The sequence below is a fragment of the Serinicoccus sp. CUA-874 genome, assembly GCF_001942225.1.
In the GTDB taxonomy this organism is placed as follows: Bacteria; Actinomycetota; Actinomycetes; order Actinomycetales; family Dermatophilaceae; genus Ornithinicoccus; species Ornithinicoccus marinus.
In genome coordinates this window covers 57,672-113,735 of sequence record NZ_MKJZ01000011.1, presented here as the reverse complement: position 1 = coordinate 113,735, position 56,064 = coordinate 57,672, and the positions used below count along the sequence as shown (strand labels likewise).

The window sequence follows — 56,064 nt, the reverse complement described above, 5'->3', positions numbered from 1 at the left end:
TCCTTCTGCGTGAGCAAGGTGCCTGACTCCTCTGGTGGTGTCGTGCCGGACTACACGCTGAAGATCAATCCCGAGGGCATGTACGTCGGCTCCATCTTCTACGACCGGTTCGGCTCAGAGGTGAAGAAGTATCACTTCGATGAGGACCCCGGTCGTCCCGAAGAGTTGTTCCTCCGGGAGGTCGTTGTCACTGTCTACCCCGACGGGCAGGACACGTGGCTCTCCCTCCGGGACTCCAAGGCGCACAGGTCCTTTCTCTTCCAGCCGGACGGGCGAGCCCGCTCCTACTTCGCCGTCAAGGGAGAGGCTGCCGCCAAGGTCGAGGAGTTCACCGGCGTCGACGTCTCGGCCCACTGGGTGCCGATGATCACGTTCGGCGACTGGGACCGGTTCGGCGAGCACCGCGAGCCCGACCTGCCCGGCTGAGGCGAGCAGCGGGCGGTGTCATCTCCCCGCTCGGGTGAAGGGATCCGGGCCGTTCTCCATCGCGGTGCCGGCGGAACCCGCGGCAGGCTCAGGCCGTCGAAGCGAGGTCGTGCTGGAGAGAGGTGTCTGCCATGGATGGTCCACGCGCACCACGCCACGGGCGACGCTGGGCCGCGAGCGCGTCCTCGGTCGTCGTCACCGCCGCGCTGGCGTCCTGCGGTATGCCCTCGACCACGGCGGGTGGTGACGCTGCCACCTGGACCGTCACCCGGGCGCGGAACCGGCCGCGGACGGGGCGGTCGTGCACCTGGCTGTGACGAGACTGGGCTGCGCGAGCGGCGTCACGGGACGGGTCCTAGAACCCACGGTGGTCGTCGAGGAGGGCCAGGTCGTCATCGACACCCGGGTGGAGCACGTGGACGCCGGCGACTGCTCTGGCAACGACACCGAGATGATCCAGCTCGAGCTCGGCCCGGACGCCGTCGGCAAGGACCTCGTCGACGCCGCCTGCCTCGAGACCGGCGAGGCGGCCGGCACCGCGGCGTGCGAGACCGGGCCGGTCCGGTGGCACCTGCCGGTCCCCGACGCGCGCCGGGAGATGCCGGGGTGGGCTGCGCCGGAGGCATACAGCTATCAGGTCACGAGCCTCTGCGGCGAGCGAGCCTACGTCGGCACCTTCGAGATCGACGTGGCCCAGGGTGAGGTCACCGGCGCCCGGCAGCTCGGCGAGGACCCCAGCGACCTCGCCCTCGCCGCCGCGCCCACCCTGGAGGAGCTGCTGGAGGAGACCGCCGCCGGGGTGCGCGCGCGCAACCATGCCCTCGTGGCGATGACCCCGGAGGGCGACCCGCGCTACCTCTCGGTCGGCCGAGATCTCGCCGACTCCGACGGCACGTCCTGCTATCTCATCCACCAGGTCGTGCCGCGCGAGGGCTGAGCTCCCCGGGCGGACCCCTCCCCGACCGACATCACTGCAGCCGCCCCTGACCCGCGTCGGCCCACCCAGATCCACAGGAAAACCCCCGGACCGAGGTCCGGGGGTTTCCTCTGTCCTGAGACAGGACACAGTGCGCGAGGGGGGAGTTGAACCCCCACGCCCTTGCGGGCACACGGACCTGAACCGTGCGCGTCTGCCTATTCCGCCACTCGCGCGAGTGCCGGACAAGATTACCACCGCGGCCACCCGCACCCCTAATCCACCAGGGCCTCCGACAGGCCCAGGGCGCCGGGCCAGCCTCCAGGGTCCTCCCACCCGTGGCGGCTACCATCGAGGCGCCAGCCATCAACCGTGCCACCAGTCAGGAGAGGGCCGTGGGTGTCTTCGACAAGCTCGAGCGTGGGCTCGAGCGCGCCGTGAAGCAGCCCTTCGCCAAGGTCTTCAAGGCCGAGGTCCAGCCGGTCGAGATCGCCTCCGCCATGCGCGGCGCCATGGACGACCGCGCCGCCGTCCTCGGCCCCGGCCGCACCATGGTCCCCAACGTCTTCACCGTCGAGCTGGCCGAGAGCGACTTCGAGCGCCTCTCCTCCTACTCCCACGCCCTCACCGACGAGCTCGTCGCCGCCGCGGAGGACCACGCCGACGCGCAGCGGTATGTCGCACCCGGCCCGTTCGAGGTCCGGCTGGTGTCCGGGGAGGAGCTGGAGACCGGCATCTTCCGGGTGCGCCCCGCCGCCAAGGACGGCCGCCGCGGCTCCGGCGGGCGCGGCGGTGCCCGCGAGTTCGCCGAGGCCCAGCAGGCGCAGGACGCCCGTCGCGAGGAGCAGGCCCGGGAGCAGGACGCCCGTCGGGCCGAGAGCGAGCGCCCCCGTCACGAGGAGACCGGCGCCGACGGCGGCTACGAGGAGGCGGCCTACCAGCGCCCCCGCGAGTCCTCCCGACCGCGGCGCCGCAGCGGCCCGTCGCTGGACATCGACGGTCGGCAGGTGCCGCTGACGGCCGCCGTCACCACCCTCGGCCGCGACGAGGAGTGCACCGTCGTCGTCGACGACCCGGGCGCCTCCCGCAAGCACGCGGAGATCCGGATCAGCCACGACGGGCCGCACCAGCATGTCATCCTGCGCGACCTCGGCTCCACCAACGGCACCTACCTCAACGGCGAGCAGGTCGGCAGCGAGCAGCTGCGCACCGGCGACCGCATCACCCTCGGGCGCACCCACATCACGGTCCAGCTGGAGGGTTGATGGGTGAGCTGACCCTCAACCTGCTGCGGCTGGGCGTGGTGGTGCTCCTCTGGGCGTTCGTCGTGGCCGTGGTCGGTGCCCTGCGCGGCGACCTCTACGGCACCCGCGTGCTCACCCGCAACGCCGGCCCGACCCGCAGGCCGGAGTCCCGCTCGGACCGCAAGCAACCACGCAACACCCCGACCCACCTCGTCGTGACCGAGGGACGGCTCCGGGGCACGTCGGTGCCGCTGCACGACTCCGGGGTCCTCGTCGGCCGCAACCCCGAGTGCTCCCTCGTCCTCACCGACGACTACGCCTCCGGCCGCCACCTGCGGATCTACCCCGGCTCCGACGCGTGGTACGCCGACGACCTCGGCTCCACCAACGGCACCGAGGTCGACGGGGCCCGGATCGGCACCGGGGCCAAGCTCGACCCGGGCGCGCAGATCCGGATCGGCCAGACCGTCCTCGAGCTGCGCCGCTGACCATGGCCCTCGCCCTGCGCTACGCCGCGCGCACCAACATCGGCCTCGGCAGCAAGGCCCGCAACGAGGACTCCGCGTATGCCGGGCCCGAGCTGCTCGTCCTCTGCGACGGCATGGGCGGGCACGCCGCGGGCGACGTCGCCTCCTCCCTCGTCGTCGGCGAGCTGGTCCACCTCGACGGGGAGTCGCACGGCGCCGACGACGCCCTGGACATCCTCGAGCACGCGCTGGAGGAGGCCAACAACCGGCTCGCCGACGTCATGGAGGTCTACCCCGACTCCGACGGCATGGGCACCACCTGCATCGCCATGCTCCGGGTCGACACCAAGCTGGCCGTCGCCAACATCGGCGACTCCCGGGCATACCTCCTGCGCGGTGGGCGGCTCACCCAGATCACCACCGACCACTCCTTCGTGCAGAAGCTGCTCGACGAGGGTCGGATCAGCCAGGAGGAGGCGCAGCACCACCCGCAGCGCTCGCTCGTCACCCGGGTCTTCACCGGCCGCCCCGAGGACCACCCCGACCTGTCGCTGCGCGAGCTGCGCTCCGGCGACCGGGTGCTCATCTGCAGCGACGGGCTGACCGACTACGTCTCCACCGAGGTGGTCACCGAGATCCTCGCCGAACCCGGCCGCACCCCCGGTCAGGTCGCTGACGCGCTCGTGCACACCGCGCTGCGCGCCTCCACCCGCGACAACGTCACCGTCGTCGTGGCCGACGCCGTCTCCCCCGGCGAGGGCACGAGCAAGCCGCAGGTCGTGGGCGCCGCGAGCGAGCGCCGCGGCAACCGGCCGCTGCGCCACCTCAGCCCGGCCGAGAAGGCTGCCGCCCTGACCCGGGAGGCCTCCGGCGTCTCCACCGTGGACGACGGACCGGTCCTCGCCGAGGAGCAGAGCCGGCCCTGGGTCCGGACGCTGCGGCTGGCCGGCATCACGGTCGCCGTGCTCGCGGTGCTCGTCGCCGGGGGCTGGGCGGCGTGGACCTGGAGCCAGCAGCAGTACTACGTGGGCGAGCAGGACGGCATGGTCACGATCTACCGCGGCATCTCCCAGGACCTCGGGCCGGTGAGCCTGTCCACGGCCGAGCAGCAGACCGACCTGCCCGTCGAGGAGCTGCCCTACTACTACCAGCGCCGGGTGCAGGGAACCCTGTCCGCGGACGGGCAGGACGACGCCGAGCGCATCGTCGCCGACCTGCGGGCGCTCACAGCAGCCGCCTGCGTGCCCACCGTGCTCCTGCCCGATGGGTCGCAGAGCACCGAGATCCCGGACGACATGGACACCGTCACCGCCGACAGCCTCGCCGACGCCCAGCGCTCCGCGGCGGCGTCGGGACCGGCCCGGGAGCTGCTGCGGGACTCCCTCGAGCTGGGCGGGAGCGCCCTCGGGGGCACCGAGACCAGCACCGCCACCGCGGCTCCGACGGGCTCGGAGGACACCGGGCCGACCGCGACGGTCGTGTGGCCGGAGGGATGCCCATGAGCGCCACGACTCCCACCCCTTCCACCGTCACCAGCCTCGAGGTCCGCAGCGGCCGCACCATCGAGCTGCTGCTCCTCGTGCTGGCCGTCGGCGTCGTCACCCTCGCCTACGTGACCGTCAACCTCACCGCCGAGGGCGCGCTGCCCACCGACGTGTGGCTGCACGTCGGTATCTTCGGCGTGCTGGCCCTCGGCCTGCACGCGGTGCTCCGCGCCCGGGCCCGGTATGCCGACCCGCTCCTCCTCCCGCTGGCGACCCTGCTCAACGGCCTGGGCCTGGTGATGATCCACCGCATCGACCTCGTGGAGACGGCCGGGGGCACCGACGGCGTGGCGAGCCGGCAGCTGCTGTGGACCGGGCTGGCGATGGCGATCGCGGCGGCCGTGCTCATGCTGCTGCCCGACCACCGGGTGCTGCGGCGCTACACCTACATCGCCATGGCGCTCGGCTTCGTGCTGCTGCTCCTGCCGATGCTGCCGGTCATCGGAGAGACGGTGAACGGCTCACGCCTGTGGATCCGCATCGGGCCGTTCAGCTTCCAGCCGGGCGAGCTGGCCAAGATCGCGGTCGCCGTCTTCTTCGCCGGCTACCTCGTCTCGACCCGGGACGCGCTGTCCCTCGTCGGGCGCCGCATCCTGGGCCTGCAGCTGCCCCGGGCCCGCGACCTGGGCCCGATCCTGGTCATCTGGATGCTGTCGGTGCTCATCCTGGTGCTGCAGCGCGACCTGGGCTCCTCGCTGCTCTTCTTCGGGCTCTTCGTCGCCATGCTCTACGTCGCGACCGAGCGCACCAGCTGGATCGTCATCGGGCTGGCGCTCTTCGCCTCGGGCTGCGTGCTCGCCTGGCGGCTCTTCGACCACGTCCAGGCCCGCGTCACGCTGTGGCTGGACCCCTTCGCCGCCGAGCAGTCCGACCAGGTCGCCAAGGGGCTGATGGGCCTCGCGCACGGCGGCATCTTCGGCTCCGGGCTGGGCGGCGGCTTCCCCTACATCACCTACTACGCCAACAGCGACTACATCGTCGCCAGCTTCGGCGAGGAGCTGGGCATGATCGGGCTCTTCGCGCTGCTCCTGCTCTACGCCCTGCTCGTCGAGCGCGGTCTGCGGACGGCCATCGGCTCCCGCGACGGCTTCGGCAAGCTGCTGGCCGTCGGCCTGTCCTTCACCGTGGCGCTCCAGGTCTTCGTCATCGTCGGCGGCATCACCCGGGTCATCCCGCTGACCGGTCTCACCACGCCCTTCCTGTCGGCGGGCGGCTCCTCGCTGCTCGCCAACTGGATCATCGTGGCGCTGCTGCTGCGGATCAGCGACCACGCCCGCCGCCCCATCTCCGAGCGGCGGCAGGACCCGAGCATCGACGAGGCCGAGCGCGAGGGGGCGAGCGCATGAACACCCCCATCCGCCGGCTGGCCCTGGTCGTCTTCGCCATGTTCACCGCCCTGCTGATCTCCACGACGTGGATCCAGTTCGTCCAGGCGGAGGACCTGCGCGAGCACCCCGGCAACCGCCGCACCCTCATCGACAACTACAGCCGGGACCGCGGCGCCATCCTCGTGGACGGCACCCCGATCGCGACCTCCGAGCCGACCGACGACGAGCTGGAGTGGCTGCGGCAGTACGACCAGGCGCAGCGGTATGCCCACGTCACCGGCTACTACTCCTTCACCTACGGCGCCGGTCTCGGGCTGGAGCGGGCCGAGGACCCGGTGCTCGCCGGCACCGACGACAGCCTGTTCTACCAGCGCCTCTCCGACGTCGTCACCGGCACGCCCGCCTCCGGGGCCAGCCTCGAGCTGACCATCGACCCCGACGTCCAGGCGGCCGCGGCGGAGGCCCTGGGCGACCGGCGGGGCGCCGCCGTCGCGCTGGACCCGGCGACCGGCGAGATCCTGGCCATGGTCAGCCGGCCCAGCTACGACCCCAACGCCCTGGCGAGCCACCAGCTGGCCGCCGTGGACGAGGCCTACACCTCCCTCAGCGAGGACCCGGCCGAGCCGTTGGTCAACCGCGCGATCGGCGGCGACCTCTACCCGCCCGGGTCGACCTTCAAGCTCGTCCTCGCGGCGGCCGCGCTGGAGTCGGGGGAGTACTCCCCGGACACCGAGCTCGAGGGCGGGTTGACGTATACCCTCCCGAACACCGAGACCGAGCTGCCCAACTTCGGCGGCGCCGCCTGCGACCCCGAGGGGCGGCCGACCCTCGCGGAGTCGGTGCAGGTCTCCTGCAACACCTCCTTCGCCTGGCTCGCCGGCGAGCTCGGCGCCGACTCCGTCCGGGAGCAGGCCGAGGCCTTCGGCTTCGGCCAGCCGCTGGAGGTGCCGATGAGCGTGACCCCCTCGATCTACCCGGACGAGATGGACGACGCCCAGCTCGCCCTGACCGGCATCGGCCAGTTCGAGGTCCGCGAGACCCCGCTGCAGGTGGCGATGATCTCTGCGGCTATCGCCAACGGTGGGGTGACGATGACGCCCTACCTGGTGGAGGAGGTCCGCGGCTCCGACCTCGAGGTCATCGAGCGCAACGAGCCGAGGACGCGCTCGCGCGCCGTCTCCCAGGAGTCGGCGGAGCAGCTCACCGAGATGATGACCCAGGTCGTCGAACGCGGCTCGGGGCAGTCGGCGGCGCTGCCGGACATCCAGGTGGCGGGCAAGACCGGCACCGCGGAGTTCGGCGAGAGCGGCGCCGCGCACGCGTGGTTCACCGGCTTCGCGCCCGCCGACGATCCGCAGATCGCGGTCGCCGTCGTCGTGGAGTCCGCGACCGACAACTGGGTCGGCGAGACCGGTGGTCTCGTCGCCGCGCCGGTGGCACGGGCCATGCTGGAGGCAGGAGTGCAGCGATGACGGACGACCCCACGCAGGCCACCCCGCCGCCGGAGCCGCCGGCCCGGGTGCTGGGCGGGCGCTACGAGCTCGGCGAGCTCATCGGCCGCGGCGGTATGGCCGACGTGCACCTCGGGCACGACCTGCGTCTCGGGCGACCGGTCGCGATCAAGGTGCTGCGCACCGACCTCGCCCGCGACTCCTCCTTCCTGTCCCGCTTCCGCCGCGAGGCGCAGTCGGCGGCCGGGCTGTCGCACCCCGCGATCGTGGGGGTCTTCGACTCCGGCGAGCAGGCGGTCACCGAGTCCGGGGGCGCCACGGTCCAGGTGCCCTACATCGTCATGGAGCTGGTCGAGGGCAAGACCCTGCGCGAGCTGCTCAACGAGCACGGCACCCTCGACCCCGACGAGGCGGCGCGGATCACCGCGCTCGTGCTCTCCGCCCTGGAGTATGCCCACGAGCGCGGCCTCGTGCACCGCGACATCAAGCCGGCCAACGTCATGGTGACCGAGGCAGGTGCCGTCAAGGTGATGGACTTCGGCATCGCCCGCGCCATCGCCGACACGGCGGCGACGATGACCCAGACGCAGGCCGTCATGGGGACCGCCCGCTACCTCTCCCCGGAGCAGGCGCAGGGGCTCGACGTCGACGGCCGCTCCGACCTCTACTCCGTCGGCTGCCTGCTCTACGAGCTGCTCGCCGGGCGCACGCCCTTCCAGGGCGACCCGGTCTCGCTGGTCTACCAGCACCTCGGCGAGGCACCGAAGGCGCCCTCGACGCACGGGTCGCGGCTGCCGGAGGCGCTGGATGCGATCTCGCTGCACGCGCTGGAGAAGAAGCCCGAGGACCGCTATCAGGACGCGGGCTCCTTCAGGGCCGACCTCAACGCCGCCCGGGCCGACGAGCCGGTCTCCGCGCCGGCGCAGGCGACCTACGACCGGGTCCTCGGCCTGGGCGGTGCGGCCGCGGCCGGTGCTGCTGCCGCCGCGGCCTCGTCCGCCGCCGCGACCCAGGCGGTCCCGGTGGCCGGCGGGGCGCGCGAGCCACAGGCATACCCCGAGGAACCGACGGGGATCTTCCCGGCCGGCGGGAGGGACGACGACCGCTACGAGCGCACCGACGAGCTGCCGGTCCGCGAGCGACGGCACCCCGGCGCGGCGCTGCTGCTCGGGGCGCTGGCCGCGGTGGCGCTGGCGGGCGTCGCCTGGGTCCTGTGGCAGGTGATGGGGCCGAACGGCGACGACGGCCCGGAGATGCTGGTGGTGCCGAGCACCGTGGGCAGCACCGAGGCGCAGGCGCGGACCACGCTGACCCAGGCCGGCTTCACCGTCGCCGAGGACGCGGTGCAGCGCAACAGCGACGAGGAGCCCGGCATCGTCATCGAGCAGGACCCGCCCGGCGGGGAGCTGGAGCGCGGCGGCCAGGTGGAGCTGACCGTCTCGGCCGGCCCGGAGGCGCAGACCATCCCACGGCTGCAGGGACTGGAGGAGCAGGCCGCCCGGGACCTGCTCGCGCGGGAGGGCTTCACCAACGTCCGCGGCGAGTCCGAGCAGACCGACGACCCGGACTGGGAGGACGGTCAGGTCGTCTCCAGCGACCCCGGCGAGGGCGAGGAGATCGACCCGGGCGACGAGATCGTCCTGACCGTGGCCAGCGGCGAGGTCGAGGTGCCCGACGTCGTGGGTCTGGACCAGAACGAGGCGGTGCTGCTGCTCGACGAGCAGACCCTGGAGTGGGAGATCGAGACGCGCCGCACCGCCGAGGCCGATGCCGGGACGGTGCTGGAGCAGTCGGTCGAGGCCGGTGACACCGTGGAGCAGGGCAGCACCGTGGGCCTCGTCGTCGCCGCCGAGCCGGTGCAGACCGAGACCGAGGTCATCACCGAGACGGTCACGAACACCCCGACGCAGGAGCCCACGGAGGAGCCCACGGAGACCGAGGAGCCGACGGAGGAGCCGACCGAGACCTCGAGCATCCCCCCGGTCCCCACCGACCCCGAGCCCACGCAGCCCGGGCCTCCGGACGACCCACCGTCGGAGGACCCGCCCACCGAGGACGACCCGACCGAGTAGGCGCCGGCAGCACCCACTCCCGTGGTCAGCGCTGGGTCACGGTGGCGTGCTGGGGCCGGACCGTGCCGGCGAAGGCGGGGAGCTCGGTCTCCCCGAGGTCCTTCACCTCGTAGCCGAGCCCGACGGCGTCGGCCCAGTCGCGATAGGTGGACACCACCGGATCGGCGCCGAGCGCGGCCCGCATCGCCTCCGGATCGCCCACGGCGGTCACGGTGTAGGGCGGGGAGTAGACCCGTCCCTGCAGATAGAGGGTGTTGCCGACGCACTGGACCGCGCTGGTCGACACGATCCGCTGGTCCTGCACCATGATCGCCTCGGCGCCGCCGGCCCACAGGGCGTTGACGACCCCCTGCAGGTCCTGCTGGTGCACGACCACGTCGTCGACGGAAAAACCCTCGGGCAGGGTGTCCAGGCTGTATCCGGCGTCGTCGAGGGTCACGCCGAGCGCCGGACCGGTCACCGCGGCGGTCCCCACGCCCAGCGCCAGCCCGTCGGCCCGTCGCTCGTCGACGGCCGCGGCGCTCGAGGCCTGCTGCGCGCGCAGCTGCTCCACCTCGCCGCCCAGGTCCTCCGCACGCCGGGTCAGGTCGCGCACCTGCTCGTCGCGCTCGGTGATCAGGTCGACGAGATCCGCCGGTGCGCCACCGCCGTCCCGGGCCAACGAGGCGCTGGTGCCGAAGAGCAGCCCGGCGGCCAGGCATACCGCTGTCACGCCGGCGGCCCGCCCACGGCGCGCCGTCGGGCTCCCCTGGCCCACGTCATCGGTCATCACCGCCCAGCGTATCGGGCGTATATCCTGACGACTCCCACCACGAAGGAGACGGACGTGCCCGAGTCTCGCGGCCGAGAAGGTGCGCGCAAGCGCGCCGAACGCACCAGCCAGACCACGCCCCAGACCCAGAGCCTGCCGGGCAACCCCTCCTGGTTCGTGCCGGTGATGTGCGCGCTGATGATCGTCGGCGTGCTGTGGGTGGCCGTGTTCTACGTGACCGGGGGGCAGTGGCCGATCGCCTCGATCCGCTACTGGAACCTCGGCATCGGGATGGGGCTCATCATGGTGGGCTTCGCGATGGCCACCCGCTGGCGCTAGTTGTCCACAGCCCGTCCCCAGCGTGGGGATAACGACACCGGTGTAACTCGGGTCTCCAGGGACGTCAGGCGGCGTAGCGAAGGCCATCGGTCCCATGACCTGCCACAGCCGGACCCCGGCCAGGAGCAGGATCAGCACCAGCATCCCGGCGAGGGCCGGCCAGGCCAGCGCCCGACGACGGGTCGCCTCCGGCGAGCGACCGGGTGCCGAGGTCAGGACCAGCAGACCGCCGATCGCGGCGCCCGTCACCGCACCACCGACGTGGGCCTGCCAGGCGATCCCCGAGACGAAGAAGGGCAGCGCCAGGTTGACGCCGATCATGACGAGCAGGCTCGTGGGCACGGTGCCCTGCCGTAGCGCCAGGACGACGTAGAGGAACAGCAGGCCGAAGATCGCGCCCGAGGCGCCCACCACCGGACGGATCCACCCCGGGTCGGGGCTCGCGAGCAGCAGCACCCCCGCCGACCCGCCGAGGGCGCACAGCACGTAGGTGACCGCGAACTTCGCCCGGCCCAGCGCCTGCTCCAGCATCGGCCCGAAGGCGAAGAGGATGTACATGTTGAACGCGATGTGCAGCAGGCTCGAGGGCAAGTGCACGAAGGCGGTGGTCAGCAGCCGCCACGGCTCGACACCCGCCAGGACGCCGACGAAGGCCAGCTCGCGGGTGACGACAGGGTTGGCGAGCTGACCGACATACACCAGCACGCACAGGCCGAGGAGGGTCCAGGTGACCACGGGGCGACCGGCCTGCGCCGGCGCCCCGAAGCGGGTGCGCGCCACCGGGGCGCCGCGCGAGCCCTCGCGCACGCAGTCCACGCACTGCACGCCGACCGCGGCCGGCCGTTGGCAGTCCGGGCAGGTGGGCCGCTCGCAACGCTGGCACCGGATGTAGCTCGTCCGGTCCGGGTGCCGTGGGCACACCGGCGGGCCCCCACCCTGGGTGCCGCGCGTCCCGTCCGGGGGCGGCGCGGCAGCGGGCTCGCTCACGGGTCCCCGGGCCTGGTCAGCCCTCGACGCTGACGCGCTCGATGACGACCGGCTCGACCGGCTTGTCGCCGGCCCCGGTCGGCACCGCGGCGATGGCGTCGACGACGTCGCGGGAGCCTGGTCGGCCACCTCGCCGAAGATCGTGTGCTTGCCCTGCAGCCAGGTGGTCGGCTCGACCGTGATGAAGAACTGGGAGCCGTTGGTGCCCTTGCCCATGCGCTTGCCGGCGTTGGCCATCGCGAGCATGTAGGGCTGGGTGAAGTCGTGGTCCGGGCTGATCTCGTCGTCGAAGGTGTAGCCCGGGCCCCCGAAGCCCTCGCCGAGCGGGCAGCCGCCCTGGATCATGAAGCCCGGGATGATGCGGTGGAAGGCGAGCCCGTCGAAGAACGGCTGCGGGTTGGTGCGCCCGGCGTCGTCGGAGTACTCCTTCTCGCCCGTCGCGAGCCCGGTGAAGTTGGCGACCGTCTTGGGTGCCGCGTGCTCGAAGAGCACCAGCGCGATGTCGCCGTGGTTGGTGTGCAGCGTGACGTTCATGCCTCCCAGTTTCGCACGATCGGTATGCCGCCCGCGCCGCGCCGTGGCGCAGGCAGGGTGAGGTGGAGTTCGTCAGCAGGACAGGGCAGGATGGGGCCCAGACCGACAACAGGAGGGACAGCACGTGTTCTTCAAGACCGATGCCGAACGTGCCGCCGCGCAGGCCAGCCGTGCCCGGCAGGACGCCACCGAGGCGGGCGCCAGTGCCGCGTCGGGCGCCCGCAACCTCGGGGCGGCCGTCCTGGCCACCCTGGCCGAGGTGACCGCGCCCAAGGACGACACCTCGGGCCGACGGCACGCCCAGAAGGCCCGGGCCAAGGCGCTCAAGGCCGCGAGCAAGGACCGCGCCTCGGCGGCGAAGGCTGTCGAGCAGGCCCGCGCAGCGGCCGGCGAGGCCCGCAAGCACGGCCGGGCGGCCGCCGAGAAGCAGGGAGCCCAGGCGGAGAAGCGTGCCGCCAAGCTCGCCAAGGACACCCGCGCGCGCGGGAACAAGACTGCCAAGAACCTGCGCAAGCAGTCGGAGTCGTGGCGCGAGCAGGGCGGCCACGCGGCCGAGGCGCTGCGCGACCGGGGTTCCGAGGCCTGGCAGCGGGCACGGGAGACCGGGCCGCTCGGTGAGGCCGCCGCCGCGAAGGCCGGTGCCGGCGCGGCTGCGCTGGCCGGGCTCGCCGCCACCACCCGCGACCGTGCCGTGGCCGGTGTCGACCACGGCATCGATGTCGCCGTCCCGCGGGCCCAGGAGGCGTCGCGGGGCTGGCCCCGACCGTCGACCACGTCCGGGACCTCATCAACGACGAGTTCCTGCCCAAGATCCAGGAGATGCTCGCCGAGGTGCAGTCCGGCAAGGACCGCCTGCTGGCCCAGGAGGAGGGCGTCGTGGCCACCGTCACCGGCGCTCCCAAGGCTCCGCGGCGCAAGGGCGGCAAGCTCATCGCCCTGGGGATCCTCGCCGCCGTCGGCGCCGGCGTGGCGTGGTGGCTCTCGCAGCAGCAGAGCCAGCCCGCCGCGGACCCGTGGGCGAGCAAGGACGGCCGACCCGACCCCTGGGCCGGCAGCACCACCTCGACCGCGTCCACTCCCTCGACGACCGCGGCGACCGCGACGACCACCGGTGCGGTGGGCGGGGCGGCCGGGGCCAGCACCATGGAGGGGGAGACGACCATGAGCAACGACGGCCAGGCGCGCATGCTCGACACCGAGCAGATCGACGACCTCGGCACCGAGACGCCGAGCTCGGTGGAGGAGCAGGCCGTCGGCGAGTCGCCGACCGAGGAGATCCAGTCGCACGCGAGCACAGCCACGACACGCTGCCGCACGGTGCCGACGACAACGACGACGACGGCGACGGCGACGAGCGACCCGCCTCCGTCTGAGAGCACGTCCACGAGGCGCCCATCCCCACCGGGTGGGCGCCTCGTCACGTCCGGGCGACCGCCTCGCGACACACCGTCGACCTCCCCGAACAGCGCGGACGCCGCACCTAGATTGGTCGCCAGCGGCCCTCAGGTCAGCAGGTCAGGTCGACGAAGGAGGTGGCACGGCACATGTCGCTGCCCGCCTCCCACCCGGACCGGGACGATCTCGACCGCCACGGTGCCACCGACGCGAGGGGTATGCCCAGGGCGACCCCGAGCACGCGCCCGCCGCACCTGCCCCGGGCGGTGAGCGGGCGCTCGTCGACCCCGGCGGCCTCCCGTCGAGCAGCCCGCCGGTCACCGGGTCGACGACGATGCAGGGCGCCTCGACGGAGGCGCTGCTCGCCGCGCCGACGGGCACCCGACGCCCCCGCCGCCGCGGCCGCGGACCTCGTGACGTCGATCCGCGCCCCGGGCAGATCCCCGGCCTCGACGGGCTGCGGGCGCTGGCCATCATCGCGGTGCTGGCCTTCCACTTCGTCCCGGCCGCCCTGCCTGGCGGCTTCCTGGGCGTCGACGTCTTCTTCGTGGTGAGCGGCTTCCTCATCACCACCCTGCTGCTCCGGGAGATCGACGCCCGGGGGCGGGTCGACCTGCTGTCCTTCTGGCGCCGACGGGCCCGCCGCCTGGTGCCGCCCCTGCTGGCGGTCGTCGTCGTCAGCGTCGTGGCGGCACGCCTCGTCGGCGGCGACCTGCTCGTCGGGATCGTCCGGCAGGCGGCGGGCGCCCTGACGTTCACCAGCAACTGGCTGGAGATCGCGGCCGGCGCGAGCTACTTCCAGAGCACCAGCCCGATCCTCTTCGTCAACTTCTGGAGCCTGGCGGTCGAGGAGCAGTTCTACCTGCTGTGGCCGCTCACGCTGGTCGTGGTGCTCGCCTTCGCCCCCAGCACCCGGGCACGGGTCGGCGCGGTGGCCGCCGCGGGTCTGGCCTCGACGCTGCTCATGGCCGCGCTGTTCACGCCGGGCTCGGACGCGACCCGCGTCTACTACGGCACCGACACCCACCTCGTCGGACTCATGGGAGGTGCGGCCCTGGCACTGGCATGGGCCGACCCGACGCACCGGGCAGGGCTGCGCTCGCGCAGCTGGCGCCGCGTGCGGGGCCCGGCGGTGCTCGCCGCGCTGCTCACCCTCGCAGCCCTGGTGCGCTGGAGCAGCGAGGACTCCGCACTGACCTTCCGGGGCGGCATCGCGCTCGCCTCGCTCGCCACCGTCGTCCTCATCGCCGGCCTGCTCGAGGCACCCTCGCCGTGGCGGCGGGCCATGTCCCTGCGGCCCCTGGTGTGGCTGGGTCGACGTTCCTACGGCATCTACCTCTGGCACTGGCCGGTGCTGGTGATCGCCGGCGCCTCGTGCCCTATGCCGCCGGCACCCTCCGTGGGGCCGCGTCCTCCTCGGTGCGCTGCTCCTGACGCTGGTGCTGGCCGAGCTCTCGTGGCGCTGTCTGGAGGTCCCGGTGCGCCGACGCGGCACCCGGGCCAGCCTCGGTGACACGGTCCGCTGGTTCACCACGGGGTGGCACCGCAGCAGGACGCCCCGGCTCGTCGCCGCGGGGCTCGCGGTCCTGCTCGTGGGCACCGTGGTCGCCCTCGTCACGGCCCCGGAGAAGTCGGCGACCCAGCGCCAGATCGAGGACTCCCAGGCCCGCATCGACTCCGGCGCGGACGCGGCACCCGCGTCGGGCGCCTCGCTCGCCCGCGACGCCGCCGGGCTCGGGGCGACCCTGGGCAGCATGCCTGCCGCGGGAGCCACCGCAGCGGACGGTGAGTCCTCCGACGAGGAGGCCGCCGGCGGCGAGGGCACGACCGAGCGCGCCGAGGACGGCGAGGACTCCGACGCCGCCCCGGCACCCGCACCCGGTGAGGTGCAGGTGGGGGAGTCGACCTTCCGCCCCGACGAGGACGGTCTGCTCGTGCCCCCGGGGTCCGAGCTCACCGCGATCGGTGACTCGCTGGTCGTCACCAGCGCCGACGGCCTCAGCTACCGCTTCCCCGACATCAGCTACCTCGCCCAGTCCAACCGGCGATGGGCGGAGTCCGTGGAGGTCGTCACGGCCGGGGTGGAGGCCGGCGAGGTCCGCGGCAACGTCGTCCTGCACCTCGGCACCAACGCCGGGGTGGACGAGGCCGCGCTGCGCTCGGTGCTCGACACCCTCGGGCCGGACCGCAACGTCGTGGTCATGGACCTCTACGTCCAGGCCTCCTTCACCGAGGAGTCCAACGAGACCCTCCGCGCCGTCGTCGCGGACTACCCGCAGGCCGTCGTCGGAGACTGGAACGCCACCATCAGCGAGCAGCCCGAGGTGCTGCAGAGCGACCGGGTGCACCCCGACATCGACGGTATGCACGTCTACGCCGAGGTCGTCGCGCGCGCCTTCGACGAGCTCGCCCGGCGGAAGTGAGCGCACCCCGGACCCGATCCCCGCGCAGCGCCAGGATGTGGCAGGCTCGGACCCGTGAACATCGTCCTCGTGGAGCCGCACTTCCCGAAGAACCAGCGGGAGTTCGCCCGGGCGCTGGCGCAGGCCGGGGCCAACGTCATCGGCATCGGTGAGACCCCGCTGGACTACCTGGACGACCAGCTGAAGTCGTGGATGGTCCACTACGAGCAGGTCGGCTCGGTCACGGACCGCCACGCGATGACCGAGGCGGTGCGCCGGGTCCAGGGCATGGTGTGGGTGGACCGGCTGGAGTCCACCATCGAGTCCCACCAGCTCGTCGCGGCGCACGTGCGCGAGGATCTCGGCATACCGGGCACCTCGGTGCGCACCACCTGGCTGTGCCGCGACAAGCCCTCGATGAAGGAGGCGCTGCGCGCCGCCGGGGTGCCGACCGCCGCCTCCACCGGGGCCGACGACGCCGACCAGGTGCGCGACTTCGCCGCAGCGGTCGGTTACCCCTTGATCCTCAAGCCGCGGGACGCCGCGGGCGCCGCCGACACCGTCCGGGTCGACTCGGACACCGAGCTGGCCGCGGCGCTGGACCGGATGGGCGGCTACTCCTCCATCGCGGTCGAGGAGTTCATCGAGGGGCACGAGGGCTTCTACGACACCGTCTCCATCGACGGGCGGATCGCGGTCGACTTCGCCTCGCACTACTTCCCCGGCGTCCTCGAGGCGATGCGCACCCGCTGGATCTCGCCGCAGTTCATCGCCACCAACCGGATCGACGGCGGCGGCCTCTACGACGAGATCCGCGAGATGGGTCACCGGGTCAACGAGGCCCTGGGCATCGGCACCTCCGCCACCCACATGGAGTGGTTCCACGGCCCGAAGGGGCTGAAGTTCTCCGAGATCGGGTGCCGCCCGCCCGGCGTCGGCTGCTGGGACCTCTACTGCGCGGCCAACGACATGGACGTGTATGCCGCCTGGGCCCAGTCGCTCGTGCACGGCGAGGTGCGCGAGCACGCGAGCCGCAGCCACAGCGCGGGCATCGTGGCGCTGCGCCCGGACCGGGACGGCCTCATCACCGGCTACAGCGGGCTCGAGGACATCGAGAACCGCTACGGCCGGTGGATCATCGACGCCCACGTGCCGGTGGCCGGCACGGGGACCCAGCCGGTCGAGGCCGGCTTCATGGCCAACGCGTGGATCCGGATGCGGCACCCGGACTTCGACGCGCTCCGGGGGATGCTCGACGACGTGGGGCGCACGGTGCACGTCCATGCCGGCTGACGCCGACCGGCACCTCGCCGAGCGCGGCACGGCACCCTCGTCCCCGCCCCGCATCACCCTGCTCGGCCCGCAGCGCCACCCGCAGCTGGACCGCGTCATGGCCTCGCTCGACCTGGACGGAGCCGGGGTCGCGACCATCACCGCCGGCTGGCGTGACCGGGAGCACGACGACGCGCTGCTGGTCGAGCAGCTGGGTGGGCGGTGCGTCAACCTCGGCCTCTGGCAGCGCATGCAGCAGATCTGGGAGGCCGACCCCGAGCTGGAGCAGGCCGACCGGCGGCGTCGCCAGGTGCTGACCGAGATGCAGGAGCTCTACCTCATCGGGCTGCGGCACGCGGTCGACGCCCTGGGCCGCATCCGGGCGCACGAGCCACGCGACGAGCGGGTGCACCGCCTGGCCCTGGAGGACGTGCTGGGCATCATGCGCGACCTGGACGAACGGCACGTCCGCCGGGTCGCCGAGCTGCACCAGGAGTTCTACGCCCGGCACCGTCCGGAGGAGCGCGACGCCGTGGTGCGTGGCCGCGCCGAGGTCGGTGCCCTGGTCGAGGGCTGCGACGTGGTGGTCATCACCGGGGGGCACGTGGGGGTGCTGCTGGGCACCCTGCACATGTTCAACCTCGCGCCGGTCCTGGCCCACCCGGTCGAGGACGAGACCGACCCGAGCGGGGTGCACGCCCGGGTCCACCGGCCGGTCATCGCCTGGGGTGCCGGGGCGATGGCCCTCACCGAACGGGTGCTGCTCTTCTACGACGACTCCGTCATCGCCCCCGGTGTCGCGGAGATGCTCATGGACGGCCTCGGGCTGACCCGGGGTCTGGTCGCGCTCCCGTCGGCCGCGGACCGCCTGGCGCTCGACGACCCGGGCCGCATGACGACCCTGGTGAGCCGGTGCCACCCGCGGGTCCCGCTGCCCCTCGACCCGGGCGACAGGGTCGACCTCACGCCGGAGGGCCGACTGCCCCAGGCGCCCGGGTGCTCGGCCCCTCGGGCCACCCCGTGCGGCACCTCGACCCCGGTGCCACCGACCGTTCCCCCGGCGCCGCCCCGGTCGACCCCGCGCGGGAGGAGTGGTCGTGAGCCAGCCCCAGACATACCCCATGCCGCCCCGGCACAAGGGCAAGCTGGCCATCAACGCGCTGCGCGCCCGTCGCCTCGACGAGGACGTCATCACGCGCTTCCTCGCCGAGCACGAGGTCCCGGTGGTGGAGGGCGAGAAGTGCACCTTCCTCTACCGCGGACCCGCGGACGCGGTCGCGGTGCGCCACCGGATCGTCAACCAGCCGCAGCACGTGCCGATGAAGCGGCTGGACGTGCCCGAGGGCGTGCAGCCGCTGTGGTACGTCACGATCGAGCTGCCCGCCGCGTCCCGGGTGGAGTACCAGATCGAGGTGCGGGTCGGCGAGGCCGTCGAGACCTTCAACGACCCGCTCAACCCGCACGTCGCGCACAGCCCCGTGGGGTCCTCCAGCGTCTGCCAGGCAGCAGGGTATGAGACTCCGGAGTGGGTCGTGCCGCAGCCGGACGCACGTGCCGGGGAGCTGATCGACCTCCCGCTGCCGAGCCGGGCCCTGCGCCGGACCACGCACAACCGGGTCTACCTCCCGGCACGCTTCCGCCGCAGCAGCCACTACCCGCTGCTGGTCGTGCACGACGGCGACGACTACCTCACCTACACCGCGATGCGCACGGTGCTGGACAACCTCATCCACGACCTGGACATGGCCGAGACCATCGTCGTCTTCTCCAACCCGGGCGACCGGCTCCGGGAGTACCCCAACTACGCCCCGCACGCGCGTCACCTCACCACCGAGCTGCTGCCCGCGATCGAGGAGCAGCTGCCGGTGATCCGCCGGGCCGACGCGCGCTGCCTCATGGGCGCCAGCTTCGGTGCGGTCGCCTCGCTGTCCGCGGCGGCGCGCGATCCCGGCGTGTGGGACAACCTCTTCCTGCAGTCCGGGTCCTTCGTCTTCACCGACATCGGGTCCGACCACGGTGGGGGGCCGGCCTTCGACCCGGTGGTGAAGTTCATGAACCGCTACCGGGAGGAGCCGCAGCGCGTCGCCGAGCGGATGTTCATCACCTGCGGCGTCTACGAGCCCCTCATCGTGCCCAACCGGTCGATGGTGCCGGTCTTCGAGTCCACCGGCGCCCGGGTGCAGTACGTCGAGTCCCGCGACGGGCACTCCTGGGAGAACTGGCGCGACCGGCTGCGGGACGGCCTGTCGTGGATCTTCCCGGGACCGCAGAAGTTCGTCTACGAATAATCCGATATACCGAAAGAAAGCCTGAGGTCCCTCATGGGCCAGTTCACCTACCTCCTCGTGGACGGGGAGAACATCGATGCCACGCTGGGCAACTCCATCCTCGGGCGCCGACCACAGCCCGAGGAACGGCCACGGTGGGACCGGCTGCTCACCTTCACCCAGGACACCTGGGGACAGGACGCCACGGGGCTGTTCTTCCTCAACGCCAGCAGCGGCCTGCCCATGTCCTTCGTCCAGGCGCTGCGGGCACTGGGCTACACCCCGGTCCCGCTGTCCGGCAGCGCCGAGGAGAAGGTCGTCGACATCGCGATCCAGCGCACCCTGGAAGCGCTGCAGCAGCGCACCGACGACGTCATGCTCGTGAGCCACGACGGGGACTTCCTCGAGGCGGTGACCCCCCTGCTCGACGGCGAGCGTCGGGTCGGCCTCATCGCCTTCGAGGAGTTCCGCAACTCCGGCTTCCACCAACTCGTGGCGCAGGGCATGGAGTTCTTCGACCTCGAGCACGACACGCGCGCGTTCAACACCACACTGCCCCGGCTGCGGATCATCCCGATCGAGGAGTTCGACCCGGCGATGTTCCTGCAGTAAGCGCAAAGATGCAGTTCAGAAGGTATGGGTTTGGCAAAGAGTAGTGAAATCGTGGGGCTGATGAGGCTATCGTGACCCGGTCCCCCTGACCGCGTCACCGTCGGCCGCCGTGCTGACCCAGGAGCTCTGCCATGCGCCCATCCCGAGGCCTCGTCCTGTCCGCGCTCGCCGCGGCCTCGCTGCTCGTGCCGCTCACCTCCGGCACCGTCGCCGTCGCCGACGAGCCCCGGAGCGTCGACGGCGCGGAGCACCGGTCGACCGACCTGGAGCCGGTGCGGTCCGCGACGTCCACCGACGGCCAGGACGTCCTGCGCGGCACGCTCGCGCTCGACCCGCGCGAGGTGACCGTCATCGGGATGCGCTGGACCGGTGAGCCGGAGGCGGGGGCCCGGATGCGGCTGCACGACGGGAAGGAGTGGGGCGACTGGACCTCGCTGGAGAAGGGCGTCGCCACCGGGCCGGACATGCAGGCCACCGGGGAGTGGGGGACCGAGGCCTCGATCGTCCTCGACGCCGACCAGGTCCAGGTCGAGCTGTCCTCGCAGACGCAGGACGCCAGCGTCGAGACGTGGACCACCCAGGTGACCGCGCAGGACGTGGCCCAGGTCGAGTCGATGCCCACCGCCGACGCCGCCAGCGAGGGCGTGATCATCGGCCGCCGCGCCGACTGGGCCGGCGACATGGACCTCATCCCCAGCTCCGGGCCGGTCCTGGACCGACCCAAGCTCGGCGTGACGATCCACCACACGGCGACGGACGCCTACTACGCGCCGGAGGACGTGCCGGCCATGCTGCGGGCCGTCTACAACTACCACGCCCGCACGCTGGACTGGCGCGACGTCGGCTACAACGCCCTGGTGGACCGCTACGGGCGGGCCTGGGAGGGCCGCTCCGGCGGGCTGGAGGGCAACGTCCAGGGAGCCCACTCCTACGGCATGAACGCCGACTGGTTCGGCCTCAGCAGCCTGGGCAACCACGAGATCAGCCCGGTCCCGGCCGCCGAGCTCGGCGCCCTCTCGGTCACCTCGGCCTGGGTCCTGAACCAGCACGACGTCGAGGTCACCGACACGGTCACCTACACCAACGACTACCTCGGCTGGACCCGTCAGCTCCCGGCCTTGCACGGCCACCGCGACGTCTACGCGACGAGCTGCCCCGGGTGGCAGCTCTACCAGCTCTTCGGCACGCTGCGTGCCCAGGTCGGCGCACAGCAGGCGCAGGACCGCTCCGCGGTGCAGCGCATCGGCGGTGAGAACCGCTACGCCGTCGCGGCCGGGCTCGCGCAGGAGGCGGCGGTGCATGGTGCCCGGACGGCATACCTCACCCAGGGCACCGAGATCGCCGACGCCCTCGGCGTGGGACCGGTCGCGAGCCGCGACGACTCCTCCGTCCTGCTCACCCGCACCGAGGCGCTCCCGAGCCAGACCCTGGCGGCGCTGGAGGAGCTGGGCACCGAGGAGGTCGTCGTCGTCGGGGGCGAGACCGCGGTCTCGGGACAGGTGGAGACCACGCTGCGGCGCCAGGGGTATGCCGTGCGCCGGGTCGCGGGGGCGAACCGCTACGACACCGCCGTCCAGCTCAGCCACGAGCAGGAGTGGTCGGGTGACACCGTCTATCTCGCCAGCGGCAGCAACCTCGCCGACGCGCTCGGCGGAGGGGCGGCCGCGGCGCACACCGAGGCGCCGATGCTGCTGACGCAGCCCACGACGCTGCCGTCGGTGACGGCCGAGCGGCTCGCCGAGCTGGCGCCCTCACGGGTGGTCGTGCTCGGCGGGACCGGCGCGGTGGACGACGCGGTGCTGCGCCAGGCCCAGCGGCTGCTGCCGGCTGCCTCCGTCGAGCGTATCGGCGGCAGCAACCGCTACACCACCAGCGCGCTCATCGCCGAGGACGCCTTCGAGGAGGCCTCCAGCGCCGTCGTCGCGGCCGGGACGGCGCCGGTGGACGCGGTCGCCGGGACGCAGCTGGCCGCAGACCGCTCGGCGCCGCTGCTGCTCACCCGGCAGAGCTGCCGCACCAGCTCGGTCGACGAGGTCTACGACTCGCTCGGCATCGGGCTGTCCCGGCTGGCCGGGGGCTCCGGCGTGCTCGCCTGGGACGCCGGCGCGCGGACCTGCTGACCCGCCTGCCTCCGCCCGGGCGGCAGCTCTCACCGCTGCTGGGACACCATCACCGCGCTGGTGCCGGGCTCCAGGGCCTCGAAGACGTGGGCGACGTCGCCCGGGTAGCGCAGGTAGTCGCCGGGTCCGAGCTCGGTCGGGTCGTCCTGCGCGCCGGCCCGGGCGCGGCCGGCGATGAGGACCACGTGCTCGACCGTCCCCGACGCGTGCGGGGCCGACACCTTGACGGCGCCCGGCTCGGCGTCGATGCGGTAGAGGTCGCGCCGCACGTTCGGCGGGCTGTGCGACAGGACCAGGGCGCTGTAGTCCGCGAGGTCGGAGCGGGTCGGGTCACCGGCCCCGGCGCGCACGAGGGCTCGCTCCGGCTGCGGCGGGTCGATGAGCGCCGAGAACGGCACCCCGAGGACGGTGGCCAGCGACCAGACCGTCTCGACGCCCGGGTTGCCCTTCCCGGCCTCGAGCTGCGACAACGTCGACTTGGACAGACCGGCCCGCCGGGCGAGCTCGGACAGGCTGAGGCCGGCGCGGTCGCGCTCGGCACGCACGGCGGCGGCGAGACGGCCCACCGCCTGACCACGTTCACCAGAATGGTCGAAGTGTTCGGTTTGACGAACGCTGCTCATGCTCTGCATCCTAGCGGTATGCCCGCCGCCACCGCCCTGCTGCGTGAGAGCCCCGCCGCCCGCACCGGTCTGTCGATCGCCGTCGCGACCGGTGCCTACGGCGTCTCCTTCGGCGCGCTGGGCACGGCGAGCGGGCTCGGGGTCCTCGAGGTGTGCGCCCTCAGCCTGCTCACCTTCTCCGGTGGCTCGCAGTTCGCCTTCATCGGGGTCATCGCCGGGGGCGGCTCTGCGGCGTCCGCGGCCGGGGCCTCCACGCTGCTCGGGCTGCGCAACGGGGTCTACGCGATGCAGATCAACGCCCTGCTGCGGCCCCGCGGTTGGCGCCGCCTCGCCGCGGCGCACGTGACTATCGACGAGTCCACCGCCACGGCCCTCGCGCAGGAGGACCGTGCGGAGCAGGCGCGCGGGTTCTGGGTCGCCGGCCTCGGCATCTTCCTGCTCTGGAACCTCATGACCCTCGTCGGCGCGCTCGCCGGCGACGCGATGGGCGACCCCCAGCGCTGGGGCCTGGACGGTGCCGCGGTGGCAGCCTTCCTGGGGCTGCTCTGGCCCCGGCTGCGAGGACGCGAGCCGTGGGCGATCGCCGCGGTCTGCGCGGTGGTGACGGTGCTGTGCATACCCCTCGTGCCGCCGGGCGTGCCCATCCTCGTGGCCGCCGCCGTCGCCGCCACGATCGGCTGGCTGCAGCTGCGCCGGGAGCGCACCGCGCCGACGGGGGTGGGGGCGTGACGCTGTGGCTGTGGATCCTCGGCGCCTGCGCCCTGGCCTACCTGACCAAGCTCAGCGGCTACCTCGTGCCGCAGCGGGTGCTGGAGTCGCCGGCGATCATGCGCATCTCCGCGTGCATGACCGTCGGGCTGCTCGCGTCCCTGGTGATGATGAACGCCGTCGCCGACGGGCAGCGCCCCACGCTCGACTCCCGCGTGCTCGCCCTGGCGGCCGGGGTGGTGGCGCTGAAGCTGCGGGCACCCTTCCTCGTGGTCGTCGTCGCCGGCGCGGTAGCCGCCGCGCTCGGCCGGCTGGCCGGGCTCCCCTGACCCGACCTGAGCATGGTTGCGCACGAGATGCACCGTCGAGACGGGTGCCTGACGTGCACGACCTTGCCCAGGCTCCCGGGCGGCGTGACAATCACCGGGTGACCGCGACGACGGCCCGTCGGGTCTCCTCTATCCCGCTCCTGCTGGGCGTGGCGGCAGGGTCGGCGGCGCAGGACCGCGCTGGCTGCGGCTGCTCGGCCGGGGTGTCCTGATCCTCGGGGCGGTGCTCGTCCTCGGGGTGCTGGTCTGGCTGCGGCCCTTCGGGGCGTCGCCCGAGGCGCTGAGGCTGCTGGCCGGCACCGACGCCGTGACCGTCACCGACAGCCCCACCCGGCTCACGCTGACGCCGAGCGGGGAAGAGGTGACCGGCGGTCTGATCTTCCAGCCCGGTGCCCGCGTCGACCCACGCGCCTACCTGCCCCTGCTGAGCGACATCGCCGCGCAGGGTCACCTCGTCGTCGTGGTCGAGCAACCCTTCGGGATCGGCTTCACGGCCCTCGGCGCACCCGCCGGGGTGATCGAGGACCACCCACAGATCGAGCACTGGACCGTGGGTGGGCACAGCCTGGGTGGCGTCGTCGCGTCGCGGTATGCCGAGGACCACCCCGACGAGATCGACGGGCTGCTGCTGTGGGCGTCGTACCCGCTGGGTGATCTCCGCGGGCGCGACGACCTCGCGGTGAGCACGATCTACGGCAGCGAGGACGGGCTCGCCCCGCCGGCGGACGTCGAGGCCGGCCTGACCGACCTGCCGCCCGACACCCGTCCGGTCGAGATCGAGGGAGCCGTGCACTCCTACTTCGGTGACTACGGCGAGCAGCCGGGCGACGGCAGGCCCGGTGTCTCCCGCGAGGCCGCCCAGACGCAGATCGCCCGGGCCACCGCGGACCTGCTCGACTCCGTCGAGAACGGCTGACGTCGCCCGAGCCTCACCCGGAGCGGTCGGCCTGCACCACTGCTGCCGGGCCGACGCTGAGAAGCTCCCCGACCTCGCAGCCGAGCACCTCGCAGATCGCCGTGAGCGTGGAGAACCGGATGGCCTTGGCCCGGTCGTTCTTGAGCACCGAGAGATTCACCGGTGTGACGCCGACGGCCTCAGCCAGGGCGGCGACCGTCATACCCCGGGCGGCGAGGAGCTCGTCCAGGTGGCAGACGACCCGGTGCCCCTCCTCGGGTGGCATCAGACCAACCCGTCCACGTCGGCGCGCAGCTTCGTGCCGTTGGCGAAGGCCTGGGCAATCGCTGCGAGCAGCAACCCTGCGACCATCCATCCGAACGAGAACTCGACAGCGACGACGCGCACATCTCTGGCCACGAGGATCTCCGCCGTGGCGACCGCTGTGACGAAGTCGGCCACGATCGGCACCACCACCAGCAGCAGAGCCAGCACTCTCAACCGCCCCACATTGACCCGGGTGAAGGGCTCCCCACGGCCCATGTCCCGCAGCAGACCCGTCACCAGGACGGCACCCCAGACCATCGCGGCCAGGGACAGCACCTGAGGGGCCATCAGCAGGGCGAAGTGACCCGCCGACACGCCGTCGACCAGCACCTGTGCATCCGGCATCCCCACCACACGCCCCGTGCCTGCGGCACCCGCGTCGACCTCGAGTGGGACGCCCACGAGGGTGACCTGCCGGCGCAGCATCCAGTCCAGGCTGATGAAGAGCCGTATGCCGCCGACGCACCGACGGCCAGCCAGAGCACCGCGGTCGTCGCGATCTTGTCGGCCCGGTCGAACCGTGCCCAGTCCATGCCGCGTCGCTTCTTGTCCGTCCCCACGATGGTCCTCCTTGACTCGGACGCCCCGATCTGAGGCATATCGTTTCTCGATAGTATCGACAAACGATATGTCACGCAAGGGGGAGCGAGCGGTCATGAAGACGGCCCGACCGCTCAGGGTGGTCGGGCGTCGTGCTCGGGTGGAGGCGACCGGACTCGAACCGACAACCCTCTGCTTGCAAAGCAGATGCGCTACCAATTGCGCCACGCCCCCGAGGGGTATGCAGTTGTGCCGCGCAGGAAGCCGCGCGGGGGTGGACCAGGCGGTCCCGGGGGTTACTGACCGGGCTGGCCCGGCACGTCGTCGGTGGCCTCGGCCCAGAGGTCACGCTCAGCCTGCTGGTCCTGCATGCGCTTGAGGGCGACGAGTCCGGCGGCGGCCGCAGCCACCATGAGGAGACGCTTCATCGTCGATCACCTTCCTGTCGGGTCGACACCAGCGGGGCGGGTGGTGGGCCTAACTGGACTTGAACCAGTGACCTCTGTCTTATCAGGACAGCGCTCTAACCGACTGAGCTATAGGCCCGCTCCACGTGCGACGCACGCGAAAATCGAGGTTACCCCACCGTCGCTGGCGCCACCAAAACGTCGGCACCCGACCCTCCCCCGAGTAGTAGTACTTGCACCATATATAGTAGACCTACTACATTGCCGTCATGCCTCCCGTACCCGTGATCAGCTGCCGCGGCCTGTCGATGTCGTACGGCGACCACCTCGTCCTCGATGGCATCGATCTGGACATCCACCGCGGGCAGGTCTCGCACTGCTCGGCCCCAACGGGGCCGGCAAGACGACGACCGTGGAGATCCTGGAGGCTTCCGGCAGCCCTCGTCGGGCGAGGTCACGGTGCTCGACCAGGCCCCCACGACCGCCCCCGAAGCCTGGCGCGCCCGCGTCGGCGTCGTGCTGCAGAGCTGGCGCGACCACGGCACCTGGCGGGTTGCCGACCTCATCGAGGTCATGGGGCTTACTACGCGCCTACGCCACGGCGCAGGTCCAGCGCCCCTGGCCCACGGCCGAGTTGCTGGCCCGCGTGGGTCTCGCCGAGCACGCCCGCCAGCGCATCGACAAGCTCTCCGGCGGTCAGCGGCGCCGGCTGGACGTCGCCATCGGGCTGGTCGGCCGACCCGAGGTGCTCTTCCTCGACGAACCGACGACCGGGCTCGACCCGGCCGGCCGCCGCGACGTGCACGACCTCGTCGCGGACCTCGCCGACCTGGACACCACGGTGCTCGTCACGACGCACGACCTGGCCGAGGCCGAGAAGATCGCCGACCGGCTGCTCATCCTCGCCGGGGGTCGGATCGTCGCGGATGGCACGCCGGACGCCCTACGGCTCCAGCTCTCGCGCTCCAGCGAGGTGCGCCTTCGAGACCGGGCCACGGGCGAGGTGAGCGTGCACGCCGAGGCGGACCCCACGGCATACCTGACGCAGGTGCTGACCTCTCTCCCGGGCGAGGTGGAGGTGCTCGAGGTGCGCGCCGCCTCGCTGGAGGACGTCTACCTCGACATCGTGCAGCGCTCCGGGGCCGCCGATTCCGACACCCGGCCCACCCTGGACCCCACTCCGCTGGAGGCCCTCCGATGAGCACCATCCCCCGCGCCGTCGTCGGCGCCGCTACGCGGCAGGCGCGGATCACGATGATCCGCAAGTACACCTCCGCCAACGGCATCACCACCGTCATCATGTCGCTGCTCGTCCTGGTCGTGATGTGGTTCCTGCGCGACCTGGAGTTCGGCGCAGCCCAGGTGGGCGCCGGCGGCTACATCTTCTGCGGGTTCCTCGCCTTCGGCGTCATCGCCGCCGCGGTCCTCGGCGTCGCCGGCGAGCTGCAGGCCGAGCGTGAGGACGGCACCCTGCTGCGCGCCAAGGCGGTGCCCCACGGCATGACCGGTCACCTCGTCGCCAAGCTCGTCGCCGCCCCGGTCGACGCGCTCATCCCGGTGCTGCCGGCGATGGTCGGGGCCGCGGTGCTGCTGCCCGAGCTGAGGGAGACCGGGCCGGGCCGGTGGCTGCTGCTGGGCCTCGTCTTCCTGCTGGGCGTCGTGGCGATGCTGCCCTGGGGCGCCGTGCTCGGGTCGGTCTTCCGCACCATGATGGGGCTGGCCTGGGCGATGATCTCGATGTATGCCGTCGCCGCCCTCTCCGGCGTCTTCTATCCCGTCGCGGGGTGGCCGGCGCCGCTGCAGTGGCTGGCTCAGCTCAGTCCGCTCTACTGGATCGGCGTCGCGGTGCGTTCGGTGCTGCTGCCGGAGAGCGCGGCGGCCGCCGAGGTGGGCGGGGAGTTCCGCCTCGTGCTGGCGCTGGGGGTGCTCCTCGCCTGGGCCGTCGTCGGGGTGCTCGTGGCTCCCGTGCTGCTGCGGCGGATGGCGCGGCGTCAGTCCGGCAGCGCGGTGCAGGCGGCGCGCGAGCGGGTGCTCGCGAAGGGATATTGATCCCGGTATGCCGAGCGAGTCAGAACCGCTGCACAACCGGATCGCCGTGCTCCGGGTGGACCGTGGCATCAGCCGGCGGGAGCTGGCGCAGGCGCTCGGGGTCCACTACCAGACGGTGGGCTACCTCGAGCGTGGTGAGTACAGCCCGTCCCTCCTGCTGGCGCTGCAGATCGCGGAGTTCTTCGAGCTCCCGGTCGAGGCGGTCTTCAGCCGCTCCCCCTTCCCGCCGGTCGGTCGGGGCTGAGCAGGGCTTCCCCACCTGCCGCGTCTCTACTACACTGTGTCATAGATCGTGACGAAGGAGTGGTGGATCATGACCGACCAGAACGGACGCTCGGCACGCCCCCTGGTGGTGGGCTACGACGGGTCCGAGAGCGCGGAGCAGGCGGTGAGCTGGGCGGCGGGAGCAGCGGCTCGGGCCCGGCAACCGCTGGTCGTGCTGCACGCGGCGGACCGGATCGTCTACGCCCAGGATGAGGTCGCGGGCCTGTGGGGCCCGGAGAAGGTCCGACAGGCCTCGCTGCGGGCGGCCGAGGCGGGTGCACAGCTCGCCCGCGAGCAGCAGCCCGAGGTCGACGTCTCGGCCCGCTCCTCGCTGCTCAGCCCGCGACAGGCCCTCGACGAGGCGTCGGCGCAGGCCGCCGGTGTGGTCGTCGGGACCCGAGGGCTCGGACGGGTGCGGCGGGCCCTCGTCGGCACCACGGCCTACGGGATCACCGGCCACTCACGGTGCCCGGTCACGGTCGTCCCGCACGACGCCCCGGTCCCCGGCCCCGGGAGCCCGGTGGTGGTGGGGGTCGACGGGTCGGTCAGCGGGGACCGGGCCCTGGAGGAGGGTCTACGTCAGGCGCAGCTGTGGGGAGCCGAGCTGCGGCTGGTCTGCAGCTGGGAGCAACCGCACGAGGACCCCTGGGGCCTGCCCCCCGTGGGCTACCGCACGATCGAGGACGCGGGGGAGGCCGCACTCGCCCGGGCCCAGGACGTCGTCCGGCAGGCCGCCGACCATGTCCGTGAGCGCGATGAGAGGCTCACCGTCAGCACGGACACGCCGTCCGGCCGCACCGAGGAGAGCCTGCTGGCCGCCACCGAGGGCGCGGGTCTGCTCGTGCTCGGCAGCCGCGGGCACGGCCGGTTGTCGGTGATGGTGCTCGGGTCGACCACCTCGCACATGCTCCATCTGAGCGAGGTCGCGGTGCAGGTGGTGCCCTGAGCGGGCACCGGGCTCACTCGTCGGAGAGCGTCACCTGGGCGCCGCCGACGAGGGCGGCGCAGATGTTGTAGAGGAACGCCGACAGGGTCGCGAGCGCGGTGAGCAGGAAGACGTTGAGCACGCCGAGCACCGCCGCCAGCGACAGCACCCGGCTGAAGCCGAGGTAGTCGGTGAGGTCGATCGTCGGTCCGCTCGCCTCACCGCTGGTGATCTGGGTGAGGAAGTCGTTGATCGTGGAGAAGACGTTCATCCCCGACAGGACCGTCCACAGCACCGCGACCATGACCACGCCGGAGATGCCCAGGGCGACCGAGACCAGGAAGCTGATCTTGAGCACCGACCAGGGGTCGATGCGCTGCGCGGTCAGGCGGACGCGGCGAGGCCCTCCGCGCCGCGGGGCCGGTCGCGAGGGAACCCTGTTGCCCGAGGTGCGGGCCGTGCTGGCCGGCGCCCCGTCACGCGCCGCGGCACCGCGTCCGGCGGCTCCGCGGCCCGCGCTCGCCCCGGCTGCCGACCCGGAGGCCATGCCGGCGGTGGCCCCGCGCAGCGCACGAGCCTTGCGGGCGGCGAGGTCCCGTCCCTGGGCGGTCCGGGCGAGCGCGCCGTCCTTCATCTTGGCGGCGGCGGAGCGGCTCTCGCCCGAGGCCTGCGCGTCGGCGTCCGGCGCCGGATCGGGCTCCGTGGTCCTCTCGGGCCGCGCCTTCTCGTGCACCTGCGTCTCGTCGGTGGAGGACGCAGCCGGCCCGGACGTCCCAGACGTGCCGCTCATGCTCCATCTCCCTCGGTGCTGTCGGTGTCGACCTCGGCGGTCGACTCGGACTGCTCGACCTGACCCGACGGTACGCCATCGCCCGCCACGGGCGGTGCATCCGCGCCGCCCACCGGCTCACCGCCGGCCTCGACGAGCTCCTCCTCGGCGGCAGCCTCGGCGTTGCGGGCGACCGCCACGATGGCGTCGCCCTTGCCCGGCCGGGCGAAGATGACCCCGCTGGTGTCGCGGCCCGTGACGCGCACGCCGTTCTCGCCACCCACCCGGGACCGCACGACGTTGCCGCGCTCGGTGAGGACGAGCACCTCGTCGGTCTCGTCGACGAGCAGCGCCCCGACGACCTGACCGGCCTTGTCCGTCGACTTCGCGACCTTGATGCCGAGGCCGCCGCGACCCTGCACGCGGTACTGCGAGACCGGGGTGCGCTTGGCCATCCCCGACTCGAAGACCACGAAGACGAAGGGATCGGTGCCGGCCGCGACGACCTGCATGGCGAGCAGGTGGTCCTCGCCGCGGAACTTCATCCCGGTCACGCCCGAGGTCGCACGACCCATCGGTCGCAGCGTGTCGTCCGCCGCCGGGAAGCGGACCGACTGCCCACCGCCGGAGACGAGGAGCACGTCGTCGTCGCCGTGCGCCAGCGCGGCGCCGACGAGCTCGTCGCCTTCGCGCAGGTTCACCGCGATGAGCCCGCCGGAGCGGGCCGAGTCGTAGTCCGGCAGCCGCGACTTCTTGACCAGGCCGTTCTTCGTCGCGAGCAGCAGATAGGGCGCCTGCTCGTAGTCGCGCAGCGGTAGCACCGAGCGGATCGTCTCGTCCGGCTGGAAGGCCATGAGGTTGGCGACGTGCTGCCCCTTGCCGGTGGGTCCGGCCTCGGGGAACTCGTAGGCCTTGGACCGGTAGACCCGGCCCTGGTCGGTGAAGAACAGCATCCAGTGGTGGGTGCTGGTCACGAAGAAGTGCTGCACCACGTCGTCGGCCCGCAGCGCGGCGCCGCGCTTGCCCCGGCCGCCGCGGTTCTGCGCTCGGTACTCCCGCACCGGGGTCCGCTTGACGTAGCCGCCCCGGGTGATCGTGACGACCACGTCCTCCTCGGGGATGAGGTCCTCCATCGACATGTCGCCGTCGAAGAGGTCGATCTTGGTCCGCCGGTCGTCGCCGAACTTGTCGACGATCTCGGTCAGCTCGGTGGAGATGATCTCGCGCTGCCGCTCCGGCTTGGCCAGGATGTCCTCGAACTCGAGGATCTGCGCCTCGAGCTCGTCGTGGTCGGCCTGGATCCGCTGCCGCTCGAGCGCGGCGAGCCGGCGCAGCTGCAGGTCAAGGATGGCGCGCGCCTGAAGATCGTCGATCCCGAGCAGCGTCTTGAGTCCTTCGCGTGCCTCGTCCGCCGACGGGCTGCGCCGGATGAGCGCGATGACCTCGTCGAGCTGGTCCAGCGCCTTGAGGTAGCCGCGGAAGACGTGGATCTTCTCCTCCGCCTCGCGCAGGCGGTACTGGGTGCGTCGGACGATGACCTCGACCTGGTGCTCCACCCAGTGCCGGATGAAGGCCGAGATCGGCAGCGTGCGCGGCACCCCGTCGACCAGGGCGAGCATGTTGGCGCCGAAGGACTGCTGCAGCTGGGTGTGCTTGTAGAGGTTGTTGAGCACGACCTTGGCGACGGCGTCGCGCTTGAGCACGATGACCAGTCGCTGCCCGGTCCGCCCGGAGGTCTCGTCGCGCAGGTCGGCGACGCCGCTGACCTTGCCGTCCTTGACCAGCTCGGCGATCTTCTTGGCCAGGCTGTCCGGGTTGACCTGGTAGGGCAGCTCGGTCGCGACCAGGCAGGTTCGCCCCTGGATCTCCTCGACCTCGACCACGGCCCGCATGATGATCGAGCCCCGGCCGGTGCGGTATGCCTCCTCGATCCCCTTCTTGCCCATGATCAGGGCGCCGGTCGGGAAGTCCGGGCCGGGGATGATCTCGAGCAGCGCCTCCAGCAGCTCCTCGCGGGAGGCGTCCGGGTGGTCCAGCAGCCACTGGGCGCCGGAGGCGACCTCGCGCAGGTTGTGCGGCGGGATCTGGGTGGCCATGCCGACCGCGATGCCGGCCGAGCCGTTGACCAGCAGGTTCGGGAAGCGCGCCGGGAGGACGGCCGGCTCCTTCGTCTTGCCGTCGTAGTTGTCGACCATGTCGACGGTGTCCTCGCGGATGTCGCGCACCATCTCCATGGCCAGCGGGTGCATCCGGCACTCGGTGTAGCGGGGCGCCGCCGCGGGGTCGTCACCCGGGGTGCCGAAGTTGCCCTGCCCCTGCACCAGCGGGTGCCGCATCGACCAGTCCTGGACCAGCCGGACCAGGGCGTCGTAGATCGCGCCGTCGCCGTGCGGGTGGTAGTTGCCCATGACGTCGCCGACGACGCGCGAGCACTTGTTGAAGCCACGGTCCGGGCGGTAGCCCCCGTCGTACATCGCGTAGAGCACCCGCCGGTGCACCGGCTTGAGGCCGTCCCTGACGTCCGGCAGCGCCCGGGAGACGATGACGCTCATCGCGTACTCGATGTAGCTGCGCTGCATCTCGGCGTTGATGTCGATCGGCTCGATCCGGTCGCCGGTGCCGGTCACCGCCGCCTCGAGGGCGGCGTCGGCGCTCTGGGCCGCGGTGGAGGCGTCGGGGATCTCGGGCAGGTCGGGGGTCTGGTCGTCAGCCATGGGTCCTTCGGTATGCAGTCACGCGGTTCGGGGGGTGTGCGGGGGCCACGCGGTTGGGGGGTGTGCGGGGGGCGGAGCCCCCCGCATGATCAGATGTCGAGGAAACGCACGTCGCGGGCGTTGCGCTGGATGAAGGCGCGCCGGGACTCCACGTCCTCGCCCATGAGGATCGCGAAGATCTCGTCGGCCTTGGCGGCGTCCTCCAGCGAGACCTGCAGCAGCACCCGGGTGTCCGGGTTCATCGTGGTGTCCCACAGCTCGCCGTAGTCCATCTCGCCGAGGCCCTTGTAGCGCTGCACGCCGGTGTCCTTGGGCAGCCGCCAGCCCTTGGCCGCACCCTCCTCGAGCAGGGCGTTGCGCTCCCGGTCGGTGAAGGCAAACTGGTGCTCGGCATTGGTCCACCTGATCCGGTAGAGCGGCGGCTGCGCGAGGTAGACGTACCCGGCCTCGATGAGCGGCTTCATGAACCGGAAGAGCAGCGTGAGCAGCAGGGTCCGGATGTGCAGACCGTCGACGTCCGCGTCGGCCATGAGCACGATCTTGTGGTAGCGCGCCTTGGAGAGGTCGAAGTCCTCGCCGATCCCGGTGCCGAAGCCGCTGATGAGCGCCTGCACCTCCTGGTTGGCGAGGATCTTGTCCAGCCGGGCCTTCTCGACGTTGAGGATCTTGCCGCGGATCGGCAGGATCGCCTGGTTGTGCGGGTTGCGCCCCCGCACCGCCGAACCGCCGGCCGAGTCGCCCTCGACGATGAAGACCTCGGAGATCGTCGGGTCGTTGGTCTGGCAGTCGCGCAGCTTGCCCGGCAGCCCACCGGACTCCAGCAGGCCCTTGCGGCGGGTGGCGTCCCGCGCCTTGCGGGCCGCGATGCGCGCGGTCGCGGCCTGGACCGCCTTGCCGACGATCTCCTTGCCCTCCCGCGGGTGCGCCTGCAGCCAGTGCCCGAACTCCTCGTACATCGCCGTCTGCACGAAGCTGCGCACCTCGGAGTTGCCCAGCTTGGTCTTGGTCTGACCCTCGAACTGCGGCTCGCCGAGCTTGACGCTGATGACCGCGGTGAGACCCTCGCGGATGTCGTCGCCGGTGAGGTTGGGGTCCTTCTCCTTGAGCAGCTTCTGCTCCCGGGCGAAGTCGTTGACCAGCCGGGTGAGGGCCGAGCGGAAGCCCTCCTCGTGGGTGCCGCCCTCGTGGGTGTTGACCGCGTTGGCGTAGGTGTGGACCGCCTCGGTGTAGGCGCTGGTCCATTGCATCGCCACCTCGAGGCTGAGCATGCGCGCCTCATCGGTGCTCTCGAAGGCGATGACGTCCTCGTGCACCGGCTCGCTGCGCTTGGACTTGTTGAGGTAGGTGACGTAGTCGAGCAGACCGTTGTCGTAGCGGTAGGTGTGGTGCCGGCCCTTCGCGGTGCTGGGCGAACCCTGGTCAGCGTGCTCGACACCGGGGGTCGCGCCGTCCTCGTCCTGCTCGGCCTCCCCGTCGATGGGGTCGTCGTCGAGGGCGTCGACGTCGGTCTCGACCTCGCGGGGTCGCTCGCCCGTCAGGGCGATGGTCAGACCCTTGTTGAGGAAGGCGGTCTGCTGGAACCGCGCCCGGAGGGTCTCGTAGTCGAAGTCGACGGTGTCGAAGATGTCGGTGCTGGGCCAGAAGGTGACGGTGGTGCCGCTCTGTCGCTCGGCGTCGGTCTGCGCCGCGCGCTCGGCCAGCGGGGACTGCGGGACGCCCAGGTGGTAGGTCTGGGTGAAGACCTTCCCGCGCTGGCGGACCTCGACGTCCAGCCGCTCGGACAGGGCGTTGACGACCGAGGACCCCACGCCGTGCAGCCCGCCGGAGACCTTGTAGCCGCCGCCGCCGAACTTGCCGCCGGCGTGGAGCTGGGTGAGCACGAGCTCGACCGCCGGCTTCTTCTCCACCGGGTGGATGTCGGTCGGGATGCCGCGCCCGTTGTCCCGCACCCGGACGGCGCCCGCCGCGGTGAGCGCCACGTCGATCCGGTCGGCCTCGCCCGCGAGCGCCTCGTCCACGGCGTTGTCGACGATCTCCCACACCAGGTGGTGCAGGCCGCGCGGCCCGGTCGAGCCGATGTACATCCCCGGGCGCTTGCGGACGGCCTCGAGGCCCTCCAGCACGGTGATCGCGGAGGCGTCGTAGGCCGAGGCGGTGGCTAGCGAGCCGGGGTCCCCGCTCCCCGCTGCTGCCTCCGGGAGCTCCGGCATCGTGACGTCGACCGCGGGGTCGTCCTCGCCGTCGGCGCCGTGATCGGGGCCTGGGCCGTGCTCTGGTCCGGCAGTGGACAAGGGGGCTCCTCGGGTGAAAGGGCAAAGACGCCTCAGTCTACCCTGCGGGCGCGCCATCTCCGAGTTCCCACACCCTCCCCAGCGCCGTGCGCGGCCCGGGAGGCCGGTTGTGAGCGATGCGACCCCGGATCAGGGGTCCCCCCACGTGCGCGGCGCCCCGACGCCCCCGCGGGGCGTCCGCCGTCGAGCACCGTCGCCGATCCCGACCACTCAGCCGTAGGTGTCCCGCGGCCCGCGACCGCCGGAGGAGAGCGGGCCCTTGCGCCAGTGCGGCCCCGCCGGTCCCTGCACCACGATCTCGCGCACGACGTCCTCGCCGATCAGCTCCTCGATCCGCCCCAGGACGGTGGAAGTCAGCAGCCGCATCTGGGTGGCCCACGCGGTCGACCTGGCCCGGACGGTCAGCGTGCTCCCCTCGAAGGCGACCACCTCGACGTTGGCCGCCACCTGGTCGCCGACGATGGCACGCCACCGCCCCACCACCCCGCCGACCTGCACGTCGTCGGCCCAGCCCCGGCCGGCCACGAGGCGGTCGACCTCGTCCCCCAGGAGCTGCGGGTCACGCCGGCCGTCGGCACCGGGCTCGGTGGACGCCGCCCCCCGGTGGCGCCGGGCCCGCCCCGCGGCGCCCGGACGCAGCCCCATGTCGCGGGCCGTCCGACGCGCCCGGGTCAGGGCCTCACGCGCGGCGTCCATCGGCTCCGTCGCTGTCCCTGCGACGTCGTCCGGATCATCCCCCGAGGTCTGGTCAGGGTCCCGTTCGGGGGTCACGACGCCGCGCCCGGGGCCTGCTCGCGGCGGGAGACCGACCCCAGCTCCACGTCGAAGACCCTGGACCCCTCACCGAGCAAGCGGTCCGGGACGTCGGCCGCGACCGCCGCGGTGACGAGCACCTGCTCGCAGTCGCCCACCAGGTCGGCCAGCCGCTCGCGCCGGCCCGAGTCCAGCTCGGCGAAGACGTCGTCCAGGACCAGGACCGGGTCGGTGCCGAGGTCGTGGCGCAGCAGGTGGAAGCCGGCCAGCCGGAGCGCGAGCGCCAGGCTCCACGACTCCCCATGACTGGCGTAGCCCTTCGCCGGGAGGTCACCCAGGGTGAGGCTGAGGTCGTCACGGTGCGGTCCGACCAGGCATACCCCGCGCTCCTGCTCCTGGCCGCGGAGCTCCTCGATCGAGCCCAGGAGCGCGGCGACCAGCTCGGTCTGCTCGGGAACCTCACCGGCCGCGAGCCCACGAGCCGTCTCGGACCCCTCGGTCAGGCTGCTGCGGTAGGTGGCGCGCGCTGGGGTGTCGCTGTCGCTGATGGTGCGGTATGCCTCGTCGAGGTAGGGCTGGAGGTCCCGCAGCAGCCGCAGCCGGGCATACAGCAAGGCGCCGCCGATCTGGGCCAGCTGGTCGTCGAAGACGGCCAGCGTGGCCAGCGAAGAGGAGCGCGCGTCCTCGAGGCTCTCGCCGGGTGCCAGCCGGGGTCCGCCGGACCGACGCGTGGGTGCCCGCCAGAGGTGGGCGGCCTGCTTGAGCAGCGCACCGCGCTGCCGGACCGTCCGGTCGTAGTCGGCCCGCACCGCCGCCCACCGCGGCTGTCGGGCGACGAGCAGGTCGTCCAGGAACCGCCGCCGTTCCCCGGGCTCCCCCTTGACCAGCGCCAGGTCCTCGGGGGCGAAGAGCACGCTGCGCAAGGTGCCGAGCACGTCCCGTTGCCTCGCGACCGGCGAGCGGTTGAGCCGGGCCCGGTTGGCCCGACCCGGGACGATCTCCAGCTCGACCAGGGACTCGCGGCCGTCCCGGACCACGGTCGCGCGGACGATCGCCGCCCCCGGGGCGCCCGCCCGGACGAGCGGGGCGTCCTGGGCGACGCGGTGGCTGCTGAGGGAGGCGACGTAACCGGCGGCCTCGACGAGGTTGGTCTTGCCCTGCCCGTTGCGCCCCAGCAGCACGGTGACGCCCGGGGCCAGGTCGACGTCGGCCGCCGGATAGCTCCGGAAGTCGGCGATCCCGAGATGACTCAGGTGCACGCGCGTCGAGTCTGGTCAGGGCCGACTGCGGCGGCGGCCGTGCTCAGGAGCCGTCGCCGGGGCGGGACTCGCCCGGCTCGGCGTGCTTGGGCTCGGCGCCTGGTGCACCTCGACCTGGTCGGCGTCGCGCGTCCCCTCGTCGTCGAGCATGCGCACCGCGTGCCCCCCGAACTGGCCGCGCAGTGCCGCCACCGCCTGCATGGCGGGGGAGTTCTCCTGGCGGGAGGCGAAACGGGCGAAGAGCGCGGCGCTGATGACCGGCATGGGCACGGCGTTCTCGATGGCCTCCTCGACGGTCCAGCGCCCCTCGCCGGAGTCCGTGGTGTACTCGTCGATGCCCTCGAGCTCGGGGGTCTCGCCGAGCGCGTTGACCAGCAGATCCAGCAACCAGGAGCGGACCACGGTGCCGCGGCTCCAGGCCTGGAAGCAGCCCTTGACGTCCTTGACGATGTCCTTGGCGAGGAGCAGCTCGAAGCCCTCGGCGTAGGCGTGCATGAGGCCGTACTCGATGCCGTTGTGCACCATCTTGGCGTAGTGGCCCGCACCGACGTCGCCCGCGTGGACGAAGCCCTCCTCGCGCGGGCCCTCCGGGCGCAGCGCGTCGAAGACGGGCATGGCCTTCTCCACGTCGGCCTCGCGGCCGCCGCACATGAGCCCGTAGCCGTTGTCCAGGCCCCAGATGCCGCCGGAGACCCCGCAGTCGACGTAGCCGATGCCCTTGGGCTCCATGAGCGCGTCCAGCTCACGGTCCTCGGTGTACTTCGAGTTGCCCCCCTCGATGATGAGGTCGCCCTCCTGCAGCAGCTCGCCGAGCTGCTCGACGGTCGACCGGGTCGGCTTGCCGTGCGGCACCATGACCCAGACGACGCGTGGCGCCTCGAGGGCCTCCACCATCGCCTCGACGCTGTCCACGTCGCGCACCTGCTCGTCGAGGTCGAAGCCCACGACCTCGTGCCCCGCGCGGCGCAGCCGCTCGCGCATGTTGCCGCCCATCTTGCCGAGGCCGATCATGCCGATCTTCATGGTGCTCCTCCTTGGTCGAAACTGGACTGGCGCGTCGCCGCCTCAGCCGGCGAAACGCACCGGCATCAGGACGTAGCGGTAGCTGTCGTCGGCCTCGCCCTCGAGCTCGGGCTGGCCGGAGATGACGGCGGGACGGGAGGGCTGCGTGAAGGACAACCGGGTGTAGGGCTGCCCGAGCACTCCCAGGCCGTCGAGCAGGAACTGCGGGTTAAAGGCGATCTCGATCTCCGGTCCCTCGAGCGTGGACTCGACCGCCTCGCTGCCCTGGGCGTCGTCCCCGGTGCCGGCCTCGATCGCCAGCTGACCCTCGGAGAACCGGAGGCGGACCGGGGTGTTGCGTTCGGCGACGAGGGCGACCCGGCGCACCGCCTCGATGAAGGCCTGCGTGTCGACGACGGCGACGGAGTCCACCGAGGACGGGAAGATGGAGGTGACCTTCGGATACTCACCGTCCAGCAGCCGCGTGGTGGTGCGCCGCTGCCCTGCCTCGAAGGCGACCAGACCGTCACCGCGACCGGCCTCACCCAGGGAGAGGTCGACCGAGGCGCTGGCTCCCAGGGACTTGGCGGTCTCGGAGAGGGTGCGGGCCGGGATGAGGCAGACGTGGTCCGCGTCGCTGCTGCCGGGGGACCATGTGAGCTCACGCTGGGCCAGCCGGTAGCGGTCCGTGGCGAGCATGGTGATCTTCTCGCCGTCGATCTCCACCCGGACCCCGGTCAGGATGGGCAGGGTGTCACCGCGGTCGGCCGCGATCGAGACCTGGTTGACGGCCTGGGTGAAGGAGTCGCCGGGCACCGACCCGCTGGTCTCGGCCTGGCCAGGAAGCTGCGGGTAGTCGCCCACGGGCATCTGGATGAGGGAGAACCTGCTGGAGCCGCAGGTCAGCGAGACCTTGCTGCCGTCCGTGGAGACCTCCACCGGCTTGGCCGGCAGGTTCCGCGCGATGTCCGCGAGCAGCCGCCCGAGGACGAGCACCTGGCCGCCCTCGGAGACCTCTGCCTCGACGGTGACGGTCGCCGAGACCTCGTAGTCGTAGGCGGAGAACGTGAGGGTCCCCTCCGGGTCGGCGGTCAGCAGCACACCGGCCAGCACCGGGACGGGCGGACGGTTGGACAGGCCGCGGACGACCCACGCCACCGCCTCAGAGAGCACATCGCGCTCGACACGAAACTTCACGACACCTCGAACCTTCCAGACATGTTGGTCTTCGGGGCAACTCTGCCACGTCCGTCGGTCCCGCGCTGCCGCACGTCCCCAGGGACGCAGGGGATTGATCCGGGGATGACAAGGAACTCGTCATCGTCATCGGGGTTGTGGATGCTGTGGACAACCACGTCCGCAGAGCGGCGTCCTCGCTGGTGGCGGGCCGACGCGCACTGCCTGTCGAGCTGTGCATGCCCGGTGGACGTCCTGCGCGGTCGCGCGGGGCCTCCTGGGGACGGTCACGCAGCATCCCCAGCGCGAGATCCATCCCTCACCGCTCCTCCCCAGCCTGAGCTGCGATGATCCGCAGTCTGTCCACACCCTGCGCACAGGGCCGGTGAGCGCCGCCTTCGACGGCGGACGGCATTCCGATCGAGACTGATGTGACGAAGGTGAACGCTGAGCAACAACGCACAGGGTTATCCACAGGTGTGGATACCGTCGGGTAAGGTGCGGGCCTCGACGGTGCTCGGTCCCGGGCACCGCAGGCGTCGGCTCAGCGCTGCGAGGCCCGGCGGATGCCGCCGGTGAGCTCGGCGATCTGGTCGTAGAGCGCCCGCCTTTCACCGATCTGGGCCCGGATCTTGCGCTCGGCGTGCATCACCGTGGTGTGGTCCCGACCGCCGAACTCCTGACCGATCTTCGGCAGCGACAGGTCGGTCAGCTCGCGGCAGAGGTACATCGCGATCTGGCGGGCGTTGACCAGGGTGCGCGAGCGGGAGGTCCCGCAGAGCTCGTCCACCGTGATCTGGAAGTACTCGGACACCTCGCGGATGATCGTCGCCACGCTGATCTGCGCCGTGTCGCTGCCGGGGACGATGTCCTTGAGGACGTGCGCGGCCAAGTCGGCATCGGCTCGTTGCGACGACAGCGACGCGAAGGCCGTGACCCGGATCAGGGCGCCCTCGAGCTCGCGGATGTTGGTGGTGATGCGGCTGGCGATGTGCTCGAGCACCTCGTCCGGCAGCTGCATCCCCTCCTGCGCCGCCTTCTTGCGCAGGATGGCGATGCGCGTCTCCAGGTCGGGGGGCTGCACGTCGGTGAGCAGTCCCCACTCGAACCGGCTCCGCATCCGCTCGGCGAAGCCGGACAGCCGCTTGGGCGGCTGGTCCGAGGTGATCACGACCTGCTTCTCGCTGTTGTGCAGCGTGTTGAAGGTGTGGAAGAACTCCTCGACGGTCTGCTCCTTGCCCTGCAGGAACTGTATGTCGTCTACGAGGAGGAAGTCGACGTTGCGGTAGCGCCGCTGGAAGGCGCCGGCCTTGTCGTCGCGGATGGAGTTGATGAAGTCGTTGGTGAACTCCTCGGAGTTCACGTAGCGCACCCGCACGCCCGGGTAGAGCCTGCGGGCGTAGTGGCCGATCGCGTGCAGCAGGTGGGTCTTGCCCAGCCCGGACTCGCCGTAGATGAACAGCGGGTTGTAGGCACGGGCGGGGGACTCGGCCACCGCGAGCGAGGCGGCGTGCGCGAACCGGTTGGAGGGGCCGGAGACGAAGGTGTCGAAGGTGTACTTCGGGTTGAGCCGCGCCTCGTCGGCCGCACCCGTGACCGCGGGACCGGCTGGCGTCGCCGGTCGCGGTATGCCGTTGGTCGCCGACCGCGAGACGGCGGGGATGTCCTGCTCGCCAGGATCAGGAGCGGAGCTGGAGCTCGGCCCGGACGCCGGCCGGGTGAGGGACTCACGGGTCAGGGAGTCGTCCTCGGAGTCGTCCGCCTCGTCCTCCACGCGCTGGCGCAGGGCGTCGTCGACGGTGATCGCGACCCGGATCTCCCGGTTCAGCTCGCGCGACAGCCCGTCCTCGATGGGGCGACGCAGGCTCGTCTCGAGCATCTCCTTGGTATGCGGGTACGGCACCGCCAACAGCACCGTCGTGTCCAGCAGGCCGACCATCTGGGTGAGCTGCAGGAAGGCGCGTTCCCGAGCACCGATCCCCCCGGTCTCCAGCTCGTCCACCACCCGGGCCCACACGTCCTCGGAGGTCGGCGCGGGCTGCGACATGGGCGGGCTCAGCCCCTCTCGGACCGGGTCAGGAAGCGACGGTGACGGTTGTCCACACACTTGTCCACAGGATGTGGATGACAGGGTGGGCATGTGCCGGAAGCGCCGACGCTAACAAGCGCGGCCCGCGACCCGCAAGTGCCCGCGGACGACGGATCTGCACCGCTCGGCGTGTCGTGCGCGAAGGTGCTGGTCGGATGCGTGAGGATGCCCGGTTCGGGTGTCTCGGCCGCTGGACGGCGGCGCGTTTGACCGGTACGGACCGGCTCCCGTACCGTTGAGCAGTCCGTGCGGCCGCTTTCGCCTGCCCGTGCATCACCCGACCGAGGCTCGACCCCCGTGGTCCCGACGCGGCAGATGACGGGCTTCCGTTGGCGGCCGAGCCGGCGCACCGACCCGTACGTCACCACCACCACCGGAGCAGCGATGAGCAAGCGCACCTTCCAGCCGAACAACCGCCGCCGCGCCAAGAAGCACGGTTTCCGTCTGCGGATGCGGACCCGCGCCGGCCGCAGCATCCTCGCCGCTCGCCGGCGCAAGGGCCGTTCCGCCCTGTCCGCCTGAGTCCGCAGCAGCGTTCCCCTCCGACGGCGATGCTGCCACGCCGGCACCGGCTGACCTCGGGCCAGGACTTCCGGTCTGTCCTGAGGGGCCGCGGCGACGGGCGTCGGCGGCGACGAGCCGGTACCTCGCTGCTGGTGGTGCACGCCTCCTGCCCTGCCCCCGACGACGGCTCGACCCGCTGCCCGCGGGTCGGCCTCGTGGTGTCGCGGGCCGTCGGCAACGCCGTGGTCCGCAACCGCACCGCCCGGCGCCTGCGGGCGCTGGTCGGCGCACGACTGGCCACGATGCCCTGCGGGACCGACCTCGTCGTCCGGGCCCTGCCCCCAGCGGCATCGGCCACCTCGACCGAGCTGGGCTCCGCGCTCGACGAGGGGCTGGCGCGCGCGCTGCCGCGGCTCGTATGAGTGAGGCCCAGCTCCGTGACGTCCACCGGGGAGGCGTGGGCGAGGGGGAACCTCGTAGCGTCCTGGCTCGTCCTCTGGTCTGGATGATCCGGCTCTACCAGTGGACGATCTCGCCGTTGCTGGGTCCGGTCTGCCGTTACTACCCGTCCTGCTCCGCCTACGGTGTCACCGCGCTGGAGCGCCACGGTCCCCTGCGGGGCGGGTGGTTGACGGTGCGCCGTGTCCTGCGCTGCCACCCGTGGGCGGCCGGCGGGGTGGACCACGTGCCGCCCCGTCCCGGCTCAGGGGCCGAGGACCGCACGGACCCGACCGTGGAGCAGCACGCTCCGACGACCACCCCGGGCGACGAGACCGCCGTCGCCCGCCGAGACTGAGGACCCCATGGGATTCTTCGACACCATCCTGTTCCCCTTCATCTGGTTCGACTCCGCGATCCTCGTCGGCTTCGAGTGGCTGCTCACCCAGCTCGGTATGCCCGACACCAGCGGGTGGACCTGGGTCCTCGCCATCGTCGGACTGGTGGTCACGCTGCGGGCCCTGCTGACGCCCCTGATGATGCGCCAGCTCAAGAGCCAGCGCCGGTTGCAGATCGTGCAGCCCGAGCTGATGAAGATCCAGGCGAAGTACAAGGGCAAGAAGGACCAGGCGAGCCAGAAGGCCTTCCAGGAGGAGACCTTCGGGCTGTACCGCGAGGCGGGCGCAACCCCTTCGGCGCGTGCCTGCCAATGCTCATCCAGATGCCGTTCTTCTTCGCGCTCTTCCGGCTGCTGAACACGGCGCAGACGGTGAGCCGAGGCGAGATCGAGCCGTTGGGTCTGTTCACCCGGGAGCTGGCCACCAAGATGGCCGGCTCGGAGATCTTCGGGGCGGGCCTGACGTCCACCTTCCTGCATGACCAGGACCTGTCCGCCAAGATTCTCTCGCTCGTGCTGATCATCGTGATGTCGGCGACGCAGTTCATCACCAGCCACCAGCTGATGCGCCAGAACATGTCGCCGGAGGCCCTCAACAGCCCGATGGCCCGGCAGCAGCAGATCTTCATCTACGTGCTGCCCATCGTCTTCGCCGTGACGGGCGTCAACTTCCCGGTGGCGCTGCTCATCTACTGGACGGTCAGCAACCTGTGGACCATGGGCCAGCAGTTCTTCATCATCCGCAACATGCCGGCGCCCAACACCCCGGCCGAGGAGAAGTACAAGGCCCGCATGGCCCGCAAGGGCAAGACGGCCACCGGGATCCAGCTGAAGAACCCGAACTTCATGGCCGAGCGCGAGGCGGCTCGCACGCAGGTGCAGGCCCGGACGGCGGGTCAGCGGACCCAGCCCAAGAGCAAGAAGCGCAGCAAGAGGCGCTGAGCCACCGATCGCGCGCTCACCCTGGCGCACTTCCCATCCCCCCAACCGAGGAGTCCCTGATGACCCTGCCGAACGACACCGAGACCCAGGCGACCAGCGAGGGCGCAGATGTGACGCAGATCACAGCTGATGCGCCGGTGGAGAGGGCCGCCGAGGAGCACCAGGAGTCCGGCTCGACGGAGGGTCGCTCCGCGGACCTCGTCCGCGAAGGGGAGGTGGCGGCGGACTTCCTGGAGACCCTCCTGGACATCGCCGACCTGGACGGGGACCTCGAGGTCGACGTCGACGGGGACCGGGCCGCGGTCGCCCTCGTGGACTCCGAGGACGGGGCGGCACCCCGGCGGCTCGTGGGCCCGGGCGGGTCCGTCCTCGAAGCGCTGCAGGAGCTGACGCGCCTCGCGGTCCAGGCCAGCACGGGGGAGCGCAGCCGGCTCATGCTCGACGTCGCCGGATACCGCGCCGATCGCCGCAGCGCCCTGGTGTCCGAGGCGCAGGAGGCGGTCGCGCAGGTACGCGACACCGGTCAGCGTCGGGAGCTGGAGCCGATGACCGCCTTCGAGCGCAAGGTCGTCCACGACGAGGTCCTGGCAGCCGGTCTGCGCTCGGAGTCGGAGGGTACCGAGCCCTCTCGCTACGTCGTCGTCCTGCCGGCCGACTGACCGCTGCATGGGCGCGCCCCGCCATGCACCCGAGCCTCCTCCACAAGCGCGGGAGGTCTTCGGGTCGAGGCTCACCCTCGCTGCGGAGTATGCCGACCTGCTGGCCACCACGGGCATCGAGCACGGCCTCATCGGCCCCCGTGAGGCCGAGCGGTTGTGGGAACGTCACCTGGTGAACTGCGCCGTGCTCGGTGAGCTGCTGGACCCGGGATCCTCGGTCATCGACCTCGGGTCCGGAGCGGGCCTCCCTGGCATCGTGCTCGCGATCGCCCGACCGGACCTGCGGGTGGATCTCGTGGAGCCGCTGCTCCGCCGGACGACCTGGCTGGAGCGCACCACGGCGGAGCTGGGGCTGCCCAACGTGCGCGTGCACCGGGGGCGGGCCGAGGAGCTTGCCGGGGTGCTGTCGTCGCCGGTGGTGACCGCCCGGGCGGTCGCGTCCCTGGACAAGCTGGTGAGATGGTCGGTGCCGCTGCTCGAGGAGGGCGGGCGGCTGCTGGCCCTCAAGGGCGAGGCGGCGGAGCGTGAGCTGGAGGAGGCGGCGCCGATGCTGCGGCGGCGCCGCGTCGACAGGTCCCGGCTCCATGTGCTGGCCGAGGGCACCCCCGCCGGGCCGGTCCGGGTCGTGGAGGTCGTCCGGCCGGCGGATGCTCCGGCGTCGCGCTCCGGCGCACCACGCTCCGGCGCACGGCGCTCAGGGCGGCGCCGACAGACTCGTTAGGTCACTCGCCCGAGCGGCTGTCCAGCAGCTGCAGGATACGGTCGAGATCGTCCTTGCCCGCGAACTCGATCACCATCTTCCCCTTGCGGCGTCCCATCGAGACCTGGACCCGCGTGTCCAGCCGTCCGGACAGCGTGTCGGCCACCTCCGCGAGCTCGGGGGACGCGACGGCGCTGCTGCGCCGGCGTCGAGGAGCCGCGTCGTCCGAGCCGAGCGTGATGATCTCCTCGACCGAGCGGACCGAGAGTCCCTCGGCGACGATGCGCTGGGCCAGACGCTCCATGGCCGCTCCGTCCGGCAGCGCGAGGAGCGCCCGTGCGTGACCGGCGCTGAGCACGCCGGAGGCGACGCGACGTTGGACCATGGGCGGCAGCTTGAGCAACCGGATGGTGTTGCTGATCTGCGGTCGCGACCGCCCGATGCGGCTGGCCAGCTCGTCGTGCGTGCAGCCGAAGTCCTCGAGCAGCTGCTGGTAGGCCGCCGCCTCCTCCAGCGGGTTGAGCTGGGCACGGTGCAGATTCTCCAGGAGCGCGTCCCGGAGCATGTGCTCGTCCTCGGTCGCACGCACGATGGCGGGGATGGTGTCCTGGCCGGCCGCCTGGGAGGCACGGAGTCGACGCTCACCCATCACCAGTTCGTAGACCGGCTCGCCGCCGTCGGCCGTCGGCTCCGTGCGGCGTACGACGACCGGCTGGAGGACGCCGAGCTCCCGGACGCTGGTCACGAGCTCGGCCAGCTCGTCCTCGTCGAAGACCTCCCGGGGCTGGCGCGGGTTGGGCCGCACCTGCTCGACCGGGATCTCGGCGAAGACCGCGCCCGGGACCGGGGTCAGGGCGGCGGAGCGGTCGTCAGGGGCAATCGCGGCCTCGTCTTCCGCCGTCCGAGCAGGCGCGAGCTGGTGGGTCGGCCGGGTGTCGTCGCCGTTCTCGGTGGAACCGTTTCCCGTGAAACCCTCGAAGGAGCCGATCGCGCCGAGGGAACCGCGGTCCGTGCCGCCGTCGTGCGTAGGCTCCGACCCTTCCTCCGCACCCCGGGGGAAGAACACGTCCCTCGGCCGCTCGCGTTCTCCCTCGGTCGCGGCAGGGATCAGGGCTCCCAGGCCCCGACCCAGTCCTCGTCGACGCTCGCTCATGCAGGCTCCTTCATCGTGCGCATCTCGGCCGCGGCGTCTGCGTAGGACAGGGCACCGGTGCTCGTCGGGTCATAGGTGATCACGGTCTCGCCGTGGCTCGGGGCCTCGCTGATGCGCACCGACCGCGGGATCGCCGTGCGGAGGACTCGTTCCCCGAAGTACTCCCGCACCTGTTCGGCGACATCGGCCGCCAGGCGCGTGCGCCCGTCGAACATCGTCAGCAAGATCGTGGAGACTCCAGGTCGCTGTTGAGGTGCTGCTGGATCAGCTCGACGTTCTTCAGCAGTTGGCTCAGGCCCTCGAGGGCGTAGTACTCGCACTGGATCGGGATGAGCAGCTCGCGCGCGGCCACGAAGGCGTTGACGGTGAGCAGTCCGAGGCTGGGTGGACAGTCGATGACCACCAGGTCCACCGCCTCCGCCTGATCCTCCAGATACGTCGTGAGTGCCCGGCGGAGCCGGTTCTCCCGCGCCACGAGGGGAACCAGCTCGATCTCTGCGCCGGCGAGGTCGATGGTCGCCGGGGCGCAGGAGAGACCGGGCACCTGAGGACAGTCCTGCACCACGTCGGCCAGGGGGACGCCGTCGATGAGCACGTCGTAGATCCCGGACGTGCCGCTGGTGTGGGGGATGGACAGGGCCGTGCTGGCGTTGCCCTGCGGATCCATGTCGATGACGAGAACGCGCAGGCCACTGGTGGCCATGGCGGCGGCCAGATTGACGGCGGTGGTGGTCTTGCCGACTCCGCCCTTCTGGTTGGAGACGGTGATGACGCGCGTTCCCTGCCACGGTCGTGGCTGGGTCATCGCTGCTGTGGGCGCGCCGGTGGTTTCCCGTGAAACCGAGGGAGACGCTGCCGCCTCCCCGGTCGCGCTCGGGCTGTCTGGTGTTTCCCGTGAAACCCTGGCGTCAGCCGATGGCCACCTGACAGGAGACCACACGTGATGCGGAGACGAGGGTGGACGATCGTGAGCCGAGGACGGCCATCCCAGGCGTGGAGCAGCGGCAGTCATGAGGAGACCATCATCGCTGATCAGGTGCGGCACACCAAGCCGACCCACGCACGACGACAGCCGTCCACAGGGTTGTGGATAAACCCCGTGGACGGCTGTGGACAACCTGCGACGCTGTCGTCGAGCGTCAGGTGGTGTACGGCTCCAGCTCGGAGGCCAGCTTCTTCTTCGGCAGCGCACCGACGATCGTCTTGACGACCTCGCCGCCCGAGTAGACGTGCATCGTCGGGATACCCGTGATGCCGTAGCTCCCGGTGGTCTCCGGGTTCTCGTCGGTGTTCAGCTTGACCACCTTGAGCTTGTCGCCCCACTGCTCGGAGAGCTCCTCGAGGATGGGGGCGATCATCTTGCAGGGGCCGCACCAGGGGGCCCAGAAATCGACGAGGACGGGACCGTCGTGCTGCAGCACGTCCTCGGTGAAGGTCGCGTCCGATGTGTTGGTGATGCTCATGAATCTCCTTCTCTCGCAACAGATGTCGAAACAAGCTCGGGTACTGCGGGCACGTCGTCGAGGGCGGCGAGGTAGCGCTCGGCGTCGAGAGCGGCCGCGCACCCGGTCCCGGCGGCCGTGATGGCCTGCCGGTAGGTGTGGTCCACGAGATCACCGCAGGCGAAGACGCCCTCGACGTTGGTCGCCGTGCCCCGGCCCCGGACGAGGACGTAGCCCTCGTCGTCGAGGTCGACCTGACCCTGGAGGAGCTCGTTGCGCGGGTCGTGACCGATCGCGATGAACAGGCCGCTCGCCTCGACGTCCCGGGTCTGGCCGGTGCGGGTGTCGCTCAGCGTCACACCGGTGAGCTTGTCGTCACCGTGCAGGGCGGACACCGCGGAGTTCCACGCGAAACTGATCTTGTCGTCGGCCTCGGCGCGCTCGGCCATGATGCTGCTGGCGCGCAGCTCCCCTCGACGGTGCACCACGGTGACCGAGCGGGCGAACCGACTCAGGAAGGTCGCCTCTTCCATCGCGGAGTCACCGCCACCCACGACGAGGATGTCCTGGTCGCGGAAGAAGGCACCGTCGCAGGTCGCGCACCATGACACGCCGTGCCCGGAGAGTTCCTGCTCCCGCGGCAGCCCCAGCACGCGGTAGGCCGACCCCATGGCCAGGACGACGGAGCGAGCCTGATGCACCGTGCCGTCGCTGTCGGTGACACGCTTCACCGGACCGGTGAGGTCCACGGCGACGACGTCGTCGCGGACGAGCTCTGCCCCGAAGCGCTCGGCCTGCTCACGCATGTCCATCATGAGCTGCGGGCCGAGGATGCCCTCGGGGAACCCGGGGAAGTTCTCCACCTCGGTCGTGTTCATCAGTGCTCCACCTGCGGTCACGGACCCCTCGAACACCAGGGGGGCAAGGTTGGCCCGCGCGGCGTAGACCGCAGCCGTGTAACCGGCGGGACCGGAGCCGACGATGATGACCTCACGCAGGGCGGGCCGGTCCTCCCCCGCTGGTGAGGGATCACCGAGACCGGAGATCAGGTTGATGCTCATGAGGGCCTTCCTGGACGGACGTGGGGGGGTGCGCTGCGGCGACACCGGGTCAACCGATCGTAGGCCGTCATTGTTCCAGTCCTCTGACGGACCGCCACGACCCGGGCCGGACGCGCGGGTCGCCGAGTCTCAGGGTCCTTCGACCAGCTCTCCGGAGCTGTCCACCGGAGCCACGTCGGGGGTCGTCAGGCACTCGGCCGGGACGGCCCAGGCCCGACCGCTCTCGCCGTCGACCCCGAGGAGGAGGACGACGTCTCGCGTGGTCCCGCTCTCGCCGAGCAGGGTGGCCGTCGTGGCGAACCGGTCCGCCCACGACTGCTGGGCGTCCTCGTCCAGCGTGGCCCAGCACTGGATGGCTCCCGCCTGGGTCAACCCACCCGCGGCGCCAGGAGCGGCGCCGGACGAGCCCGCGGCCTCGGCGCCCTGGCTGGCGCCGTGCACGGCCTGCGCGTAGTCCGTCGCGGGGATCTCGCCCAGCGGGGAGAGCAGCGTCGGGACGACGGGCTCGACGAGGAGATCATCGGCGCCTGCGAGGTCCGAGTCCCCTCCGGCAGCCTCCCCCGTGTCCGACCCCTCCCGGCCGGACTCCGCCAGGCCACCGGACGCACCCTGCTCCTGCTCGTCGGCGGCGTCGGCAGCCTCGTCCTGCCCTGCCCCCGACTCCGCCCGAGAGGGGTACTGCGCCACGGCTCCGCTGTCGCTGCTGGCCCCGCCCCCGAGCACCTGGGTGAGGGCCACCGTGGTGACGGCCAGGCCCGCAGCAGCAGCCGTGAGGATGCCGAGGGTCCGGCCGGGACGCCGCCGACCGCGTTCCTCGGCCAGGTCGACGACCCGGTCGGCGGGTGCGGTGAGGGTATGCCCGGGGCCGGCGCTCTGCCGGTGCTCGCGCTCGACCTCGAGCCGGGCGGTGATGCGCTCGACCAGGTGGTCGGGCATGGGCCCGGGATCGGGCAGCGCGCCGAGGAGGTCCCGGACACCGGTCGGGTCGTGCTCCTGCGCGTGCTGCGGGTCGCCAGGCTCAGGGCGTGGCGGGTGCGGCGACATACCGGGTCCTCCTTCGTCGTGTCGTCCGGGTGGTCTCCGAAGGGGCCGGCCGCGCCCGGCACGGCCCACGGGAGTACGACGAGCAGGACACCGGACGGGTTCCCCGTCCTGGCGCGACCCTCGTGGGGGCGTGAGCCGAAGGCGTCATGCGTCCTCCCCGAGCCCCAGGATCCGGGCCATGGCCTCGCGGCCGCGGGAGCAGCGCGACTTGACCGTCCCCTCGGCCACCTCCAGGACCTGGGCCGCCTCGGCCACGCTCAGACCGTGCATGTCCACGAGCACGAGCGCCAGCCGCTGCCCCTCGGGCAGCTGGTCCAGGGCGTCGCGCACGTCCAACCGCACCTCGACCGACCGGTGCCGGTCCCGCGGCTCGACCGGCTCGTGGTCCTCGAGGTCCGCCGTCGGACGCTGCCGACGCAGCCGGTCCAGGCAGGCGTTGACCGTGATGCGGTGCAACCAGGTGGTGACCTGGGAGTCACCCCGGAAGGAGCCGGCGCGCCGGAAGGCGTTGAGGAAGGCGTCCTGCACGGCGTCCGCCGCCACCTCGGGGTCGCGCGACGTCCGCAGCGCCACGGCCCACATGCGGTCCCGGTGCCGTCGGAAGATCTCGCCGAAGGCCTCGGTGTCGCCGTCCTGGTGCCGCCGCAGCAGGGCCAGGTCGTCCAGCTCCGCGAGCTCGGCCGTCGTCACGATGTCCGCCGGGCTCACCGCACGGTGATCTCGGCCACCCGCACGATCTCGCCCTCGGGCGCGGTGTAGGCCCGGGTGAACCACAGGATGAGGTAGCGCCCGGTGGCGGGCTCGTCCGGCGTCACGGTCCAGGTGCCCTCCGCGGCGTCGTCGCTGCCGAGCTCGGACGCGCCGTCCAGCGACGGCTCGTCGGCGAGATAGACGGTGGCGCCCATGTCGCCCTCGCCGAGGACCACCTCGACCTCACCGACGGTGGCGTCCTCCCCCAGGTCGAGGACCAGGCCGGTGCCGCTCTTCAGCGAGCCCCATCCTGGGGAGAGGTAGGTGTGCGACGTCCACTCGGTCCCCTCGTCCCCGTCCACCGCCAGGGGAGCCAGGTCGTTGCGCTCGTCGCCGTCGCCCTCGGGGTCGAAGGACGTGATGCCCTCCACGGTGACCCCGGATGCGGGCTCCGGAGCCGGCTCGGTGCTGCCCTCGTCGGTCGGTGCGGCCGCGCTCGCGGTCGAGGCGTCCTCGTCGGGTGCGGGCTCGCTCGCGCTCGGTGAGCTCGTCGGCCCTGCACCGGCGGGGTCGTCCTCGCCGCCCCCCAGGCCCCGCAGCGCCAGCCAGCCCAGGAAGAGCGCGATCCCCAGCAACGCCACGATGATCACCGTGACCATCGCCGTCTGTGCGCCGGTGCCGCGCTCCTCGGTCAGACCCCCGTCGTCGTCACGACGTGTCGCGAGTGCGGTGGCAGGGCCGGCATGCGCCTCGTCCGCCCTGGCCTGGCGTGCCTCCCCGCCGCGCAGCAGCCCGCCCATCGTGTCGTCCTGACGGGCGGTGGTCGGGGCTCCTGCCGGCACCGCCACCGCGCCGGACCCGGAGTCGTCGGCGGAGCGTGCCCCGGTGCGGTAGTACGGCTGGGGCACCTCGTCGGTGGCCTCGCCGGACGGCGTCGAGGGCCCGTCGTCGGCGTGGCTGGGGCGCGCGGCGGTCGCGGCCGCGGAGGCCCCGGCCGCACCACGGAGGGCGTCCTCGGCCCGATGGTCACCCGGCCGCCCCGACCGGGGAGCCTCCAGCTCGCCCGGGCGTGCGGCCCGCACGATCTCCGAGGCCCATGGTGAGAGCTGGCGCACCAGCTCGCCCGGAGTGTGCGGCGCGGACTGCAGGTCGGCCTCCGACCCGTGGGCCAACCGGCACAGGGCGTCCAGGTCGCCCGGCACGCCGGAGACCAGCTCCGAAGGCGCCGGCAGGGTGCCGCCGGCCAGCCGACGGGCCGGCCGGACGCCGGCCAGGTCCTCGCCCGGCCACCGGCCGGTGAGCGCGGTGTAGAGGAGCGAGACGAGGTCGGCGGCATCGATGAGGGATGCCTCGTCCGCGGTGACGTCGTCGGTGCCCTCTAACGCCGAGGCGACCCCGACGCCCGACACCTTGACCGTCCCATCGGTCGTCCGCAGGACCGAGTGGGGGTTGAGGTAGAGGTGGTGCAGCCCTCGGCGTCGGGCCGACTCCAGCGCTGCGGCGCTCTCGCCGACGATCCGTCGGGCCTCCTCGGCCGGGAGCGGGTGCTGCTCGACGAGGGAGGCGAGAGACTCCGCCTCGGAGAGTCCTTCCTCCACGATCCAGCACAGCCCGTCCTGGTCTCCGACGTCGAGGACGCGGACCAGCCGGGGGTCGTCGACCGAGGCGACGCGGCGGGCGCCGTCGAGCACCGCCTCCGCGACGTCCGCGGCAGGCCCCTCCGAGGGCAGCACCGTGACCGCGACCAGGCGGCCGAGGGTGCTGTCCCGGGCGGACCAGTACTCCAACCCCCCGCCCTCACGCTCGGCCAGCAGCTCGTCGAGGACGTAGCGGTCACCCAGGCGGGTGCCGACCTCGAGCCGATCCATGCTGCTGTCCTCCCGTGGTCGCGGTTGTGGGCGCGGGCGATCGCGGTCCCACCCTAGTGTGCCGCCAGCAGCCCCCTGGTCCGGCGGCGCCGCGCCGGTGGGTGGTGTGCTGTCCGCCGGGCCGGCCGCCGCGGCGCCGCCCGGGACGGCTTGGCCGTCGTCCACGAGGCCGGCCCCGGCCGCGGGGGCGTAGCGACGCAGACCCGGGAGGCGCCGCAGGACGGGCGCCGCCACCTCGCCGACCTCGCGCACCCCGAAGCGGTGGGCCAGCAAGGCATACGCCGCGAGGAAGACGAGTCCGGCCACGGCGAGGGTGAGCGCTGCGCTGAGGAAGGCGCCGACGCCCTGGGGCTCCATCGAGGTGGGATCCGGCGGGGCCCCCGGGTCGAGGAGCCGGACCACGATCCAGGCCGGCACCAAGGCGAGGGCGGAGGCTCCCGCCGCCCGCAGGTAGGTCGACCCGGTGCTGCGCAGCCCGAGTGCCGGGAGCCGACGTCGAGCCGCCCGCAGCCCCAGCACCGCCGCCGTGGTCTGGCCCAGGGCCTGACCGAGGCCCAGCACGACGGCGACCCAGGCCGGTGGGGCGAGGGTGGCGAGCAGGCAGACCACCAGCAGCACCGAGGTGATCGACACCTGGAAGAGGAAGGGGGTGCGCGCGTCCTCGAAGGAGTAGAACACGCGGGAGCACAGCAGGTAGACGCCGTAGGGGACGAGGCCGACGACCATGGCCAGGACGATCAGGGTCACGGCGCGGTGCTCGGCGGGAGTGCTCCCGAAGTAGACGACTCGGACGACGAGCGGGGCCAGCAGCATCATCCCCAGGGCGATCGGCACCATGGCGGCACCGAGCAGCCGCAACCCCCGGCTGGCGTGGTCGGCCATGGACTCCAGGTCTTCGGCAGCCGCGTCCTTGGACAGGACGGGGTAGATCGCGGTCAGGAGCGACAGCGCGATGAGGGAGTGGGGCAGCACGAAGACCGAGAAGGCGTAGGCATACGTGATCTTGCCCGGCGCGTCAGGGACCCGGTCGATGACGTCGCTGAGCAGGTTGGTGACGACGAGCATGCCGCCCTGGGAGACGGCCATGTCGGCGATCGCCCACCCGGCCATGACGGCCGCGGTCCCGAGCCCCACGCCGCGCAGGCCCCACCGGGGCCGCCAGCTGAACCCGGTCGCGCGCACGGCCGGGATGAGGACGAGGGCCTGGACGACGATGCCGAGCGTGGCGGACCCGGCGAGCAGACCGATCATGCCGGCGGTCCACTCCTGCAGCGGCATGACCCCGGCGTCCGGGTAGCGCCGCATGAAGACCCCGATGCCCACGATCGCGATGATGTTGGCGATCGCCGGGCTCCACATGAAGGCGGCGAAGCGGTGGTGGGCGGCCAGGACCTGCCCCATGATCGTGTGCAGTCCGTAGAACAGCATCTGCGGGATGCAGAGGTAGGCGAACAGGATCGCGAGCTGGAGCTTGGGGTCGTCCCACGCCCACGAGAGGGCGTTGAGCTTGGTCACCAGCGGCGCCGCCGCCACGAAGAGGACCGTGGCCAGCACCAGGATCGTCACCGACAGCGTGATGAGCCGGTCGCTGTACTCCTGACCCTCCCGGCCGCGGGTCATGGCACGGGTGAGCTGCGGCAGGAGGAGGACGTTGAAGACTCCTGCGGCGAGGAGCAGGTAGATGGTGTTGGGGATGGTGTTGGCGGTCTCCCACACGCTGCCGGCGGGCGTGAGCACACCGATGGCGATCCCGAGCAGGGCCATCCGGGCCATGCCCAGCAGCCGCGAGGCGAGCGTGCCGGCGGCCATGACCGCGCTGGAGCGGGCCAGCGACGAGCTCGACCCGGCGGAGGAGGACCCTGCGGCTCGGTCCTGGCTCATCGTCCTCCTCCGGCCGGGTGTCGCTGCGGCCGGAGGCACGGGGTCCGCGACGGACCGCGCGGGCCAGGCCCAGCACGAGCACGACGCCGGCCAGCCCGCCGAGCACCCAGTAGACCCAGATGCCCGTGGGCTGCACCCGCACCTCGATCGGCGCGGGCTCCCCCAGGGTCGTCCCGTCCGGGGTGCGCAACGTCGCGGTGAGCCGCGTCTCCCCACGGGTGATCGACCGTGCCTCGAAGGAGACCGAGGCGCGACTGTCCGCGCCGATGCTGACCGGGTCGGGCTGACGGATCACCTGCAGCCGCCCGTTGGAGGCCACCACCTCGAGCACGAGATCGTCCAGCGCGACACCGAGGTCGTTGACGACGGTGACGCTGATCTCGCCCTGGTCGGTGAGGAAGTTGACCGTGCTCGGGGTCACGGTGACACCCTGCAGCGCCGAGCGCACGTCCTCTCGCACCACGGCGCGGGCCGTGCTCCACTCCTCCTCGTGCGAACGCCACCGGCTCGACCACAGCGCGGCGAGCGAGGCGCGCCACGACTGCGTGGCCGTCGTGTCACGGACCACCTCCTCGAGGTCGTCCAGCTCGCCGGCGTTGCGGGCCAGGGCGGCAGTGCGCTCCCGGTCCAGCGGGCTGCGGCCGGGCGCGAGCAGCTCGGCGAGGTCGCCCAGCACGGCCTCCTGCGGGCGCTCCCCGGTGAGCTGGACGGTGTCGCCGGTCCCGGCCCGCTGCACCAGCTCCTGGGCGGTGACCGAGCGCAACCAGGGCGCGGTGCGCCACCCCTCGCTCAGCTGGGCGAGGACCTCGGGAGGAGCCGGGGTGAGGCGGGGCGGGGCGATGACCAGCTCGCGAGCGGCACCCGGGTCCTCCAGGTAGGTGCCGAGGGTGTGCGCGAGCACCTGCTGGGCGGCTGCGCCCGATCCGCTCTGCTCGGCCTCGGCCTGGCTCCGGGCGACGAGCGCCGAGGTCCAGGAGTCGGCGCCCAGCCCCACCACGTCCTCGGGTTCTTCCAGCGGGACCGCGCCACGTCGCGGCGCAGCAGCGCTGTCCGCCGTGAGGCTCTCGCGGGCGAGGAGCACCACGCCGAGACCGGGGGCGGTGTCGTCCTCCTCCCTCGCGCTCCGGAACAGGTCGGAGATCTGGGTCACCGCGTCGGCGTCCGGTGCCGGGTCCACCGGCCAGGCCACATCGTGCCGACCGGTGCTCAGCAGGGGCGCCAGGGTGTCCTGAGCCCCGGCGGGCTGGGTCGAGAGCAGCCTGCCGAGCTGGTCCTGGGGCGGTCGGTCCGCGACCATCCGGACGACGTCGGGGTCCTCGCTCGGCAGCCACCACACCTGGTCGTCCGGCAGCCCGGCCAGCTGGGTCCGCAAGGTCGCCACCGCCTGGTCGACCTCGGCCGCGGTGGCGGGGGCTGCCTCCGCCTCCTCGGTCTGGGCAGGGGGACTGGCGGACTGCGTCGTGGCCGGGTCGTCCGGGACGGGGGCCGGGACCGTCTCCGACGCCGCGTCGGTGCCGCCGTCCGGGTCCTCCGTCGTCGAGGTGACCGCGTCCGGCGACGGTGCCGTGAGCGGGTCGGGCCCGGTGTCGGCGGGATCCGTCCCCTGCTCGGGTGGCGTGCGCAGCGCCGGTGCCGGCCGAGCGCCGACGAGCGTCGACGGGTCGACGACATAGGTGACGCCAGGAACCGCCAGGTCCGTGACCCAGCCGCTGATCGCCGAGTCCGGACCGACGGCGGAGACCCAGGCCTGCGCGTGGGTCTGCTCGGTCGGGCTGAGCAGATCGGGGTCCGGGGGGAGGGTGAGCGGGACCACCCACGAGGTGTCGAGAGGTTCCTCGACCTCCTCGCCACCCGCGCTGACGAGGGTGCTGCGCAGCCGGACCGGGTGGGTCGCGGCCCCGCCCGACTCCCGCTCGTCCCCCGCGCTGATGACCAGCGGCAGTACCTGCGGGCCCTCCGGCAGGTCATTCGTCACCGCTGCGGGCACCGTCACGGAGAAGGGGACCGCTCCGCCCGCCGCGACCACCGGGCCCACGGT

General features: G+C 72.2%; 47 protein-coding genes, 3 tRNA genes and 6 pseudogenes (2 of these 56 running past the window's edge). 30 read left to right on the top strand and 26 right to left on the bottom strand.

The genetic code is table 11. The features are described 5' to 3' along the window. From BJF80_RS04165 to BJF80_RS04155, 3 genes are all read left to right on the top strand, one after another. Positions 1–426, top strand: partial view of a hypothetical protein gene (locus BJF80_RS04165; RefSeq protein ID WP_075811568.1) — the 3' portion only. It extends 99 nt beyond the left edge of the window; the window shows 426 of its 525 coding nt (coding positions 100–525); the start codon falls outside the window, past its left edge; the stop codon is at positions 424–426. Positions 427–557: 131 nt separating this feature from the next. Next, positions 558–743, top strand: a complete 186-nt coding sequence (locus BJF80_RS18175; RefSeq protein ID WP_143553964.1) for a hypothetical protein — start codon at positions 558–560, stop codon at positions 741–743. A gap of 50 nt (positions 744–793) precedes the next feature. After that, positions 794–1,363, top strand: a complete 570-nt coding sequence (locus BJF80_RS04155; protein WP_075811564.1) for a hypothetical protein — start codon at positions 794–796, stop codon at positions 1,361–1,363. A 131-nt stretch (positions 1,364–1,494) separates the two neighbouring features. Here the strand turns inward: BJF80_RS04155 and BJF80_RS04150 are convergent. Further along, a tRNA-Leu gene (locus BJF80_RS04150) sits at positions 1,495–1,578 on the bottom strand. Between the two features lie 159 nt (positions 1,579–1,737). Between BJF80_RS04150 and BJF80_RS04145 the strand changes: the two genes are divergently transcribed. The 6 genes from BJF80_RS04145 to pknB are packed head-to-tail and all read left to right on the top strand — an operon-like array spanning position 1,738 to position 9,448. Beyond that, positions 1,738–2,607: an FHA domain-containing protein gene (locus BJF80_RS04145; protein ID WP_075811562.1), complete on the top strand. Its 870-nt coding sequence runs from the start codon at positions 1,738–1,740 to the stop codon at positions 2,605–2,607. Beyond that, positions 2,607–3,074 (top strand): FHA domain-containing protein FhaB/FipA, encoded by a 468-nt coding sequence (locus tag BJF80_RS04140; protein WP_075811560.1) that lies wholly within the window; start codon positions 2,607–2,609, stop codon positions 3,072–3,074. Before BJF80_RS04145 ends, BJF80_RS04140 begins: the two co-directional genes overlap by 1 nt. Positions 3,075–3,076: 2 nt before the next feature. Next, positions 3,077–4,555, top strand: a complete 1,479-nt coding sequence (locus BJF80_RS04135; protein WP_075811558.1) for a PP2C family protein-serine/threonine phosphatase — start codon at positions 3,077–3,079, stop codon at positions 4,553–4,555. Continuing rightward, entirely contained in the window at positions 4,546–5,943 is a 1,398-nt protein-coding gene (locus BJF80_RS04130) for an FtsW/RodA/SpoVE family cell cycle protein (protein ID WP_075812151.1), read from the top strand. The genes BJF80_RS04135 and BJF80_RS04130 overlap by 10 nt, the downstream gene beginning before the upstream one ends. After that, positions 5,940–7,397 (top strand): peptidoglycan D,D-transpeptidase FtsI family protein, encoded by a 1,458-nt coding sequence (locus tag BJF80_RS04125; protein ID WP_075811556.1) that lies wholly within the window; start codon positions 5,940–5,942, stop codon positions 7,395–7,397. Before BJF80_RS04130 ends, BJF80_RS04125 begins: the two co-directional genes overlap by 4 nt. Continuing rightward, a complete protein-coding gene (gene pknB / locus BJF80_RS04120; RefSeq protein WP_075811554.1) occupies positions 7,394–9,448 on the top strand; it encodes a Stk1 family PASTA domain-containing Ser/Thr kinase in 2,055 nt (684 codons plus the stop codon). Before BJF80_RS04125 ends, pknB begins: the two co-directional genes overlap by 4 nt. A 25-nt stretch (positions 9,449–9,473) precedes the next feature. Here the strand turns inward: pknB and BJF80_RS21455 are convergent. Further along, a pseudogene (locus BJF80_RS21455) lies at positions 9,474–9,929 on the bottom strand (DUF881 domain-containing protein); the annotation flags it as partial. On the opposite strand from BJF80_RS21455, the gene BJF80_RS21450 reads away from it, so the two are divergent. Beyond that, on the top strand, positions 9,813–10,538 hold the full coding sequence (locus BJF80_RS21450; protein ID WP_414899283.1) for a cell division protein CrgA: 726 nt from the start codon (positions 9,813–9,815) through the stop codon (positions 10,536–10,538). The pseudogene BJF80_RS21455 and the gene BJF80_RS21450 overlap by 117 nt on opposite strands. Before the next feature lie 231 nt (positions 10,539–10,769). Here the strand turns inward: BJF80_RS21450 and BJF80_RS19670 are convergent. Both BJF80_RS19670 and BJF80_RS04100 read right to left on the bottom strand, forming a co-directional pair. After that, a pseudogene (locus BJF80_RS19670) lies at positions 10,770–11,153 on the bottom strand (rhomboid family intramembrane serine protease); the annotation flags it as partial. A gap of 388 nt (positions 11,154–11,541) precedes the next feature. Continuing rightward, positions 11,542–12,059: pseudogene (locus tag BJF80_RS04100) on the bottom strand (peptidylprolyl isomerase). A gap of 819 nt (positions 12,060–12,878) precedes the next feature. Here BJF80_RS04100 and BJF80_RS04095 point away from each other — a divergent pair. The 7 genes from BJF80_RS04095 to BJF80_RS04055 all read left to right on the top strand — a co-directional run bounded on the left by BJF80_RS04095 (position 12,879) and on the right by BJF80_RS04055 (position 22,127). Further along, a complete protein-coding gene (locus BJF80_RS04095; RefSeq protein ID WP_075811552.1) occupies positions 12,879–13,724 on the top strand; it encodes a flagellar basal body-associated FliL family protein in 846 nt (281 codons plus the stop codon). A 64-nt stretch (positions 13,725–13,788) separates the two neighbouring features. Next, positions 13,789–14,967: an acyltransferase family protein gene (locus BJF80_RS04090; RefSeq protein WP_075811550.1), complete on the top strand. Its 1,179-nt coding sequence runs from the start codon at positions 13,789–13,791 to the stop codon at positions 14,965–14,967. Then, positions 14,933–15,877, top strand: a complete 945-nt coding sequence (locus BJF80_RS04085) for an SGNH/GDSL hydrolase family protein (RefSeq protein WP_075811548.1) — start codon at positions 14,933–14,935, stop codon at positions 15,875–15,877. Before BJF80_RS04090 ends, BJF80_RS04085 begins: the two co-directional genes overlap by 35 nt. A gap of 54 nt (positions 15,878–15,931) precedes the next feature. Further along, a complete protein-coding gene (locus BJF80_RS04080; protein ID WP_075811546.1) occupies positions 15,932–17,149 on the top strand; it encodes an ATP-grasp domain-containing protein in 1,218 nt (405 codons plus the stop codon). A 1,076-nt stretch (positions 17,150–18,225) separates the two neighbouring features. Continuing rightward, positions 18,226–19,416 (top strand): alpha/beta hydrolase-fold protein, encoded by a 1,191-nt coding sequence (locus tag BJF80_RS04065; RefSeq protein ID WP_022923440.1) that lies wholly within the window; start codon positions 18,226–18,228, stop codon positions 19,414–19,416. Positions 19,417–19,449: 33 nt separating this feature from the next. Continuing rightward, complete coding sequence (locus BJF80_RS04060; RefSeq protein ID WP_075811540.1) at positions 19,450–20,007, top strand: NYN domain-containing protein; 558 nt, start codon at positions 19,450–19,452, stop codon at positions 20,005–20,007. Positions 20,008–20,138: 131 nt separating this feature from the next. Further along, entirely contained in the window at positions 20,139–22,127 is a 1,989-nt protein-coding gene (locus BJF80_RS04055; protein ID WP_075811538.1) for a cell wall-binding repeat-containing protein, read from the top strand. 29 nt (positions 22,128–22,156) lie between these two features. Here BJF80_RS04055 and BJF80_RS04050 read toward each other — a convergent pair whose 3' ends face one another. After that, positions 22,157–22,693 carry a helix-turn-helix domain-containing protein gene (locus tag BJF80_RS04050; RefSeq protein WP_237767411.1) on the bottom strand — a complete coding sequence of 179 codons (537 nt, stop codon included), beginning with the start codon at positions 22,691–22,693 and terminating at the stop codon, positions 22,157–22,159. A 75-nt stretch (positions 22,694–22,768) separates the two neighbouring features. Between BJF80_RS04050 and BJF80_RS04045 the strand changes: the two genes are divergently transcribed. The 3 genes from BJF80_RS04045 (at position 22,769) to BJF80_RS04035 (ending at position 24,703) form a co-directional block, all read left to right on the top strand. Further along, positions 22,769–23,479 (top strand): AzlC family ABC transporter permease, encoded by a 711-nt coding sequence (locus BJF80_RS04045; protein WP_075811534.1) that lies wholly within the window; start codon positions 22,769–22,771, stop codon positions 23,477–23,479. Continuing rightward, a complete protein-coding gene (locus BJF80_RS04040; RefSeq protein ID WP_075811532.1) occupies positions 23,476–23,787 on the top strand; it encodes an AzlD domain-containing protein in 312 nt (103 codons plus the stop codon). Before BJF80_RS04045 ends, BJF80_RS04040 begins: the two co-directional genes overlap by 4 nt. Before the next feature lie 223 nt (positions 23,788–24,010). After that, positions 24,011–24,703 carry an alpha/beta hydrolase gene (locus BJF80_RS04035; RefSeq protein ID WP_158068468.1) on the top strand — a complete coding sequence of 231 codons (693 nt, stop codon included), beginning with the start codon at positions 24,011–24,013 and terminating at the stop codon, positions 24,701–24,703. Positions 24,704–24,716: 13 nt separating this feature from the next. Here BJF80_RS04035 and BJF80_RS04030 read toward each other — a convergent pair whose 3' ends face one another. The 5 genes from BJF80_RS04030 to BJF80_RS04015 form a co-directional block, all read right to left on the bottom strand. Continuing rightward, on the bottom strand, positions 24,717–24,968 hold the full coding sequence (locus BJF80_RS04030; RefSeq protein WP_075811528.1) for a helix-turn-helix domain-containing protein: 252 nt from the start codon (positions 24,966–24,968) through the stop codon (positions 24,717–24,719). Then, a complete protein-coding gene (locus BJF80_RS04025; protein ID WP_075811526.1) occupies positions 24,968–25,435 on the bottom strand; it encodes a DUF2975 domain-containing protein in 468 nt (155 codons plus the stop codon). The genes BJF80_RS04030 and BJF80_RS04025 overlap by 1 nt, the downstream gene beginning before the upstream one ends. Before the next feature lie 275 nt (positions 25,436–25,710). Further along, positions 25,711–25,783 (bottom strand) — tRNA-Ala (locus BJF80_RS04020). A 62-nt stretch (positions 25,784–25,845) separates the two neighbouring features. After that, positions 25,846–25,977, bottom strand: a complete 132-nt coding sequence (locus BJF80_RS19665; RefSeq protein WP_235585695.1) for a DLW-39 family protein — start codon at positions 25,975–25,977, stop codon at positions 25,846–25,848. Between the two features lie 41 nt (positions 25,978–26,018). Beyond that, positions 26,019–26,095, bottom strand: a tRNA-Ile gene (locus BJF80_RS04015). 273 nt (positions 26,096–26,368) lie between these two features. Between BJF80_RS04015 and BJF80_RS04010 the strand changes: the two genes are divergently transcribed. From BJF80_RS04010 to BJF80_RS03995, 4 genes are all read left to right on the top strand, one after another. Further along, positions 26,369–27,157, top strand: a complete 789-nt coding sequence (locus tag BJF80_RS04010) for an ATP-binding cassette domain-containing protein (protein ID WP_075811524.1) — start codon at positions 26,369–26,371, stop codon at positions 27,155–27,157. After that, entirely contained in the window at positions 27,154–28,005 is an 852-nt protein-coding gene (locus tag BJF80_RS04005) for an ABC transporter permease (protein WP_075811522.1), read from the top strand. The genes BJF80_RS04010 and BJF80_RS04005 overlap by 4 nt, the downstream gene beginning before the upstream one ends. 7 nt (positions 28,006–28,012) lie before the next feature. Next, positions 28,013–28,249, top strand: coding sequence for a helix-turn-helix transcriptional regulator (locus BJF80_RS04000; RefSeq protein WP_022923457.1), 237 nt, complete (start codon positions 28,013–28,015; stop codon positions 28,247–28,249). A 69-nt stretch (positions 28,250–28,318) separates the two neighbouring features. Next, on the top strand, positions 28,319–29,215 hold the full coding sequence (locus BJF80_RS03995; RefSeq protein WP_158068467.1) for a universal stress protein: 897 nt from the start codon (positions 28,319–28,321) through the stop codon (positions 29,213–29,215). Between the two features lie 13 nt (positions 29,216–29,228). On the opposite strand, the gene BJF80_RS03990 is transcribed toward BJF80_RS03995, so the two are convergent. The 8 genes from BJF80_RS03990 to dnaA form a co-directional block, all read right to left on the bottom strand. Beyond that, positions 29,229–29,984, bottom strand: a complete 756-nt coding sequence (locus BJF80_RS03990; RefSeq protein WP_237767410.1) for a DUF3566 domain-containing protein — start codon at positions 29,982–29,984, stop codon at positions 29,229–29,231. Further along, a complete protein-coding gene (gene gyrA / locus BJF80_RS03985; protein ID WP_075811518.1) occupies positions 29,981–32,677 on the bottom strand; it encodes a DNA gyrase subunit A in 2,697 nt (898 codons plus the stop codon). The genes BJF80_RS03990 and gyrA overlap by 4 nt, the downstream gene beginning before the upstream one ends. A gap of 89 nt (positions 32,678–32,766) precedes the next feature. Beyond that, entirely contained in the window at positions 32,767–34,887 is a 2,121-nt protein-coding gene (gene gyrB / locus BJF80_RS03980; RefSeq protein ID WP_075812148.1) for a DNA topoisomerase (ATP-hydrolyzing) subunit B, read from the bottom strand. Positions 34,888–35,178: 291 nt separating this feature from the next. Next, positions 35,179–35,664, bottom strand: a complete 486-nt coding sequence (locus tag BJF80_RS03975; RefSeq protein ID WP_075811516.1) for a DciA family protein — start codon at positions 35,662–35,664, stop codon at positions 35,179–35,181. Between the two features lie 71 nt (positions 35,665–35,735). Continuing rightward, complete coding sequence (gene recF, locus BJF80_RS03970; RefSeq protein WP_075811514.1) at positions 35,736–36,980, bottom strand: DNA replication/repair protein RecF; 1,245 nt, start codon at positions 36,978–36,980, stop codon at positions 35,736–35,738. A 15-nt stretch (positions 36,981–36,995) separates the two neighbouring features. Beyond that, the gene (gnd, locus tag BJF80_RS03965; RefSeq protein ID WP_075811512.1) at positions 36,996–38,003 is read right to left on the bottom strand and encodes a phosphogluconate dehydrogenase (NAD(+)-dependent, decarboxylating); all 1,008 of its coding nucleotides are present in this window, start codon (positions 38,001–38,003) and stop codon (positions 36,996–36,998) included. Between the two features lie 42 nt (positions 38,004–38,045). Then, positions 38,046–39,179, bottom strand: coding sequence for a DNA polymerase III subunit beta (dnaN, locus tag BJF80_RS03960; RefSeq protein WP_075811510.1), 1,134 nt, complete (start codon positions 39,177–39,179; stop codon positions 38,046–38,048). 523 nt (positions 39,180–39,702) lie between these two features. Further along, positions 39,703–41,205, bottom strand: a complete 1,503-nt coding sequence (dnaA, locus tag BJF80_RS03955) for a chromosomal replication initiator protein DnaA (RefSeq protein ID WP_075811508.1) — start codon at positions 41,203–41,205, stop codon at positions 39,703–39,705. Positions 41,206–41,631: 426 nt separating this feature from the next. Here dnaA and rpmH point away from each other — a divergent pair, with 426 nt between their 5' ends. The 6 genes and pseudogenes from rpmH (at position 41,632) to rsmG (ending at position 44,908) form a co-directional block, all read left to right on the top strand. Next, positions 41,632–41,769 (top strand): 50S ribosomal protein L34, encoded by a 138-nt coding sequence (gene rpmH / locus BJF80_RS03950; protein ID WP_028130745.1) that lies wholly within the window; start codon positions 41,632–41,634, stop codon positions 41,767–41,769. Between the two features lie 29 nt (positions 41,770–41,798). Then, positions 41,799–42,173, top strand: coding sequence for a ribonuclease P protein component (gene rnpA / locus BJF80_RS03945; protein WP_075811506.1), 375 nt, complete (start codon positions 41,799–41,801; stop codon positions 42,171–42,173). After that, entirely contained in the window at positions 42,170–42,547 is a 378-nt protein-coding gene (gene yidD, locus BJF80_RS03940; RefSeq protein ID WP_083673441.1) for a membrane protein insertion efficiency factor YidD, read from the top strand. The genes rnpA and yidD overlap by 4 nt, the downstream gene beginning before the upstream one ends. 7 nt (positions 42,548–42,554) lie before the next feature. After that, a pseudogene (yidC, locus tag BJF80_RS21445) lies at positions 42,555–43,528 on the top strand (membrane protein insertase YidC). Positions 43,529–43,587: 59 nt separating this feature from the next. After that, complete coding sequence (locus BJF80_RS03930) at positions 43,588–44,187, top strand: Jag family protein (protein ID WP_083673440.1); 600 nt, start codon at positions 43,588–43,590, stop codon at positions 44,185–44,187. 7 nt (positions 44,188–44,194) lie between these two features. Further along, positions 44,195–44,908, top strand: coding sequence for a 16S rRNA (guanine(527)-N(7))-methyltransferase RsmG (rsmG, locus tag BJF80_RS03925; RefSeq protein ID WP_075811501.1), 714 nt, complete (start codon positions 44,195–44,197; stop codon positions 44,906–44,908). A gap of 1 nt (position 44,909) precedes the next feature. On the opposite strand, the gene BJF80_RS03920 is transcribed toward rsmG, so the two are convergent. From BJF80_RS03920 to BJF80_RS21440, 8 genes and pseudogenes are all read right to left on the bottom strand, one after another. Continuing rightward, a complete protein-coding gene (locus BJF80_RS03920; RefSeq protein ID WP_075811498.1) occupies positions 44,910–46,040 on the bottom strand; it encodes a ParB/RepB/Spo0J family partition protein in 1,131 nt (376 codons plus the stop codon). Beyond that, positions 46,037–47,052, bottom strand: a pseudogene (locus BJF80_RS03915) (ParA family protein). The gene BJF80_RS03920 and the pseudogene BJF80_RS03915 overlap by 4 nt, the downstream one beginning before the upstream one ends. Before the next feature lie 127 nt (positions 47,053–47,179). Beyond that, a complete protein-coding gene (gene trxA / locus BJF80_RS03910) occupies positions 47,180–47,503 on the bottom strand; it encodes a thioredoxin (protein ID WP_022923472.1) in 324 nt (107 codons plus the stop codon). Next, on the bottom strand, positions 47,500–48,543 hold the full coding sequence (gene trxB, locus BJF80_RS03905; protein WP_075811496.1) for a thioredoxin-disulfide reductase: 1,044 nt from the start codon (positions 48,541–48,543) through the stop codon (positions 47,500–47,502). The genes trxA and trxB overlap by 4 nt, the downstream gene beginning before the upstream one ends. A gap of 129 nt (positions 48,544–48,672) precedes the next feature. Next, positions 48,673–49,587, bottom strand: a complete 915-nt coding sequence (locus tag BJF80_RS03900) for a hypothetical protein (protein ID WP_075811494.1) — start codon at positions 49,585–49,587, stop codon at positions 48,673–48,675. Between the two features lie 144 nt (positions 49,588–49,731). After that, entirely contained in the window at positions 49,732–50,295 is a 564-nt protein-coding gene (gene sigM / locus BJF80_RS03895; protein ID WP_075811492.1) for an RNA polymerase sigma factor SigM, read from the bottom strand. Then, the gene (locus BJF80_RS03890; protein WP_075811490.1) at positions 50,292–54,026 is read right to left on the bottom strand and encodes a lipid II flippase MurJ; all 3,735 of its coding nucleotides are present in this window, start codon (positions 54,024–54,026) and stop codon (positions 50,292–50,294) included. Before BJF80_RS03890 ends, sigM begins: the two co-directional genes overlap by 4 nt. A 97-nt stretch (positions 54,027–54,123) precedes the next feature. Continuing rightward, positions 54,124–56,064: pseudogene (locus tag BJF80_RS21440) on the bottom strand (DUF6049 family protein); its annotated part runs 93 nt beyond the window's last position; the annotation flags it as partial.

Excerpts from the sequence above, each read along its gene's own strand:
- BJF80_RS04135 (WP_075811558.1), top strand. The coding sequence starts at position 3,077 with ATGGCCCTCGCCCTGCGCTACGCCGCGCGCACCAACATCGGCCTCGGC.
- yidD (WP_083673441.1), top strand. The coding sequence starts at position 42,170 with ATGAGTGAGGCCCAGCTCCGTGACGTCCACCGGGGAGGCGTGGGCGAG.
- BJF80_RS04130 (WP_075812151.1), top strand. The coding sequence starts at position 4,546 with ATGCCCATGAGCGCCACGACTCCCACCCCTTCCACCGTCACCAGCCTC.
- dnaA (WP_075811508.1), bottom strand. The coding sequence starts at position 41,205 with ATGTCGCAGCCCGCGCCGACCTCCGAGGACGTGTGGGCCCGGGTGGTG.
- rsmG (WP_075811501.1), top strand. The coding sequence starts at position 44,195 with ATGGGCGCGCCCCGCCATGCACCCGAGCCTCCTCCACAAGCGCGGGAG.
- BJF80_RS04055 (WP_075811538.1), top strand. The coding sequence starts at position 20,139 with ATGCGCCCATCCCGAGGCCTCGTCCTGTCCGCGCTCGCCGCGGCCTCG.
- rpmH (WP_028130745.1), top strand. The coding sequence starts at position 41,632 with ATGAGCAAGCGCACCTTCCAGCCGAACAACCGCCGCCGCGCCAAGAAG.
- BJF80_RS04125 (WP_075811556.1), top strand. The coding sequence starts at position 5,940 with ATGAACACCCCCATCCGCCGGCTGGCCCTGGTCGTCTTCGCCATGTTC.
- BJF80_RS04045 (WP_075811534.1), top strand. The coding sequence starts at position 22,769 with ATGCCCGCCGCCACCGCCCTGCTGCGTGAGAGCCCCGCCGCCCGCACC.
- gyrA (WP_075811518.1), bottom strand. The coding sequence starts at position 32,677 with ATGGCTGACGACCAGACCCCCGACCTGCCCGAGATCCCCGACGCCTCC.
- BJF80_RS04140 (WP_075811560.1), top strand. The coding sequence starts at position 2,607 with ATGGGTGAGCTGACCCTCAACCTGCTGCGGCTGGGCGTGGTGGTGCTC.
- BJF80_RS03930 (WP_083673440.1), top strand. The coding sequence starts at position 43,588 with ATGACCCTGCCGAACGACACCGAGACCCAGGCGACCAGCGAGGGCGCA.
- BJF80_RS04095 (WP_075811552.1), top strand. The coding sequence starts at position 12,879 with ATGCTCGCCGAGGTGCAGTCCGGCAAGGACCGCCTGCTGGCCCAGGAG.
- trxA (WP_022923472.1), bottom strand. The coding sequence starts at position 47,503 with ATGAGCATCACCAACACATCGGACGCGACCTTCACCGAGGACGTGCTG.
- BJF80_RS04005 (WP_075811522.1), top strand. The coding sequence starts at position 27,154 with ATGAGCACCATCCCCCGCGCCGTCGTCGGCGCCGCTACGCGGCAGGCG.
- BJF80_RS04025 (WP_075811526.1), bottom strand. The coding sequence starts at position 25,435 with ATGCTGCGCCGGCAGGTCACCCTCGTGGGCGTCCCACTCGAGGTCGAC.
- BJF80_RS04030 (WP_075811528.1), bottom strand. The coding sequence starts at position 24,968 with ATGCCACCCGAGGAGGGGCACCGGGTCGTCTGCCACCTGGACGAGCTC.
- trxB (WP_075811496.1), bottom strand. The coding sequence starts at position 48,543 with ATGAGCATCAACCTGATCTCCGGTCTCGGTGATCCCTCACCAGCGGGG.
- BJF80_RS04060 (WP_075811540.1), top strand. The coding sequence starts at position 19,450 with ATGGGCCAGTTCACCTACCTCCTCGTGGACGGGGAGAACATCGATGCC.
- BJF80_RS03990 (WP_237767410.1), bottom strand. The coding sequence starts at position 29,984 with ATGAGCGGCACGTCTGGGACGTCCGGGCCGGCTGCGTCCTCCACCGAC.
- BJF80_RS03995 (WP_158068467.1), top strand. The coding sequence starts at position 28,319 with ATGACCGACCAGAACGGACGCTCGGCACGCCCCCTGGTGGTGGGCTAC.
- pknB (WP_075811554.1), top strand. The coding sequence starts at position 7,394 with ATGACGGACGACCCCACGCAGGCCACCCCGCCGCCGGAGCCGCCGGCC.
- BJF80_RS18175 (WP_143553964.1), top strand. The coding sequence starts at position 558 with ATGGATGGTCCACGCGCACCACGCCACGGGCGACGCTGGGCCGCGAGC.
- BJF80_RS03920 (WP_075811498.1), bottom strand. The coding sequence starts at position 46,040 with ATGAGCGAGCGTCGACGAGGACTGGGTCGGGGCCTGGGAGCCCTGATC.
- BJF80_RS19665 (WP_235585695.1), bottom strand. The coding sequence starts at position 25,977 with ATGAAGCGTCTCCTCATGGTGGCTGCGGCCGCCGCCGGACTCGTCGCC.
- BJF80_RS04090 (WP_075811550.1), top strand. The coding sequence starts at position 13,789 with ATGCAGGGCGCCTCGACGGAGGCGCTGCTCGCCGCGCCGACGGGCACC.
- gnd (WP_075811512.1), bottom strand. The coding sequence starts at position 38,003 with ATGAAGATCGGCATGATCGGCCTCGGCAAGATGGGCGGCAACATGCGC.
- rnpA (WP_075811506.1), top strand. The coding sequence starts at position 41,799 with ATGCTGCCACGCCGGCACCGGCTGACCTCGGGCCAGGACTTCCGGTCT.
- BJF80_RS04000 (WP_022923457.1), top strand. The coding sequence starts at position 28,013 with ATGCCGAGCGAGTCAGAACCGCTGCACAACCGGATCGCCGTGCTCCGG.
- BJF80_RS03890 (WP_075811490.1), bottom strand. The coding sequence starts at position 54,026 with ATGAGCCAGGACCGAGCCGCAGGGTCCTCCTCCGCCGGGTCGAGCTCG.
- BJF80_RS03900 (WP_075811494.1), bottom strand. The coding sequence starts at position 49,587 with ATGTCGCCGCACCCGCCACGCCCTGAGCCTGGCGACCCGCAGCACGCG.
- gyrB (WP_075812148.1), bottom strand. The coding sequence starts at position 34,887 with ATGCCGGAGCTCCCGGAGGCAGCAGCGGGGAGCGGGGACCCCGGCTCG.
- BJF80_RS03975 (WP_075811516.1), bottom strand. The coding sequence starts at position 35,664 with ATGGACGCCGCGCGTGAGGCCCTGACCCGGGCGCGTCGGACGGCCCGC.